The sequence below is a fragment of the Streptomyces sp. NPDC030222 genome (assembly GCF_055573115.1).
The window spans coordinates 353594-410752 of record NZ_JBVICA010000003.1 but is presented as its reverse complement, the minus strand read 5'-3'; the positions used below and the strand labels follow the sequence as shown (position 1 = coordinate 410752).

General features: G+C 70.1%; 46 protein-coding genes and 4 pseudogenes (2 of these 50 only partly in view). 26 read left to right on the top strand and 24 right to left on the bottom strand.

Annotation, left to right across the window (positions count from 1 at the left end; translation table 11 throughout):
- On the bottom strand, window positions 1-201 hold the beginning of the coding sequence (locus ACZ4Z5_RS06645; protein WP_468257557.1) for a hypothetical protein. It extends 267 nt beyond the left edge of the window; the window shows 201 of its 468 coding nt (coding positions 1-201); its start codon is at window positions 199-201; its stop codon lies beyond the left edge, outside the window.
- A gap of 56 nt (window positions 202-257) precedes the next feature.
- Between ACZ4Z5_RS06645 and ACZ4Z5_RS06640 the strand changes: the two genes are divergently transcribed.
- On the top strand, window positions 258-1187 hold the full coding sequence (locus tag ACZ4Z5_RS06640; RefSeq protein WP_468257554.1) for a helix-turn-helix transcriptional regulator: 930 nt from the start codon (window positions 258-260) through the stop codon (window positions 1185-1187).
- Between the two features lie 404 nt (window positions 1188-1591).
- Here the strand turns inward: ACZ4Z5_RS06640 and ACZ4Z5_RS06635 are convergent, their stop codons facing one another.
- Both ACZ4Z5_RS06635 and ACZ4Z5_RS06630 read right to left on the bottom strand, forming a co-directional pair.
- On the bottom strand, window positions 1592-2053 hold the full coding sequence (locus tag ACZ4Z5_RS06635) for a hypothetical protein (RefSeq protein ID WP_468257552.1): 462 nt from the start codon (window positions 2051-2053) through the stop codon (window positions 1592-1594).
- 18 nt (window positions 2054-2071) lie between these two features.
- Window positions 2072-6100, bottom strand: a complete 4029-nt coding sequence (locus tag ACZ4Z5_RS06630) for a polymorphic toxin-type HINT domain-containing protein (RefSeq protein ID WP_468257549.1) — start codon at window positions 6098-6100, stop codon at window positions 2072-2074.
- Window positions 6101-6331: 231 nt separating this feature from the next.
- Between ACZ4Z5_RS06630 and ACZ4Z5_RS06625 the strand changes: the two genes are divergently transcribed.
- Together ACZ4Z5_RS06625 and ACZ4Z5_RS06620 are read left to right on the top strand one after the other, a co-directional pair.
- Complete coding sequence (locus ACZ4Z5_RS06625; protein WP_468257547.1) at window positions 6332-6850, top strand: hypothetical protein; 519 nt, start codon at window positions 6332-6334, stop codon at window positions 6848-6850.
- 77 nt (window positions 6851-6927) lie between these two features.
- Window positions 6928-8499 (top strand): FG-GAP-like repeat-containing protein, encoded by a 1572-nt coding sequence (locus tag ACZ4Z5_RS06620; protein ID WP_468257544.1) that lies wholly within the window; start codon window positions 6928-6930, stop codon window positions 8497-8499.
- A 252-nt stretch (window positions 8500-8751) separates the two neighbouring features.
- On the opposite strand, the pseudogene ACZ4Z5_RS06615 reads toward ACZ4Z5_RS06620, so the two are convergent.
- Both ACZ4Z5_RS06615 and ACZ4Z5_RS06610 read right to left on the bottom strand, forming a co-directional pair.
- Window positions 8752-8891: pseudogene (locus tag ACZ4Z5_RS06615) on the bottom strand (IS481 family transposase); the annotation flags it as partial.
- Between the two features lie 215 nt (window positions 8892-9106).
- Window positions 9107-10645, bottom strand: a complete 1539-nt coding sequence (locus ACZ4Z5_RS06610; protein WP_468257541.1) for a carboxylesterase/lipase family protein — start codon at window positions 10643-10645, stop codon at window positions 9107-9109.
- A 193-nt stretch (window positions 10646-10838) separates the two neighbouring features.
- Between ACZ4Z5_RS06610 and ACZ4Z5_RS06605 the strand changes: the two are divergent.
- Window positions 10839-10967, top strand: a pseudogene (locus tag ACZ4Z5_RS06605) (IS982 family transposase); the annotation flags it as partial.
- A gap of 24 nt (window positions 10968-10991) precedes the next feature.
- On the opposite strand, the gene ACZ4Z5_RS06600 reads toward ACZ4Z5_RS06605, so the two are convergent.
- Window positions 10992-11705, bottom strand: a complete 714-nt coding sequence (locus tag ACZ4Z5_RS06600) for a VOC family protein (protein ID WP_468257538.1) — start codon at window positions 11703-11705, stop codon at window positions 10992-10994.
- A gap of 717 nt (window positions 11706-12422) precedes the next feature.
- On the opposite strand from ACZ4Z5_RS06600, the gene ACZ4Z5_RS06595 reads away from it, so the two are divergent.
- The 12 genes from ACZ4Z5_RS06595 to ACZ4Z5_RS06540 all read left to right on the top strand — a co-directional run bounded on the left by ACZ4Z5_RS06595 (window position 12423) and on the right by ACZ4Z5_RS06540 (window position 25806).
- Complete coding sequence (locus ACZ4Z5_RS06595; RefSeq protein WP_468257535.1) at window positions 12423-16490, top strand: amino acid adenylation domain-containing protein; 4068 nt, start codon at window positions 12423-12425, stop codon at window positions 16488-16490.
- Between the two features lie 40 nt (window positions 16491-16530).
- Window positions 16531-17511 (top strand): pseudouridine-5'-phosphate glycosidase, encoded by a 981-nt coding sequence (locus ACZ4Z5_RS06590; protein ID WP_468257532.1) that lies wholly within the window; start codon window positions 16531-16533, stop codon window positions 17509-17511.
- The gene (locus tag ACZ4Z5_RS06585; RefSeq protein ID WP_468257529.1) at window positions 17508-18179 is read left to right on the top strand and encodes an HAD family hydrolase; all 672 of its coding nucleotides are present in this window, start codon (window positions 17508-17510) and stop codon (window positions 18177-18179) included. Before ACZ4Z5_RS06590 ends, ACZ4Z5_RS06585 begins: the two co-directional genes overlap by 4 nt.
- 12 nt (window positions 18180-18191) lie before the next feature.
- Complete coding sequence (locus ACZ4Z5_RS06580; RefSeq protein ID WP_468257527.1) at window positions 18192-18665, top strand: DMT family transporter; 474 nt, start codon at window positions 18192-18194, stop codon at window positions 18663-18665.
- Window positions 18662-19108 (top strand): DMT family transporter, encoded by a 447-nt coding sequence (locus tag ACZ4Z5_RS06575; RefSeq protein WP_468257524.1) that lies wholly within the window; start codon window positions 18662-18664, stop codon window positions 19106-19108. Before ACZ4Z5_RS06580 ends, ACZ4Z5_RS06575 begins: the two co-directional genes overlap by 4 nt.
- Complete coding sequence (locus ACZ4Z5_RS06570; protein WP_468257521.1) at window positions 19105-20298, top strand: questin oxidase family protein; 1194 nt, start codon at window positions 19105-19107, stop codon at window positions 20296-20298. The genes ACZ4Z5_RS06575 and ACZ4Z5_RS06570 overlap by 4 nt, the downstream gene beginning before the upstream one ends.
- Before the next feature lie 27 nt (window positions 20299-20325).
- On the top strand, window positions 20326-21006 hold the full coding sequence (upp, locus tag ACZ4Z5_RS06565; RefSeq protein ID WP_468257518.1) for a uracil phosphoribosyltransferase: 681 nt from the start codon (window positions 20326-20328) through the stop codon (window positions 21004-21006).
- Window positions 21003-21410, top strand: a complete 408-nt coding sequence (locus ACZ4Z5_RS06560; protein ID WP_468257515.1) for an NUDIX hydrolase — start codon at window positions 21003-21005, stop codon at window positions 21408-21410. Before upp ends, ACZ4Z5_RS06560 begins: the two co-directional genes overlap by 4 nt.
- A gap of 730 nt (window positions 21411-22140) precedes the next feature.
- Complete coding sequence (locus ACZ4Z5_RS06555) at window positions 22141-23244, top strand: substrate-binding domain-containing protein (RefSeq protein WP_468257512.1); 1104 nt, start codon at window positions 22141-22143, stop codon at window positions 23242-23244.
- Between the two features lie 70 nt (window positions 23245-23314).
- Window positions 23315-24109 carry an ATP-binding cassette domain-containing protein gene (locus tag ACZ4Z5_RS06550; protein ID WP_468257509.1) on the top strand — a complete coding sequence of 265 codons (795 nt, stop codon included), beginning with the start codon at window positions 23315-23317 and terminating at the stop codon, window positions 24107-24109.
- Window positions 24106-25395, top strand: a complete 1290-nt coding sequence (locus ACZ4Z5_RS06545; protein WP_468257506.1) for a sugar ABC transporter permease — start codon at window positions 24106-24108, stop codon at window positions 25393-25395. Before ACZ4Z5_RS06550 ends, ACZ4Z5_RS06545 begins: the two co-directional genes overlap by 4 nt.
- A gap of 153 nt (window positions 25396-25548) precedes the next feature.
- Window positions 25549-25806: a hypothetical protein gene (locus tag ACZ4Z5_RS06540; protein ID WP_468257503.1), complete on the top strand. Its 258-nt coding sequence runs from the start codon at window positions 25549-25551 to the stop codon at window positions 25804-25806.
- 106 nt (window positions 25807-25912) lie between these two features.
- Here ACZ4Z5_RS06540 and ACZ4Z5_RS06535 read toward each other — a convergent pair whose 3' ends face one another.
- The 4 genes and pseudogenes from ACZ4Z5_RS06535 to ACZ4Z5_RS06520 form a co-directional block, all read right to left on the bottom strand.
- A complete protein-coding gene (locus ACZ4Z5_RS06535; protein WP_468257500.1) occupies window positions 25913-26515 on the bottom strand; it encodes a DUF7691 family protein in 603 nt (200 codons plus the stop codon).
- A 93-nt stretch (window positions 26516-26608) separates the two neighbouring features.
- Window positions 26609-27185, bottom strand: a pseudogene (locus tag ACZ4Z5_RS06530) (amino acid transporter); the annotation flags it as partial.
- A gap of 80 nt (window positions 27186-27265) precedes the next feature.
- On the bottom strand, window positions 27266-29179 hold the full coding sequence (locus tag ACZ4Z5_RS06525) for an NACHT domain-containing protein (RefSeq protein ID WP_468257705.1): 1914 nt from the start codon (window positions 29177-29179) through the stop codon (window positions 27266-27268).
- Between the two features lie 360 nt (window positions 29180-29539).
- Window positions 29540-29719, bottom strand: a pseudogene (locus ACZ4Z5_RS06520) (helix-turn-helix transcriptional regulator); the annotation flags it as partial.
- A gap of 256 nt (window positions 29720-29975) precedes the next feature.
- Here ACZ4Z5_RS06520 and ACZ4Z5_RS06515 point away from each other — a divergent pair.
- From ACZ4Z5_RS06515 to ACZ4Z5_RS06505, 3 genes are all read left to right on the top strand, one after another.
- Window positions 29976-30203 carry a hypothetical protein gene (locus tag ACZ4Z5_RS06515; RefSeq protein WP_468257498.1) on the top strand — a complete coding sequence of 76 codons (228 nt, stop codon included), beginning with the start codon at window positions 29976-29978 and terminating at the stop codon, window positions 30201-30203.
- Between the two features lie 85 nt (window positions 30204-30288).
- Window positions 30289-31161, top strand: coding sequence for a hypothetical protein (locus tag ACZ4Z5_RS06510; RefSeq protein WP_468257496.1), 873 nt, complete (start codon window positions 30289-30291; stop codon window positions 31159-31161).
- A gap of 84 nt (window positions 31162-31245) precedes the next feature.
- Window positions 31246-32355, top strand: a complete 1110-nt coding sequence (locus ACZ4Z5_RS06505; protein WP_468257494.1) for an alpha/beta hydrolase — start codon at window positions 31246-31248, stop codon at window positions 32353-32355.
- Between the two features lie 385 nt (window positions 32356-32740).
- Here ACZ4Z5_RS06505 and ACZ4Z5_RS06500 read toward each other — a convergent pair whose 3' ends face one another.
- From ACZ4Z5_RS06500 to ACZ4Z5_RS06485, 4 genes are all read right to left on the bottom strand, one after another.
- Complete coding sequence (locus ACZ4Z5_RS06500; RefSeq protein ID WP_468257492.1) at window positions 32741-33616, bottom strand: potassium channel family protein; 876 nt, start codon at window positions 33614-33616, stop codon at window positions 32741-32743.
- Window positions 33617-33704: 88 nt separating this feature from the next.
- Window positions 33705-33968 carry a hypothetical protein gene (locus tag ACZ4Z5_RS06495; protein WP_468257490.1) on the bottom strand — a complete coding sequence of 88 codons (264 nt, stop codon included), beginning with the start codon at window positions 33966-33968 and terminating at the stop codon, window positions 33705-33707.
- 18 nt (window positions 33969-33986) lie between these two features.
- Window positions 33987-35294, bottom strand: a complete 1308-nt coding sequence (gene nhaA, locus ACZ4Z5_RS06490) for a Na+/H+ antiporter NhaA (protein WP_468257488.1) — start codon at window positions 35292-35294, stop codon at window positions 33987-33989.
- A 265-nt stretch (window positions 35295-35559) separates the two neighbouring features.
- Window positions 35560-37101 carry an alanine/glycine:cation symporter family protein gene (locus ACZ4Z5_RS06485; protein ID WP_468257486.1) on the bottom strand — a complete coding sequence of 514 codons (1542 nt, stop codon included), beginning with the start codon at window positions 37099-37101 and terminating at the stop codon, window positions 35560-35562.
- A gap of 511 nt (window positions 37102-37612) precedes the next feature.
- On the opposite strand from ACZ4Z5_RS06485, the gene ACZ4Z5_RS06480 reads away from it, so the two are divergent.
- Together ACZ4Z5_RS06480 and ACZ4Z5_RS06475 are read left to right on the top strand one after the other, a co-directional pair.
- Window positions 37613-38986, top strand: coding sequence for a TrkH family potassium uptake protein (locus ACZ4Z5_RS06480; RefSeq protein ID WP_468257484.1), 1374 nt, complete (start codon window positions 37613-37615; stop codon window positions 38984-38986).
- The gene (locus tag ACZ4Z5_RS06475) at window positions 38979-39701 is read left to right on the top strand and encodes a potassium channel family protein (protein ID WP_468257481.1); all 723 of its coding nucleotides are present in this window, start codon (window positions 38979-38981) and stop codon (window positions 39699-39701) included. Before ACZ4Z5_RS06480 ends, ACZ4Z5_RS06475 begins: the two co-directional genes overlap by 8 nt.
- Here the strand turns inward: ACZ4Z5_RS06475 and ACZ4Z5_RS06470 are convergent.
- Window positions 39694-39984 carry a hypothetical protein gene (locus ACZ4Z5_RS06470; RefSeq protein ID WP_468257478.1) on the bottom strand — a complete coding sequence of 97 codons (291 nt, stop codon included), beginning with the start codon at window positions 39982-39984 and terminating at the stop codon, window positions 39694-39696. The genes ACZ4Z5_RS06475 and ACZ4Z5_RS06470 overlap by 8 nt on opposite strands.
- 42 nt (window positions 39985-40026) lie before the next feature.
- Window positions 40027-40218, bottom strand: coding sequence for a hypothetical protein (locus ACZ4Z5_RS06465; RefSeq protein ID WP_468257476.1), 192 nt, complete (start codon window positions 40216-40218; stop codon window positions 40027-40029).
- Window positions 40219-40503: 285 nt separating this feature from the next.
- Here ACZ4Z5_RS06465 and ACZ4Z5_RS06460 point away from each other — a divergent pair, with 285 nt between their 5' ends.
- Complete coding sequence (locus tag ACZ4Z5_RS06460; protein ID WP_468257473.1) at window positions 40504-41721, top strand: cation:proton antiporter; 1218 nt, start codon at window positions 40504-40506, stop codon at window positions 41719-41721.
- 28 nt (window positions 41722-41749) lie between these two features.
- Window positions 41750-42412 carry a hypothetical protein gene (locus ACZ4Z5_RS06455; RefSeq protein WP_468257470.1) on the top strand — a complete coding sequence of 221 codons (663 nt, stop codon included), beginning with the start codon at window positions 41750-41752 and terminating at the stop codon, window positions 42410-42412.
- Window positions 42413-42669: 257 nt separating this feature from the next.
- On the opposite strand, the gene ACZ4Z5_RS06450 is transcribed toward ACZ4Z5_RS06455, so the two are convergent.
- Window positions 42670-44619: an NAD-binding protein gene (locus ACZ4Z5_RS06450; RefSeq protein ID WP_468257702.1), complete on the bottom strand. Its 1950-nt coding sequence runs from the start codon at window positions 44617-44619 to the stop codon at window positions 42670-42672.
- A gap of 433 nt (window positions 44620-45052) precedes the next feature.
- On the opposite strand from ACZ4Z5_RS06450, the gene ACZ4Z5_RS06445 reads away from it, so the two are divergent.
- Window positions 45053-46114, top strand: a complete 1062-nt coding sequence (locus tag ACZ4Z5_RS06445; RefSeq protein WP_468257468.1) for a PucR family transcriptional regulator — start codon at window positions 45053-45055, stop codon at window positions 46112-46114.
- Between the two features lie 183 nt (window positions 46115-46297).
- Here the strand turns inward: ACZ4Z5_RS06445 and ACZ4Z5_RS06440 are convergent, their stop codons facing one another.
- From ACZ4Z5_RS06440 to ACZ4Z5_RS06410, 7 genes are all read right to left on the bottom strand, one after another.
- Entirely contained in the window at window positions 46298-48841 is a 2544-nt protein-coding gene (locus ACZ4Z5_RS06440; RefSeq protein ID WP_468257466.1) for a DUF4118 domain-containing protein, read from the bottom strand.
- Window positions 48838-49536 (bottom strand): response regulator, encoded by a 699-nt coding sequence (locus tag ACZ4Z5_RS06435; RefSeq protein WP_468257463.1) that lies wholly within the window; start codon window positions 49534-49536, stop codon window positions 48838-48840. The genes ACZ4Z5_RS06440 and ACZ4Z5_RS06435 overlap by 4 nt, the downstream gene beginning before the upstream one ends.
- A 108-nt stretch (window positions 49537-49644) precedes the next feature.
- A complete protein-coding gene (kdpC, locus tag ACZ4Z5_RS06430) occupies window positions 49645-50280 on the bottom strand; it encodes a potassium-transporting ATPase subunit KdpC (protein ID WP_468257461.1) in 636 nt (211 codons plus the stop codon).
- A 6-nt stretch (window positions 50281-50286) separates the two neighbouring features.
- Window positions 50287-52431 (bottom strand): potassium-transporting ATPase subunit KdpB, encoded by a 2145-nt coding sequence (gene kdpB, locus ACZ4Z5_RS06425; protein WP_468257458.1) that lies wholly within the window; start codon window positions 52429-52431, stop codon window positions 50287-50289.
- Entirely contained in the window at window positions 52428-54092 is a 1665-nt protein-coding gene (gene kdpA / locus ACZ4Z5_RS06420) for a potassium-transporting ATPase subunit KdpA (RefSeq protein WP_468257455.1), read from the bottom strand. The genes kdpB and kdpA overlap by 4 nt, the downstream gene beginning before the upstream one ends.
- 8 nt (window positions 54093-54100) lie before the next feature.
- Window positions 54101-54190, bottom strand: a complete 90-nt coding sequence (gene kdpF / locus ACZ4Z5_RS06415; RefSeq protein WP_468257453.1) for a K(+)-transporting ATPase subunit F — start codon at window positions 54188-54190, stop codon at window positions 54101-54103.
- 354 nt (window positions 54191-54544) lie between these two features.
- Window positions 54545-55507 carry a pirin family protein gene (locus ACZ4Z5_RS06410; protein WP_468257450.1) on the bottom strand — a complete coding sequence of 321 codons (963 nt, stop codon included), beginning with the start codon at window positions 55505-55507 and terminating at the stop codon, window positions 54545-54547.
- A gap of 95 nt (window positions 55508-55602) precedes the next feature.
- On the opposite strand from ACZ4Z5_RS06410, the gene ACZ4Z5_RS06405 reads away from it, so the two are divergent.
- Window positions 55603-55941, top strand: a complete 339-nt coding sequence (locus ACZ4Z5_RS06405; RefSeq protein ID WP_468257447.1) for a tetratricopeptide repeat protein — start codon at window positions 55603-55605, stop codon at window positions 55939-55941.
- Window positions 55942-56467: 526 nt separating this feature from the next.
- Window positions 56468-57159 carry the 5' portion of a methyltransferase gene (locus ACZ4Z5_RS06400; RefSeq protein ID WP_468257444.1) on the top strand. 487 nt of this gene lie beyond the right edge of the window, so the window shows 692 of its 1179 coding nt (coding positions 1-692); it begins with the start codon at window positions 56468-56470; its stop codon lies off the right edge, out of view.

The window sequence follows — 57159 nt, the reverse complement described above, 5'->3', positions numbered from 1 at the left end:
GCCGAACAGGCGCAGGGTCACGCCCTGGCGGCCGAGGGTGGGGAAGGTGATCTCGTCGATGTTGCCGGCCCCGCCGAACAGCGGCCGGACCACCGCGTGACCGGGGAACTCCGCCCAGGCGCCGGGGCCCGAGCCGAACGGCGAGAGGGGACCGCGGTTGGCCACGTCCCGGGAGCCGTGCAGGAAGTCGAAGTCGTCCATGCGCCACAGGTTAGGGACACTCCACTGACATCCACTGTCAGTGGATACTGGGCGGCATGCGCGCGAGCCGACTGGTCACCCTGCTCCTGCTGGTCCAGAACCGGGGCCGGATGACGGCCCAGCAGCTGGCCGAGGAACTGGAGGTCTCCGTCCGGACGGTCTACCGGGACGTCGAGGCGCTCGCCGGCGCCGGAATCCCGCTGTACGGCGCCGCCGGACACGCAGGCGGCTACCGGCTGGTCGACGGCTACCGGACCCGTCTGACCGGACTGACCGCGGACGAGGCCCAGGCCGCGTTCCTTGCCGCACTCCCCGGCACCGCCGCCGAGCTCGGCCTCGGCGAGGCGCTCACCGCCGCCCAGCTGAAGTTGCGGGCCGCCCTCCCGGCGGAGCTGCGCGAGCACGCGGGGAGGATCCAGGAACGCTTCCTCCTCGATGCCCCCGGCTGGTACGCCGACGCCGACCGTACGCCTCATCTGGCCGCAGTCGCCGCCGCGGTGTGGGGGTCCCGGGCGGTGGTCCTGCGGTACCGGCGCTGGCGGGCACCAGAAGAGATCGAGCGGCGGGTGGAGCCGTACGGGCTGGTACTCAAGGCCGGCCGCTGGTACCTGGTCGCCGACGGGCCGTCCGGAATCCGCACGTACCGGGTCGACCAGGTCATCGAACTCCGTTCCCTGGAAGAAGAGTTCGCCATTCCGGACGGGTTCGACCTGGCCGCGCACTGGAACGGCTGTCTGGCCGGTTTCCGAGCCCGGCTGCACACCGGGGAGGCTCTGGTACGGCTCACCCCGGAGGGCGCCCGCCGCCTCGGCGTGACACCCGCAGGCGACGGATGGACGGAGACCCGGGTGCCCATCGAATCGATCGACCACGCCCACGGAGAGTTCCTGGGGCTGGGCAGCGACATCGAGGTCTTGGCACCGGCCGAACTCCGCGACCGCATCGCCGAAACGGTACGGACCCTGGCCAGCCGCTACGAGCGGTGACCAGGTCGTGCCGTTGCCCGGCCGCGGATTGCGGGAGTACACCCGCGACCGGTTCACCCGGTTGAAGAGTGATCAGGCCAGGCCGTCGGGAAGCACCAGCCGTCGGCCGCGTCAGTGACCGGGAGTGGTGAAGGGCCGGGGGAGGCTCTTCGGTAACGCGGCAAGAGGCAGGGTTCGGCCCTTCGACCTGACGGAAGGTCCGGACTCCGCGCCACAGCGCACCGCCACCGCGGGGACGACGATGCCGTCGCGGGTGCGTCGGCAGCGGGCTGCACACGCTGTGAGACACGCCGGAGGTACCAAGGGGAGGCCCGGCGGCGGAAACGCTGCGGGCGCTGCTCGCCGCTCCGGCCGTGGCCGGCGCGGCGAGCAGCGCCCGATGGGAGTCTCCTCCCCGCGGCGTCCTACGGACGCTCGCGGATGAGCGCGCCGAACGGGTTGTCCAGCGCGCACAGCTCGTTCACGGCACCGTGCAGGAACCGCAGGGCGTCGGGGAGGTCTGCGTCGTCCAGGCGGCGTTCCCACAGGACGCCCGGGCCGGCCGGCAGGTCTGCCACGGGCTCGTCGAGGTCGAGGTCGACGCCGACGCGGACGGCGCAAAGTGCGTCGGAGACGGACAGGCGCGCCACCATGTCGATCTGGTGGTACTCCGAGAAGTCCGCCGAGATCGACACCGCGAAGCGGTGCAGCAAGGTGACCACGACCCGGTCGTCGTCCGGGCGGTCGACCAGGAATTCGTGCCCGAGCGTCACGTCGTCGCCGAGGTGCGCGTGGAGCAGCAGATCACTGGACCGGTCGCCGAGACGTGCGTGGCAGTGGTGGAGTTCCCGGAGGAATCCGAGGACCTCGTGCTGTGCCTGTGACATCCTGTCCGTTCCCATCGGCTAAGTCGCCATCATGGTGTGTACGACCCACGTTCCCTTGTGGCCGTCCTCGCCCTTGTCGACCCTCCTGATGAGGAGTTCAAGGGTGTAGGCGTCCTTGACGTCGCCGTTGCTGTCGGCGACACGGCCGATCGGGCTGCCGAACTTCTTCTTGAGGATCCTTTCCGCGCCGCGGCTGTTCTTGGCCGCCCACTCGTTGAGCTTCACGTCCTTCAGGACCGCGTCGATGCTCTGCTGTGCCGTGTCGGCGTTCAGGCTCGACGCCTTGCCGCCCCGCAGGCCGGGTGCCCGTGCGATGAGGTCGTCGTCGGTGAGGCCGACGTGGTCCTTGGCGTGGCCTCCCGCGATCCGGTAGTCCTTGTCGAGGTTTCCGCAGTTGTGTACCAGCAGCGGCGTGTCGCCGGCCAGCGCGTAGTACGTGTGGATGCCCTTGACCGAGAGGTTGAAGACCTTCTGGACCTCGGTGCGGCCGCGGGCGGCGATGACCTCGACCGTGGTGCCGTCGGTGGTGCGCAGACGGGTGCCCGGCTTGAGGTCTCCGGCCTCGACCCACGCCTTGCGGTCCGCCGCCCAGAAGGGGTGGCCGTCGGTTGCCGTGATGGTTCCCGTGGCGTCGCCCTTGTCGCCGTCCGTGTCGACGGTCAGCCTGACGAGGTGCTTCGGGCCGTAGCCCACGATGACGTCCTCGACCGGGCGTGCCGAGGTCCGGCCGGTGCCCGGATCGGTGGCGAGGACCACGTCACCGACGCGGATGTCCTCGATCTGCTCGGTGGTTCCGTCGGCCTTGGCGACCGGGGTGTCCGGGGTGAAGCTGTTCGGGACCTTGCACGGCGGGGGGCTCGTCTTGCCGAAGAGGTTCCGGAAGAAGTCGATGCCCTTGTCGCCCCACTTGCCGAACTTGATGGCGGAGGCGCCGTAGCCGGCGACGGGAATGGCCGAGGCGCAGGACAGGCCCGCGTTGAGCGCGTCCTTCTCGGCGCCGTACCAGGCACAGTTGATGCCGTCGGCCGCCTCGCCGAAGCCGGGCACGAGTCCGCCGACGTCGAGGAGGAAGTGGCCCGTCTCGGAGAGGATGTCCACCAGGTCGGTGTCGCCCTCCTCGGCTGCCGCGGCCTCGATGATGGCCGCGTTGGCCTTCATCTCCTCGATCCTGGCCTTCTCCTTGCGGGCCTCCTCGTCACGCCGCTTGGCCTCCTCCTCGGCCTTCTTCTTGACGACGAACGCGTGGTACGCGTCCTTGGCCGCCTTGTCGGCCGCGTCAGCGTCCTTGCCGGCGGCGGTGGCGGAGGCGCGGGCCGCGTTGGCGTAGGCCCATGCGTCGTCGGCGGAGCCACGGGCGGCGTCGGCGGAGTCGGCGGCACGGGCCGCCGAGACCTCCGCCTCCCGAGCGGCCCGGTGGGCGTCCTTCTCCGCGGCACGGGCGGCCTTGGCCGACGCGGCGGCGTCATTGGCGGACGCCTGGGCGTCCTTGGCCGACTGCCGGGCCTCGTCGGCGTACACCTTGGCCTGGTCGGCGGACTCGCGGGCCTTCTTCGCCCAGCCCTCGGCCTCCTTGGCCGCCTTGCGGGCGACGGCCGCGACCCGGGCCGCCTCGGCGGCGTTCTGCTGTGCGGTGGCCGCGGATCCGGCGGCGGCGGCGATGAGCTGCTTCACCCCGGCCTGGTGGGTGGCGGCGAGCAGGTCCTTGCGCTTGGCCTGGTACTGGCCGACCTCGATGAACCGGTGCAGCAGCCGCGGCGGTCCCTCCAGGGCGATCCTCGCGGCGGCCTTGACCTCCGGTCCGCCGCCGTCCATCAGCTGCACGGCCTGGACCCGCTCGTCGGCGGTGCGGGCCGCGTACTGACCGGTGGTGATGAACTCACGGAGCTTGTCGGTCGAGCCGTCGTCGAGGGCGGCCTGGGCCGCCTCCTTCACTCCTCGCCGGCTGCCGTTGCTGATCTGCACCACGCGCACCCGGTAGTCGTTGGCGGCGGCGGCGTGCTGACCGGCCGTGAGGAAGGCGTGGATCTGCTGTGCGTCGCCTTCCAGGGCCTTTTCTGCGGCCGCGCGGACCGCCGGGGACTCGGCCTCGGCGGCGAGCCGCTCGGCCCGGGCCCGCTCGTCCTGCTCGGCGGCCTCCTGCCGGCCGGTACGGACGTACGCGGCGATGTCCTCGGCCGTGCCGGCGAGGGCGACCTGGGCGGCGGTCTGGCTCCAGGGCCCGCCGGTCTTCATGGCTGCGATCGCCACACGGCGGCCCTTTGTGGCCACCTCGGCGAGGTCGGCGCCGGGCTTGGCCGCCTCGGCGGCGAGACGCTCGGCCTCTGCGTCGAGCTTCGCGGCCTCGGCTGCCGCATCGGCGGCGGTCCTACGGCGCTGGTCGTCGGCGGCCTTGAGGTCCTTGGCCCGTTCGACGGCGGCCGCGGTGCGGCTGTTCAGCTCCTCCTGCTCGGTCTTCCGGGCCAGGTCGTAGATCCTGCGGGCCTTGACGACGGCATTGGTGGCGGCGTCGGCGGCCTTCTTGGCCTCTGCGGCGTGCGCGGTGGACTCCTTGGCCGCCTTGGCGGCCTCGCCCGCATGCTTGGCCGCTTCGTCCGCGGCCTTGGCGGCGTTCTCGGCGTGCTCCGCGGCGTCGTTGGCGGCGTCGCGCGCCTCGTACGCGGCGGCGGAGGACTCGCGGGCCAGACCCTCGGCCGCGTTGGCGGCCCGTGTGGCCTCGCGGGCGTGGCGGCGGGCGGCGGCGGCCGCGGCGCTCGCCTCGGCGGAGTGGGCGCCCGCGGCGTCGGCGAAGCCGCTGGCCTCGCTCGCGGCGGAGGCGGCCGCATCGGCGTTGGCTCCCGCGCTGGCGGCAGCCTTGGCGGCGTCACCGGCCGCGAGGGCGGCGAGCCCGGCCTGCTGGGCGGCCTCGGCTGCGAGCCGTGCGCCCTTGGCGGCGGTGCGCGCCTCCTCGGCGGCCTTGCGGGCGTCGGCTGCCTGGCCGGCATCCGAGGCGGCGGCCGCCGCCGCACCACGGGCACGGGAGGCCGCCTGCGCGGCGGCTGCCGCGGCGGACGCGGCCTGCGAGGCAGCGGTGGCGGCGACCCGGGCGGAGGTGTTCGCCGCCCGGGCGGCGGAGATGGCCTGCTGGGCGGCGGCCGAGGCACCGCGCGCGGCTTCGGCGGCGCGGCCGGCGGCGTTGGAGGCACGGTTGGCGTCCTTGCGGGCCGCCTCGGTCTCCTTCGCCGCCTTCTGGGCGGCTTCCTTGGCGAGCTTCGAGGCGGCCACGGCGCGCGCGGACGCCTCCTTGGCGGCCTCGGTCTCGCGCTTGGCCTGCTCGCCCGCTGCCTTGGCCCGGGCGGCGAGCTCGGCGACGGACGCCCGCTCCTGGTCGCGGGCCCGGGCGACGTGCTGGCCGACCGCCAGGAATTCCCGGACGTCCTGGACGGTGCCGTTCATGGCGACCTTGGCGGCCTCCTTGGTGGCCGGACCACCCATGCTCATGATCTGCATGAGCTGGACCCGGTCGTCGGCCTCGCGCGCCGGGTACTGGCCATGGTCCAGGAACTGGCGGACGTCGTCGATGGAGCCGTTGAGAGCGGACTTGCCGGCTTCCTTGACGCCCTTGCCGCCCTCGTTGACGATCTGCGTGACCTGGACACGCTGGTCGTGCTCCAGCGGTGCCTGCCAGCCGCTCTTCAGGAAGGTGCGCAGGTCCTTCGGGTTGCCGGCCAGGGCCTTGACGGCTGCCTCGCGCACCCCGCGGCCGCCCACCGAGATCATCTGCACGGTGATGATGCGATCATCATGGAGTTCCGCGATCTCGCGCTCGGCGTCCAGGAACCTGCGGACGTCCTCGTCGGAGCCCGTCAGTGCGGCCTCCGCCGCGGCCTTGACCCCGACACCCCCGTTCCGCCAGATCTCCACGACACGACCGCGGTCGGTCGCCGGAATCGGGCTCGTGGTGACGTCCTCGTCGGGCAGGTCCTCCGCAACTGCCGGGCCGGCGCCCAGAAGTCCCGCGGCGAGTGTCAGTGAAAGCGCGCCGAGGCACAACCTGCGTGTGCCGCGCACCCACCTTCCCCCTGATCTGTTCACGTGAATGTGTTTCCTCTCACAGGGCACTCCACAGAGGTCAGTTGTGGAATGCCGCCACTTCGGCACAGTGAGCATAACTGCAGTGGTGGGCATATCTGCTGACGGCATGTCAGCACACCAGGAACTGATAGGTTTCGGACAGTCCGGGGGAACGGACCATCTCGTACGGCACTTCTCTTGCCGTGCATCATCTGGAAGGAAGTTCTGGTGAAACTTCGCGCGCGCGGAATGCTGCTCGCCGGTGTCGTCGGTGTCGTCACGGCAGTCGGGGGAGTCTCCGCCCTCACTGTCGCGTCCGCCGCCCCGCGGACGGCGCAAGCCGCTGCTCAGGAGGGTGGTGCGGGCGGCGCCGTACCGCCGCCCGCGATCGAGGACTTCGCGTACCCGGAGGCGGACCGGATCCTCAAGGAGAAGGGCATCACCCTGAAGAAGGGTGACGGCCGCATCCTGCTCGCCGATTGCTCCGGCGGACAGCAGATCCAGGTCTGGACGCGCCAGACCGCCGAGGGTAAGTACTGCTTCCGGGTCATTGGCCGGTCGGGCCACCTCACCCTTGAAGTCCCCGACGTATTCGCCGTCCAGACCGAGGACCGCGCCGTTCGGGCCAGCGTGACGTCCGGCGGAAAGTCGACCACCGTCGACATTCCGAAGAACGACCTGAAGCCCATCGGCGAGGGCACCACGGGAAAGCCGACCGTCCTGGTCGAGCTCAAGGTGACCGGCTGACCGGCAATACCATTGCCGGCCTTCTTCCGCAGACCACGGAATGAAGGCTTCCGAACTTAGGTGAATTGAGGACCAACGTGTTTGGCACACGTCCGCGCACCGCGTGGATTCACACGCTTCTGGCGGGCGGGGTGGCCGCCGGACTGCTCACTGCGAGCCCGGCCCACGCCGTCGTCGGCGAGCCCGTCAAGGACGGGGCGTACCCGTTCACACTCAAGCTGCACATCGGTGACGGCAAGCGCGCCTGCTCCGCGGCGCTGGTCGACCCGCAGTGGATCGTCACCGCGGCGAGCTGCTTCGCCGCCGACCCCGCGAAGAGCTTCAAGGTTCCGGCCGGTGCGCCCGCGCTTCCTGCCCTGGTCACCACCGGCGCCGAGCGGCCGACCGCGGCGGACGCCGCGGTCGCGCCCCGGGTGAGTGAGCTCGTACCGCACCCGGACCGGGATCTGGTGATGGCCAGGGTCACCTCGGTGACCGCCGCCGTCAGTCCACTCGGCTCCCCCTTCCCGGGCGTCGCACCGATCGAGCTCGGCACGTCCGCGCCCGCCCCGGGCGAGGAGCTGCACCTGGCCGGTTACGGCCGCACGAAGAGCGACTGGGTGCCGACCCGTGCGCACACCGGTGTGTTCGGCGTCGACACCGCGGGCGAAGGCACGCTCGCCGTCTCCGGCAAGGGCCAGGCCGCCGTCTGCAAGGGCGACACCGGCGGCCCGGCGTTCCGCGCGAACGACGGCAGGGCCGAGCTCGTCGGCATCGCCACCGCCTCTTGGCAGGGTGGCTGCCTGGGCACGGACGAGACCCGTACCGGCGCGGTCGTCACCCGTGTCGACGACATCGGCAGTTGGGTCCGGCAGGTCCGGTTGAGCTCGATGGCCGAGCACGTCACCGACCGCATCACGACGGCCGACTTCAACGGCGACGGTCGGACGGACGTCGCCGCCGTCCTCGCCGACAAGTCGCTGCACGCCTTCTACGGCCGGCCCGACGGCGGGCTGGAGTACGGCCGCGACCTGTGGCGGGACAAGACGTGGGGCTCGATGAAGAAGATCGTCGGCGGTGATTTCAACGGCGACGGTTTCGCCGACATCGCCGGGTTCACGGCGGACGGCGGCCTGCTCCTCTACCCGGGCACCGGCCACGCCACCAAGCTCGGCGACAGCCGGAAGATGTGGAAGGACAACAAGTGGACCGCGTCCCTGCCCATCGCGCGGTTCAAGGCCGACGCCTCCGGCCGTGACGCCCTGATCGCCCAGTGGTCGGACGGTTCGCTGCACGCCTACCCGAGCAAGGCCGACGGGACGCTGACCGGCACGCACCACACGGTGTGGCCGGACAAGACCTGGACGAAGAAGCACATCGCCACCGCCGACTTCAACGGCGACGGCCGTGACGACATCGCCGCGGTCGCGGCCGACGGCAGCCTGCACTTCTACGCGGGCAACGCCAAGGGTTCGTTCGACGCCGGGCGGTCCATGTGGCGGGACAAGTCGTGGTCGGGCATGGCGACCGTGCTCGCGGGCGATGTCGACGGTGACGGGAAGGCGGACCTGCTCGGCCGCTGGAAGTCGGGTTCGCTCGCCTGGTACGCCGGCGACGGCAAGGGGGCCCTGGCCCCGTCCGGCCGCGGGATGTGGCCGTCGTTCTCCTGACCGGTCCCGACCGCCAGGAAGACGCGCCCTGCCTCTGGACCCCCGCGGTCCGGGGGCGGGGCCGACCGGGAGATATCCGCCGCCCGGGCCAGGGCCGTTGACCGCGGCCCGCGATCGCACGCTCCGTAGTTCTCGGCGCATGGCGGCCCGGGGACGGACGACCGATGGTTCGGGACCACCTGCCGGCGGCATGTGGGCTTCCCACGGGCCCTCGCCGAACACCGTGTCCGGCGGGGCCAGGTGTATTGCCCGGGTGAGGTCGGGGACGCGGCTCGCGGATGGTCGGCCTGCGAGCGCGGTGTGTCCGCGGTGGTGATCGTAGCCATGCAGCCACCCGGAAATGCCGCGCGCCGGTCGCTCCCTGAGCGGCAGGGCCTGGCGTGGGCCCGTTCTCCGAGCCCCTGCGCGGCCAGGCCGCCACCCTGCAACGGCTCCGCACGGACCGCCGGCTCGAAGAAGCCCTCGTCCACGGCCCCGACACCCTTCACCTCGCCGAGGTCTTCGGCCTGGAGAAGAAGACCGCGATCCGGTGCGCGAACTCCGTTCGCGGCCTCCTCCGCCTCGCACGAACAGAACCCGTGGCCCCGGCCGGCCGGGTTGGCCGACGCTACCGGCTGATCAGCGGCAGCACGGGGAAGGTGTGGCTCTGCCAGATCAGGCGGGAGCGCTCTTCCGGGTAGGCGGTGACAGCCGATCGAGTGTCGAAGAGCTGGACGAGGCGTTGGCCGGTGTCGTACGCGGGCCAGCCGGGGTCGCCATGGGCGGCGAACGATGCCCATGCGGCGCGCATACGGGCGGACAGGGCCTCTGCCTCCGGGGAGGGCGTCTCACCGACCAGCATGGCGGGCTGGCCGCGGTTCAGGTTGCCGAAGACGAGTGGTACGTCGAGGCCATGGCAGGCGCCGAGGGCGCCGCCCATGCCCGGGGCAGGCCAGGCCAGCTCGTAGACATGCGCACGGCCGCCGGCAGCAGTCTGGGCCTCGGCGAGGTGGAGTGACGGCATACGGAACAGCCAGTCGGAATGGACCAGTTCGTACAGCTCGTCCGGGCTCGCAGCCGGGAAGGCGTCGCGGTAGCGGCGTGGCCCGTCCGGACCAGGTGCGAAAACATGGAGGGCGTTCGCCGCCTGCTCCTCGCTCACCTCACCGAGCAGACCGTTGATGGCGGTGAACAGGCGCTGCTCGTCACGGGTGTGGCCGACGAGGAGTTCGATGTCGCGGCCGGCGCCGTCGGTCAGGGCCTGCCACGGTGTGACGGCCAGGACGTCGCCGTCGACGACGGGCGAGAAGGGGATCGCTCTGCGCGCGGGCCGGCCCCAGCGTTGCGCCCACTGGTCCATCTTGGCGCCGACCGTGTCACCGGCGGCGGACAACTGGTGTGGGGCGACACTGGACAGGTCGGCCACCGTGGGCCGCAGCCCCAGCTCGGCGGCGCAGGCGGCGGTGATGTCCGCGGCAAGCTCGGGCGAGAAGAACGTGCCAGGCACACTCTGCGCAACGGCCCGGCGGAAGAGCCCGGCCGTACGGCTCATCGCCAGCAGCGCGGCGACCGATCCCCCACCCGCCGACTGACCGAAAACCGTGACCCGGTCCGGGTCGCCGCCGAAAGCCCGGATGTTGTCGCGCACCCACTCGAGAGCGGCGACCTGGTCGAGCAGACCGCGGTTGGGAGGAGCCCCCTCGATCTGCGCGAAGCCCTCGATACCCACGCGGTAGTTGAACGTCACCACGACGACGCCACCGTCCCGCGCGAGCCGGCCACCGTCGTACTCGGGGAGGCCGGACGTGCCGATCACGTAGGCGCCGCCCTGGATCCACACCATCACCGGCAGCCCCGCGCCCGGGCCGGGTTCGGGCGACCAGACGTTGACCGTCAGCCAGTCGTCACCCGCCGCGTCCTGCGACAGCACGTCCATGCCGAAATGCCCACCCTGCGGGGGCGGCGGGCCATACGAGAGGGCCTCCCGCACCCCGCTCCAGCCCCGCACCGGTCGCGGCGCGGCGAAGCGCAACGCGCCGACCGGGGGCTCGGCGAACGGGATGCCACGGAAGACCGACACACCCGCCTCCCGGCTGCCGCGCAGTCTTCCGGCGGCCGCGCGGACTTCGGGCTGGGACCCGGATGGCTTGGACTCGCCGACGGTCATCACAACTTCCTCTCGGACAGGAGGAGAGGGCTCGCGGCCCCAGACCCTGCGGATCATCCACCGAGGTTGGATGCCGCGCCAGCGATTTACGGATGATTCGGACTGCTGGAGCCGGGCATCGGTAGCTGGTCTGCACCCCGACCGGCATGCTCATCACATGAGCACTCGCGGACCCGAAGACCGGCGAGCGGGAATAGGACGCACCTTCGAGGGTGTCGCCGTCCGCATCGCCCAGCTCGTCCCGGCGATCGCCGCCGCGATCTGGCACAAGCACAGGACCGGCGCCCCCGTCCTGCGGTCGCCGACCGCATTCGATCACTGACCGCCGCGGAACCGCGTCTCGTGTTCAACCAGCGACATGGTCTCGTCGGGCACGGGCGTTCAGGGGCGGGCCGGCCACGCCGACACACGCCTCGTTCCCCTCGGGGTCGGCCAGCACCCGGTTCGACGGCGCATCGGCGTCGTTCACCAGGCGGCCACCGGCCGCGAGCGCTGCGGCTATCCGGGCCTCGGCCTGGTCGTACGGCACCCACACGTCGACGTGCACCCGGTTGCGCTGCGGGCGCGGCGCGTTCATCTGCTGAAAGTAGAACGGTGCCCCGCGGCGGCGCGGGTCGATCAGGTCCTCGCCGCTGTTCGCTCGTTCCTCGTAGCCGAGCAGAGCACGCCAGAACGCCACCACGTCGGGACCGGCGAGGGCATCGACGGTGACCTGGACGGTCTGCACGGCGGACGGGTCGGCCGGTATGTCCAGCGTGCGAGCCACCGCCGAGATCTGCCGGGCCAGCTCGACGTGCCGTTCGGTCAGCCCGTAGTAGTCGTCCGTGACCGTGATCAGCCGTACGATCACGCCTTCCTGCCTCACGTCGACGTCCGGGTGGTCATCCCCGACTCCCGGCATCTCGCTGATCGCCTGCACGAACCGGGCGCCGACCGCGAACGACCCGGTGCGGAAATACGTACACGCCCCCTCGCCCACGACGCGCCAGTCCTCCACGCCGACGGTTTCGTGGAACTGCTGGGGCCTGATGCGCTCGATCCTGCCTTCTACGTAGGTCATGCGCTCAACGTAGCGCGCAGGTCCGACAACCCAATCCCTTCCGACCATCCGGTACTTCGGGACCACTCGTCCAGGACGGGCAGGAGGACCAGCTGCCGGCAGGCGGACGGTGATCATCGTGCGGTACACCCGTGCGCCCACGATCAGCCGCCGACGGTGCAGAGGACCTGCGGGACCAACTCGCTGCCGCAGTTCCCGGCCGCCCACGGACGTCCTTACCGGGTTCGGCTGGACGGGGGGCTCCGGCCGAAATTCGACCGTGGAATGACAGCCATCGGCCCCGCGCACCCGATCGCATGAGCCCGTCGGCGGACCAGGCAGTCGCGGAACGTGTGGCTCCGAAGCACGGAGGCGTAGCCGCCAACGCTGCGTCGCGCGCCCGGGGCCACGGGCGTTCCGCCCGGTCCGGCACTCGGAGGCAGGGGCGCCGCCGTATGGCCGGCGTCCGAGGCGGGGTCCCGTATAAACAGCGTGCGAACTTTCAGGCCATCTTCCCGATCGGCGTTGACCCACCCATGGCCAACGCTTAGCGTCTGAATATCTTGGTTCTGATCTTGCACGCCGCGCAGGAGCCCGAGGGGAACACCGGCACTGCGTACGTTCGTTGCAGAACCACCAGAGGAACACCATTCACCGGGGGAAAACATGGCTGCCTCAGCCGCTCAGAACTTCGACGCGCCGGAACACGATTTACCCGGCCACGCATCCCTTCCCGACATGCTCCGGGAACGCGCCGGTGAACAGCCGGACAACACTGCGGTAGTGTGTGGCGATCAGCGCCTCACCTACCGGGAGCTCCTGCAGCGCAGCTCCGATCTCGCCGGTTACCTGCGGAATCTCGGCGTGGAACGGGATGACCGTGTCGGCCTCTTCCTGGATCCCTCACTCGACCTGATGGTCGGTGCATGGGGCATCCTGTTCTCCGGATCCGCTTATCTCCCGCTGTCACCGGAGTATCCGGAAGAGCGGCTGCGTTACATGCTCGAGGACGCCCGCGTCAATGTCGTCATCTCCCAGGAGCACCTCAGGGAGAAACTGGCCGAACTCGCCCCGAGGGAAACGAGAATCGTCACCCTGAACGAGGTCCGGGCCTTCATGGAATCCACTCCCGAGGGCTTACGGAATCCCGTACCCGGCCCCGGCCCGGACGATCTGGCCTATATCATCTACACCTCCGGCAGCACCGGAAAGCCGAAAGGCGTGATGATCGAGCATCGCAGTGTCGTCAACCAGATGCGCTGGCTGAGGGAGGTGTACGGCCTCGACCGGGAGAAGGTCGTCCTGCAGAAGACTCCGATGAGTTTCGACGCCGCCCAGTGGGAGATCCTCGCGCCCTGCTGCGGCAGCGAGGTCGTGATCGGCAAACCCGGTGTGTACCGGGATCCGGAAGGGCTGATCGAGGCCATCACCGAGCACGGGGTCACCACGCTGCAGTGCGTGCCGACCGTGCTGCAGGCGCTGGTGGACACGGAGGAACTGGACCGGTGCACCTCGCTCAGGCAGGTCTTCAGCGGGGGCGAGGCACTGTCGAGGGATCTGGCGGTCCGGGTGCTGGACACGCTCCCGGACTGCGACCTGATCAATCTGTACGGGCCGACCGAATGCACCATCAACGCCTCCGCTTTCACGGTGGACCGCGCCGGCGTCGGTGAGGGTCCCAACGCGGTGTCGATCGGCTCGCCCGTCCACAACACCCGGTACTACATACTCGACGAGAAGCTGTCGCCGGTGGCCGTCGGGGAGATCGGCGAGCTGTACATCGGCGGAGTGCAGCTGGCGCGGGGATACCTTCACCGCCCGGAGTTGACCGCGGAGCGGTTCATCGACCACCCGTCCGGGGCTGAGACCGGTGACAGCAGGCTGTACCGGACCGGGGACCTGGCCTACTGGAACGCCGACGGAACCGTGCAGTTCGCCGGCCGTGTCGACAATCAGGTGAAACTGCGGGGCTTCCGGGTCGAGCTGGACGAGATCAGGCTGGCGATCGAGACCCATGACTGGGTCAAGAACGCCGCGGTGATCGTCAAGGAGGACCGGCGCACCGGTTTCCAGAACCTCATCGCCTGCGTCGAGCTGAGTCCGAAGGAAGCGGCCCTGATGGACCAGGGCAACCACGGCGCCCACCACCAGTCGAAGGAGAACAAGCTCCAGGTCAGGGCCCAGCTGTCGAACGCGGGCTGCCGCACCGAGGCGGAGATCGCCGGCCGGACGGTGGTGGACCTCCCCGGCAAGGAGCTGACCCCGCAGCAGCGGCGACGTGTGTTCGCGCGCAAGACGTACCGCTTCTTCGAGGGCGGTGACGTCACCAGGGCCGACGTGCTCCGGCTCCTCGACCGCACGCGGACCCCCGACGCGCGGCCCCGCAACGTGTCAGAGCTCCCCCTTGCCGAACTCGGGGAGATCCTCCGGTACTTCGGACAGTGTCTCAGCGAGGAGCGGCTGCTGCCGAAGTACGGGTACGCTTCGCCGGGCTCGCTCTACGCGACGCAGACGTACCTGGAGTTGAGCGGGGTGGGTGGGCTGCGGCCTGGGCACTACTACTACCACCCCCTGCACCACCAGTTGGTGCTGATCCGGAAGACGCCGGATGCCGAGGCGGCGGAGGAGGCCCGGCTCACGTTCCATTTCGTGGGCAGGAAGCGGGCGATCGAGCCGGTCTACAGGAACAACATCCAGGAGGTCCTGCGTATCGAGGCCGGTCATATGGTGGGCCTTTTCGACGAGGTTCTCCCCTCGTACGGGCTGAGCATCAGGGAGCTGGAGCCCCGTCCTGCGGCGAAGGACGTCCTCGACTGCGCAGACGAGGACTACTACCTCGGCACGTTCGGGCTGGCCCCGTTCACGCAGCAGCAGGACGACGCACTGGACATCTATGTGCAGGCGCACCCGGGACGGATCGTCGACCTGCCCGCGGGCCAGTACCGGTACCGGGACGGCGAACTGGAGCGCATCTCCGACGAACTGGTCCGCAAGAAGGACGTCATCGCCATCAACCAGCGGGTCTACGAGCAGTCGAGCTTCGGGATCACGGTGCTGAGCCGGCGCGAGCGCGGCTGGCTGGGCTACGTCGATCTGGGCCGCAAGCTGCAGCGCCTGCAGATGAACGGCCTGGGCCTGGGCTTCATGTCCTCCGGCTACAGCTCCGAAACCGGTCATGACCTGCCCTCGGCGAAGCGGATCGCGGCCGTCCTGGAAGCCCGCGGCGACCGTACGGGGCCCTCCTACTTCTTCGTGGGCGGCCGGGTGAGCGCCGAGCAGCTGCACAGCGAGGGCATGAGGGAGGACACGATCCATATGCAGGGCCCGGCGGAGATGATCAAAGAGGACCTGGTCACCTTCCTGCCGGACTACATGGTGCCGAACCGGGTCGTCATCCTGGACCGGTTGCCTCTCACCGCCAACGGGAAGATCGACGTCAAGGCACTGGAGGCGTCGGACAGGACCGACATGGACGCCGCCGACCGCCCCTTCGTCCCGCCCCGCACGAGGACGGAGAAGCGGATCGGGGACATCTGGAAGACGCTGATGAAGCGTGAAGCCGTCTCGGTGCAGGACGACTTCTTCGCATCCGGCGGGAACTCGCTCATCGCGGTCGCCCTCATCAACAGGGTCAACAAGGCGTTCGGGAGCAGGCTCCCGCTCCAGGCTCTCTTCGATTCACCCACGGTCGAGAAGCTCGCGCGCCGGATCGACGGCGACGACGCGGGCACCACATCGCGGCTGATACCGCTGCGGGACTCGGGGACCGGACACCCCGTCTACTGCTGGCCCGGCCTGGGGGGCTACCCCATGAACCTGCGCCTGCTCGCCGGCAGGACGGGCGGGGAACGCCCCTTCTACGGCGTACAGGCGCACGGTATCAACCCGGGAGAGACGCCGTACCCCACCATCCGGGAGATGGCCGCCGAGGACATCAAGGCCATCCGACGTGTCCAGCCCACGGGCCCGTACACGCTCTGGGGCTACTCCTTCGGCGCCCGGGTGGCCTTCGAAGCGGCGCATCAGCTGGAGCAGGCCGGGGAGCGGGTGGAGAACCTGTTCCTGATCGCACCGGGGTCGCCGCGGGTCCGCGCCGACGACGCGGCGGTTCACGGCGACGAGCCGACGTACCGCAACAAGGCGTTCGTGACGATCCTCTTCTCGGTGTTCGGGGGCACGGTCAGCGGTCCGCTGCTGGAGGACTGCCTGCGGCAGGCCGAGGACGACGAGACCTTCGCGACGTTCATCAGCACGGCGTTCAGCGGCCTCGACCGCGAACTGGTGCTGAGGATCGTGCGCATCGTCCGGCAGACGTACGAGTTCACCTACACCTTCCGTGAACTGGCCGAGCACCGGATCGAGGCCCCGGTCACGATCTTCAAGGCACATGGCGACGACTACTCGTTCCTGGAGAACCGCAGCGGCTACTCCGCGCAGTCGCCGACGGTCGTCACCCTCCAGGCGGACCACTACAGCATGCTGCGCGATCCCGACATCGACGAGCTCGCCCAGACGATCCATCGCCGGCTGCGAGGTCGGCAGCCGCAGGCACAGGGCCAGGAAAGAAAGAAAGAGTTCACCTTGCCGCACGTCAATATCAAGCACTTCCCCGTCGCACTCAGCGAGGAACAGGAGTCCGAGCTGGTCGCCGCGGTGGCCAAGGCGGTGCAGTCGGCGTTCCAGTGCGACGAGAGCGTCATATCGATCGCGCTCGAACCCGTCGATCAGGACGCCTGGAACGAGCAGGTCTCCGTCCCCGAGCTGGTGGACCGAAAGGAACTGCTGCGCAAGACGCCCAACTACTGACCCCACCGCATCGACGTACGACAACGAGGATCGGAGACGCATGACGACGCGCCGTCACCCCGGCGACATTCCCCTGGTGTTCAGCGAGGAGGTCTCGGAGGCACTCCACTCCGGGGCACCGGTCGTGGCACTGGAGTCCAATGTCATCACCCACGGCCTTCCCTACCCTGACAACGCTGCCACCGCCCGGAAGGTGGAGGCGGCTGTCCGCGCAGGCGGCGCGGTCCCGGCCACGATCGGCATCGAGGACGGCCGCATCCTCGTCGGGATGACGGACGCGGACGTCGAGCGCTTCGCGTCGACACCCGGCATCCCCAAGGTCAGCAGCAGGGACATGCCCGTCGTGCTGGCCCGGGGCGGCATGGGCGCCACGACCGTGGCCTCCTCGGTGGTCGCGGCGGAGCTGGCGGGCATCCCGTTCTTCGCCTCCGCCGGTATCGGCGGAGTGCACCGTGGTGCGGAGACCACCATGGACGTCTCCTCGGACCTCATCCAGTTCACCCGGTCCAGGGTGGCAGTGGTCTGCGCCGGCGCGAAGAGCATCCTCGACCTCGGCCTGACCATGGAGTTCCTGGAGACGCACTGTGTGCCCGTGGTCTCCTACCGGTTCGACGACTTCCCGGCCTTCTACTGCCGCACCAGTGGCATCCGCAGCCCGCACCGGCTGGACGACGAGACGTTGATCGCCCGGGCCATCGAATCCCACTGGGCGCTCGGCAACCACGGCTCCTTCCTGGTCGCCACGCCGATCAAGGAAGAGGACGCGATCGACAGCCGGGAGGTCGACGCGGCGATCGCCGACGCGACGGTCGCCGCCGAACGCGACGGTGTCCGGGGCAACGGCCTCACCAAGTACCTGATGCGCGCCGTCGACAGGGTGACCGAGGGCCGCTCCGCCAAGGCGAACATGTCCGTCCTCATCAGCACGGCCGAACTGGCGGGACGGCTCGCCGTGGCCCACGCCCGGCTCCGCTCCGAGGGCCTGCCGACCGGTACGCCGGCGCCGGAAGGAGTGCGATGACCGCCGTAGCCGTCTTCGACCTCGACGGAACGCTCATCGACACGCCGCGTGGGATCGTGGACACCTTCACGGCGGCCTTCGCCGCCATGGGCCTCGACACCCCGGACCCGACGGAGGTCCGTGCGACCATCGGGCTCCCCCTGGAGCAGGCGTTCGGCAAGCTCATGGGGGTCGCACCCGACGACGAGAGGGTGGCCCAAGGGATCCGGCAGTACCAGAGTCAGTTCCGCGACATCGTGCTGCCGAGGGCGGTGGAGCTGCTCTTCCCCGGCGTCGCGGACGGCCTCTCGGCCCTGCGTGACCGGGGGCTGGCCCTCGCCGTGGCGACGAGCAAGTTCTACGCCAGCGCGGACGCGTTGCTCACGGCGGCGGCGCTGCGGGACATGTTCGACGTCGTGGTGGGCGCCGACCAGGTCACCCATCCCAAGCCCCACCCTGAGTCGGGGCAGAAGGTCCTGCGCGAGCTGGGGATCCCGGCCGAGCGTGCCGTGATGGTCGGCGACACCACCCACGACCTGCTGATGGCGAGGGCCTGCGGCATGCGGTCGATCGGCGTGACGTACGGGGTGCACAGTGTGCGCGAACTGCGGACGGCCGACCCCACATGGCTGGCGGACACCTTCGGTGACGTCATGGCGTGCCTCGCAGACGCACCGGCACAGGGCTGACGGGTGGTCACCGTGTTCGGACGTTCGACCGACTGGCTGCTGGGCATCGCGGGAGGCGCGCTCCTCGCGCTGATGATCCACTACAACAGCCTTCTGGCGGAGCACACGACCCCCGCCTTCGCGTCGTGGGTGGCCCACGGGCTCGGCGCGGTGGTGGCCCTGCTGCTCGTGGTACTGATGACCTCTCGGTTCGTCCGCCGGGGGCGAACCGGCGAGGAGCAGGAGCGGGCGAAGGTGCCCCTCTGGTTCTATCTGGGCGGGATCCCCGGCGCGTTCACGGTCATACTGGCCGCGATCACCGTGAACGGAAGCCTGTCGCTGTCCGGCACGATCGCCCTCATGCTCATGGGCCAGATCGTCTTCGGATCCGTCTCGGACCACTTCGGGCTGTTCGGCACCCCGAAACGGCGCCTCGTGGCCATGGATGCCGTCGTGGCGCTCTGTGTCCTCACCGGGAGTGCTCTGATCATCTTCGGCGGGGCGTGATCGTGGTCCTCTACGTGTTCCTCGCCTTTCTCAACGGCGCGGTCATCGGAACCAGCCGTGCGATCAACGGGAGGCTCAGTACGACGATCGGTCCATTCCGGGCATCCCTGTGGAACCACGTCGTCGGGTTCGCCTTCCTCACCGTGATGCTCGCCGTCCTGGGCCAGTGGGAGTTCCGCGCCTCCCCGCCGGCCGCTTATCTGGGCGGTTTCTTCGGTGCGTTGTTCGTGGCCGTCAACAGCTACGTGTTCCCCCGGCTCGGCGCGATGAACGCCGCTCTGCTGGTGATCAGCGGTCAGATGATCTCCGCTGTCCTCATCGACTGGCAGAGCAAGGGCATGACCCCCACCGGACTGCGGTGCCTCGGGGTGGTCGTCGTCCTGCTCGGCGTCTACCTGTCCAGGTTGTCACAGCTACAGCGCGAGAAGGAAAGAGTGCAGTGAAGAATTCACCGGTGATCAAGCAGCTGCTGGACGACCGGAGTCACCACATCGAGTTCAACGGTCACCTCAGCAATCACTCCAAGCACGCAGTGGTCGCACTGGCTCTCCTCGGGGCGTCCGAGGAACGCATCAAGGAGTACTACGACAACTATGCGAAGCTGACGACGTACGGCTACGGCCTGGAACCGCCCAGGCCGTCCCAGTACGTCATCACGGAGGAGAACTGGAAGGAGTACTTCGGCCGGCGCACCAGCTTCTCGTCCTACTGCGAGTTCTTCGACCGCAAGGAGCGGGAATTCGGGATGGAGGAGGTGCTGCGGCGCTACGTGCCGGCACTCCTGCCCGGCTGGGTGGGCGCCTTCACGCACGCCACCATTCACCTGGGATGGGCGCTGGAGATAGGCAGCCGGTGGATGGCCATCGAGGGCCTCGCGTACATGGCGTTCTCGTACGTGTCCTGCCATCCGCACCGGGCGTCCTCCTCGGAAGCCGGTGCGTCGGCCGTGGACTCCCTGCTGCGTGTCGCCGGCGCCTGGGACGGCGACCGCGAGCAGCTCACCCAGTGGGCGCAGGACATCGGTACCGTCCCCGCATCGGGTGCGCTTCCGGACGGCATTCACCCCGAACTGGCCCGGTCCGGTCTGCAGTACCGCAACGCCAGGATGCTGGCGGAGGGCCATCCGCTGATCTACGACACGCCCTCCTGGATCGACGACCAGGACGTTCCCACGAGCTGGGAGCAGCTGTACTACGCGGTGACGCTGCTGTACCTCTCCCGCCCGGGAGACTTCGTGCTGCTGCATCTGATCACCTCCCTGCACGCCATGGAACAGATCGCCGCACGGCTTCCCGAGGACCTGCACCGGTACGTCATCACCTGTTACTGGACGGGGATGCTCGGCGTGGTCTTCGCCCTCGCCGACTTCCCGAAGCCGGCGAAGCTGGCGGCCCTTCATTCCGCGTTCGAGGACGCGGTCGACGCGGGCGGCAGCGAGACATGGCGTCCGGACTGGGAGCTGACCGTTGCCCGCTCCTTCGAGGAGGAGGAAGAGCACAATCCCAAGCTCGTCCACGTCATGCGAAGGATGTGGGAGCGGACGGGAGGCCGGTCCGTCTACCGGGCCGCCGCCGCCCAGTTCACGGCCACGCCTGCACTGCCCCCGTCCTTCGAAGAACCGCCCACCGAGTGACCGAGAGCATTGGGAGACCGGAAATCCATGCCGAGCACGACATCACCGTCCATTGAGGAGTACCTCGGCAGCACCGTCCATCTGCTGCCCCAGACCGACTACCTGCGGTCTTTGCACACCGTCATCCGGGACCGGAACGCGCGGCGCGACGACTTCGTCCTCACGTCGGAACGGATCATCCGGATGCTGATCGAAGCCGGCCTCGATCTTCTGCCGTGGGAGAAGTGCGAGGTCACCACGCCGGTCGGGGCGACCTACGAGGGCCTGCGTCTTCCCTCGCGCGTCTGCGGGGTGTCCGTGGTGCGCGCCGGGGAGAGCATGGAGGGTCCGCTGCGTGCCCTCTGCCCGTCCATACGCATCGGCAAGATACTCATGCAGCGTGACAGGAAGACGAAGCTCCCGCGCCTTTACTACACATCGCTTCCGAGCGACATCGCCGGGAGCCATGTGCTGCTCCTCGAGCCCATGCTGGCCACCGGCGGAACCGCGCTCGCCACGATCCAGCTCCTGCTGGACAAGGGCGTCGCGGAGGAGAACATCGTCTTCATCAACCTGATCACCGTGCCGGAGGGCATCAGCGCGGTCGCCCGGCGGTATCCGAAGGTGCGGATCGTCACCTCCTCCATCGAGGAGAGGCTCAACGAGAACGCCTACATGATTCCCGGCATCGGCGACTTCGGCGACCGCTTCTTCGGCACGGACCTATGACCGGGGTGATCGACAAGGTGGCGTGGATCCGGCTGGAGGACAGCCGGATCCTCGTCGTCCGGTCCCGTGGCAAGGACACGTACTACCTGCCCGGGGGCAAGCCGGAGCCCGGTGAGAGCCTGCACGAGACGCTGATCCGGGAGGTCCGGGAGGAGCTGGGCGTGGAGCTGCTTCCCGGAAGCATCGCCCCGGCGGTCACCGTCGAGGCCCCGGCCCACGGCGCGCCGCCGGGAACCCTCGTCCGTCTCGCCTGCCACACCGCCGACTACCGGGGCGTGCCGGCACCGCACAGCGAGATCGCCGAGATCGCCTGGCTCACCCATGGCGACCGCCACCGGGTGAGCCAGGCCGCCCGCATCGTCCTGGACCGGCTCGCCGCGGCCGGTCGACTGCGCGACAGCTGACGGCCCGAGGGCACCAACGAGGCCGATCCTGCATCGCCTTCGGTGACGCGGTCACCGGCCGCACCTTCCTTGCGGTGATCGGCACCATGGCGCTCGCGGCCGGCTTCGGTCTCCTGGTGGTGAGGATGGGCATGCACGAGAGCGCACGCCCGCTTCAGCTCTCCGTCGGCGTGAGCTTCCTCGGCGAGTCCCTCGTGGCCGGCCGTCGCGGCATGGTTTCGGGGATCCACTTCGCCGCGGCTCGTGAACGCCGACCCATCGCCATACGGTGGCGCTCCGGCCGGCGTAGGGCCTTGAGGCTCACCTGCTGGGCACACGGGCGCACGCCGATGCCGGTCCGTCATGTGCGGGCACGATGGACCCCGCCTCTCGGTAGCCGGCGGTCCAAGGGCCGCGAAGGCGTCGCTCAGCGGCCGGCACGTCACACAGGTCGTGCACGGCGGCTGCGCGGCTGCGCCGGGTGGGGAACGATCGGTACAGGTCCGGTGCGCGTCGGTGGACGAGCAAGCTGGTGGATGTCGCGGGGCCCCGCACCCTGCCGCCGGAGCCCGACCGGCCGAAGGGGCGGCAGGCGGGACGGGATCGCTGCGCCCGGCGTTCCCGCAGGTCGGGATGACCGACGAGCCGTTGAGGTCAGTACCGTCCGGAATTTCCCATACATTGGGTTTTAGGTCGTTTCGACGTTCGGTTTCCGGCGGCGTACCGCCGTCGGGTGTGTCAGGAAGATCGGATGAAGGGCAATCCGGGGCGCGCTGTCGTCACCGTTGCAGCCGTGTCCGTATTCGCCGGACTCGCCGGCTGCGGGGCGGTCGGCGAGACGGGCGAGGACGCGCAGGGGAAGCAGTCCGGCGGGTTCACGATCGGGCTGCTGCTCCCCGACACGCACACCGCACGCTGGGCCACCGCGGACAAGCCCCTGATCGTGAAGAAGGTCAAGGAGCTGTGCCCGGACTGCACGGTGACCCACGCGTACGCCTCCGCGGACGTGGCCACCCAGCAGCAGCAGGTCGAATCCATGATCGCGAACGGTGCCAAGGTCCTGATCCTCGATCCCGTCGACGACAAGGCGCTCCGTTCCTCGATCACCAGGGCCCGCGACGCGCACGTTCCGGTGGTCTCCTACGACCGCCTCGCCGAGGGCCCCATCTCCGCCTACTCCAGCTACGACTCGGAGGAGATCGGACGGATCCAGGCGAAGGAGCTGCTCAAGGCGATGGGCCCCAAGGCGGACGGCGGGCAGATCGTGATGATGAACGGTGACCCCACCGACCCGAACACCCGCGACCTGGTGAAGGGCGCACTGTCCGAGCTCGAGGGCAAGGTGAGGATCGGAAGGTCGTACTACACCGCCGGGTGGATCCCGGAGAACGCGTACCGGAACATGTCCGCCGCCATCGCCGAGCTGGGCGCGGACAACATCGACGGCGTCCTGTCGGCCAACGACGGACTCGCGGGCGGCGTGGTCACCGCCCTCAAGGCCGCCGGCATCAAGCCGCCGCCCCCCGTCACCGGTCAGGACGCCGATCTTGCCGCGATCCACCGGATCGTCAAGGGCGAGCAGTACGTCAGCGTCTACAAGTCCTTCGAAGCGGAGGCCGCCGCCGCCGCCGAGATGGCCGTCGCCCTGGGCCGCGGCGAGGATCTGGACGGTATCGCCACGGACCGTGTCAGCAACAACACCAGCAGGAAGATCCCGGCCGTCCTCGGCCCTCTCGTCCCCGTGACGGTCGGCACGATCAAGGACACGGTCGTGAAGGACGGCCTCTACACGATCGACCAGATCTGCACCCCTTCGGTCGCGGCCGCCTGCCGGAAGGCCGGACTCACCGGATAGGCCGACGGATGCCGCACGGCGCACGGCATCCCCCGTCGGCTCCCCGCCGGCGGACGGGGACGGAGAGGAGGTGGTTCACGTGCCGGCCCCACCCCTGCTGGCCCTGCGCGGAATCAGCAAGCGATTCGGTGCCGTCCGGGCACTCACCGACGTCGAGCTGGAGATCCACGCGGGGGAGGTCGTGGCCCTGGTGGGCGACAACGGCGCGGGCAAGTCCACCCTCGTCAAGGTGATCACCGGTGTCGCCCCGGCCGACGGGGGTGCCATCAAGTGGGACGGCCGCATCGTCCGGATCGCACGGCCCCGCGACGCCCAGGGCCTCGGCATCGCCAGCGTCTTCCAGGACCTCGCGCTGTGCGAGACCCTCGATGTCGTCGGCAACCTCTTCCTCGGCCACGAGATCGGCCGGACCGGAATCCTGGACGAGGTCTCCATGGAGCGCCGGGCCCTGGAACTGGACCTGCTGGACGCCCTGTCCATCCGCATCCCCAGCGTCCGCGTCCCCGTCGCCTCCCTCTCCGCGGGCCAGCGCCAGACGATCGCCATCGCGCGGGCCCTCCTCAACGAGCCCAGGCTGCTCGTCCTCGACGAACCGACCGCCGCGCTGGGCGTCAGGCAGACCACGCACCTCCTCGACTTGATCGACCGGCTACGGGAACGCGGCGTCGGCGTCCTCCTGGTCAGCCACAACCTCGGTGACGTCAAGGCCGTCGCGGACCAGGTCGCGGTGCTGCACCTCGGCCGCAACAACGGCTTCTTCAGTGTGCCGACCACGTCCCAGGAGCAGATCGTCTCCTCCATCACCGGTGCCACCGACAACGCCGTCACCCATCGTGCGAACCGGGCGTGGAAGGGAGCGACGTGAAGAGGACGCGAACGCCCGAGAGCCCTGGTGCCACCGGGGCGGGCGGCGACTCGGCCCGCCCGGCGCCGACCGCCTTCGACCGGCACCGCAGGGAAGTCGTGGAGGGCTTCCGGAACTACGCCGGCGACTACGCCGACAAGCTGCGCAGCGGTGAGCTCGGAGCCCTTCCGGGAATCGTCGCGGTCGTCCTCATCTGGACGATCTTCCAGAGCCTCCACCCGCAGTTCCTCTCCCCCCGCAACCTGTCCAACCTCAGCGTGGACATCGTCGGCACAGGCATGATCGCCCTCGGGATCGCCTTCGTGCTGCTGCTCGGCCAGATGGACCTGTCGGTCGCCTCGGTCAGCGGGCTCACCGCTGCGGTGTTCGCCGTGCTGAACGTGAAGAACGGCCTGCCGGAGTGGCTGGCGGTCGTCGCCGCGATGCTCGTCGGCGCGGCGATCGGAGCCGTCCAGGGGTTCTTCTCGGCCAGGATCGGCATGCCGGCGTTCGTCGTCACCCTCGCGGGACTGCTGGCCTGGAACGGCCTGATGCTGTACTTCCTCGGCGCGAGCGGCACCATCAACCTCCATGAGGGAGGGCTGGTCCACGCGCTGACCAGCTACTACATCCGCGACCCGGCGGTCGCCTACTGGCTGGCGGCATTCGGCGTGGCCGTGTTCTTCGTCGCGTCCTACCGGGACACCCGCCGCCGCAGGGCCGCCGGTGTGCGGTCCCGGCCGCTCAGCATCATCGCCGTGCGCACCGGTGCGGTCGCGGCGGTCGCCTTCTCCGCCGCATATGTGCTGAACCGGTTCGAGGGCCTGCCGCTGGCACTGCTGATCTTCCTGTGCTTCGTGGTCGTCCTCGACTTCCTCCTCCGCCGTACGTTCTACGGCCGGCGGATCTTCTCCATCGGCGGCGGCTCCGAGGCCGCCCGGCGTGCCGGCATCAACGTGGTGTGGCTGCGGGTCTCGGCGTTCATGATGTCCGGGACCCTCGCGGCGATCGGCGGGCTCTTCCTGGCCTCGCGCGTCGCGGCCGTGGGCCAGACCTCGGGCTCCGTCATCCTGTTGATCAACGCGGTCGCGGCGGCGGTCATCGGCGGTATCAGCCTGTTCGGCGGCCGCGGCACCACGTGGTCCGTGCTCCTCGGCATGCTGGTCATCCAGTCGATCGCGTCGGGCATGGTCCTCCTGGGCATTCCGACACCGCTGCAGTCCGTGATCACCGGTGGGGTGCTGCTCGCCGCCGTGGCTCTCGACTCGCTGTCGCGCCTCTCGCAGAAGGCGCACGGCCGGGCGTGACCCCGGCTGCCGCGCGGGCGACTCCGGCACGCCGGCGCACACGGCCGACGCACGGCCGAACTGGGAGACACGTGCGGACGAGGGACGTGCGGGACGAGAGGAGGCGTGGGACGAGAGGAGGCGTGGTCCGCCGCCGCGGCCTACCGTCGGGTCATGAGCGAGATCATCGTCGTGCAGGAGTTCGACAGGCCGAGGGCGACGGCCGAGAGCCGGCACCTCCGCCGGGTCCACGCCGCGCCAGCCGCCCCGGGCAACCCTGCCGTCCCGGGGCCACGGACCATCTGCGGCAAGGACACCTTCGCCATGGAGGCGACGACGTGGAGGCCTTCCGACCATCCCAGCGGATCGTGGTACGACCCGGAGCACGCTGACCACGTCTGCCCGGACTGCGATCTCGCCATGGAAATCTGACCGGGCCGCACCACGATCGTCACCCGACAGGCCGATCCGTGCGCACGTCGGGGGCTCAGCCGCCCGAGCGCCATGGGTGGAGCCGCCCGAGCGACGGCTCCCCGGGTCAGTGGCCGAAGGCGACGACTCCGTAGCCCTCCCGCGCCCCCGCCTGGCGCATCCAGTCGACGCAGGATTCGACGGCCTCCAGCACGTCGGGGTCGAGCGCGTCGCGCTGCTCCTGCGTACTGGCCTCCCACTGCGCGAGACCCTCGGCGCACTGCTCCGGGCTCCACTCGCCGTACCCGGGGAACTCCTCCGGGCGCGGCAGCGGATCCGGCACCGATCCGTACATGAAGTCGGTGACCGCGACGGCCGTGATGCCGAGCTCGCGCAGCCCCTCGTCGACCCGCTCCAGCCAGCCGTGCCGGAACGGCGAGAAGTGGTTGTTGAACAGCCACCGGCCGTGGAACTCGCAGATCATCTTGTATGCATAGCCGTACTGGAAGCCGTGCGCGGCGTCGAACGGCCCCCCGTCTATCACCGCGCGCAGCGCCTCGTAGCGGGTGGGCGCGCCGTCCTCGATCCGGTCGGCGAACCAGTCGTCGTCATGGGCGAGCTGCTGCTTGAAGCGGCCGCCGATCATCCGGCGCAGCTTCTCGTCGCCGGACGAGACGGCACCGTGGACCTTGCTGATGTCGACGAGGAAGGGGCTCAGTGCGTAACTCATGATCGACAGCTTAGAAGAGGCCACTGACATCGCCGGTGGTACGGGTGTCGAGCCCGCGTCATGAAGCGAACCGTCCTCGGCGCGGTCCCGGCGTCACCCGACGTGGACATGGGGACGGCGGTCGCGGTCCGGTCCGGCCTCGCGGATGACCTCGCGGGTTACGGGTGCCACCTCTCCCTGGCCGAAGAGGCAGAACCTCAGGAAGTTGGCGAAGGGGGCTGCCCTCGGTCCACTCGAAATAGATGTGGGGCCGCTGCCCGCTGACGTCGCGGATGTGGAGCAGCAGCGCGGCCGGCGCGTTGGGAATGCTGGAGCTCTCCAGGGTCAGCACGCGGTAGCGGTCGTGCATCACCTCTCCCCTGACCGGCAGCCCGTGCTCGAACTCGGACGGGTCCTTGACCGTGACCTCGACGAACATGACGTCGTCGCCGGGCGGGATGTCGATGTCCGCGCGTATCTGCTCGGTCTTCTCGCGGTACTCGGTCCGGTCCCGCCGGTCGGGCTCGTTCGTGATGAACCGGATCGTGCGGTGAGCGGCGTCGTTCACGAACCGCCGCGCCAAGTCGTCCGGTTCCACGTCGGTGACCCGGAGTCCGAAGACGCGGGCGAGGCGCGACAGCAGCGAGAGCACCATGGTCCCGGCGATGAAACAGGCACCGATCCTCAGGCCAGTTCCCTGCCGTCTCCCGGCCGGTCCGGCCGGGAGACGGCCACGCCGACCGGGCGAGGAACGCCGTCAGCCGCCAGCCCTCAGGAGGAGCCGGTCCGTGACGTGGGGGACCCCGCCGGTGTGTAGTTCGCCTGCTGCCGACGGAACGACCGACCGAGGTGGTGCTGCAGCCGTGCGTGGCGGAACTGGTACACCGCACCGGCCCGGCGCAGCACGCCTCGGCGGTACGCATCGTCCAGGAAGGCGCCCGTGTTCCAGGGCAGCCTGCCGGTGAGCGGCAGTACGACGCGGGAAAGGATCACCCATTGTCCCCAGGCGGTGAAACAGAGCCCGTAGGAGAAGGCACCACCGAGCCCTCCCACGGCCCCGATGACGAACCCGTCCAGCAGGGGCCAGTTCATCGGCCCGAGGTGTCCGCTGAGCAGGTCGACGACCAGGCGTCCCCCGAGGCCGATCGCCAGGGTGAGCGTGGGCACCATGACGAGCATCCGTCGGCACACCGTCGCACGGTTCGAGGACAGCAGGCCGACCGGGGTGGCCGCGGAGTGGACGTCCAGCGGCGCTTCGAATGCGGCCATGAACCCGAAGACCAGTCCGGCGGACGGGCCGAAGGTCAGCCCGTAGGCCAGCATGTTGACGAGCGTGCTCTCGATCACCTCGGGTGTGGCGAGCGGGCGGCCGTAGTACAGCGCGCGCTCGACGGCGAAGGCGCACGCACACCCGCATCCGATGACGAACCCGCCGGGAAGGGCCGTCGCGAAACGGCGGGTGAACGTGCGGACCGGCCTGCGCCCGCTGCGGCCCGGTCCGCTGTGCAGCTTCAGGCGCACATGGGTCGGTGCGAAGACGCCGTCGCCGAACGTGAGCATCAGCCCGTAGACGAATCCGAACCCGAGGCTGCCGGCCAGCCCCATCATGGCTCCCTGCACCACGACCTCGTCGAGTGTGATCGAGTTGGTGAGCAGTGCGACGATCCAGGTGGCCACGGCGATGCAGAGCCCGGATGCCAGCACGACGGCCATGATGCGCGTCGAGCGTCGCAGCGAGTCGCCGATCTGCCACCAGGCCAGGTCCTGCCGGTCCCGGTCGAGCCTCACCATGTGGTGGGCGAGGTAGCCGAGCCAGCGCTGGGCGCGCTCCGGGTCCCAGTTCCGGTGCCGTCGCGGGGAACCGCCGGCGCTCCGCTCGGGGGCGCGAGGCCGGTAGATCGTGGGCACGAAGCCCGCCAGCAGGTGCTCCTCCAAGGAGTGCTCGGTGGGGAATCGCGTGCCGTCCAGCAGCTCGCGCGGATCCCGGTCCGGCGCTTCGCTGTACATCGTGCGCGCCAGGACGACCATCAAGGGGGTGCTCAGAACCCTGGTGAGGTTCGCACTCGCCCGGGACTTCCGGGACGGGAGCTCCTGCAGGAGGGAGTCCCACACCGCCGGGGTCCCGTCGTGGCCGTCGCCGTGTGCGGCGGGCCGGGCGGTCCGGGGCAGATAGGCGATGACGTCGTCGAGTGTGAGGTCGGTGAGTTCGATGCCGGCGGCCCAGACCAGTGGTGCGCCTTCCGCCTTCACCGCTTCGGCGTACTCGTCACGCCGACTGGTCAGAACGAGCGGCAACGAGGTCGCGTTGAGCGCTTCGAGCGCCTCCCGGCGCAGGTTCTCGGCGATCTCGTCGAACCCGTCGAGGACGGGGAGTACGAGGTCGGCGTCGACCAGCGCGGCGGCCAGGGTCGACCCTCCGGGGGTCCTGCGGGCCAGATGGGGATGGTCACGCAGCAGTCGGTCGATCAGCCAGTCCCGTAGCGCGATGGTTCTCGGGTCCCACGATCCGACACTGAAGATCACGGGCACCTTGGCGGAAAGGCCGGGAGCCTCGAGGAAATCCAGGACGAGTCTGATCGTCAGGATCGATTTGCCCGAGCCTGCCCTTCCCAGAATCACCAGCCGCCCGGACGGGATCGCGCGGTAGAGCTCGGCCACACTCCGTAAGTCGCCGCTCAGGTCCATCCGTCGCGAGCTGGCTCCTGGCGGAAGGCGCTGAATGTTCTCCGAATGGTCGGTCAGGTGAGCGGGTGCCTGCTGCCACCGCACCGGTAGTGGAAAAGGGTCGTGGACCCGGCGCTGTTCCTCCTCTCGCCGCCAACGGCGCTTGATCTCGCTCGCCAACTCGCCAGCGGCGGTGGCGAGCACACCGCTCACCGGGGACGGAAGGGAAGCGGAACTCGGGGGCGGTGTGGAAGGTCTGCTGTCGGATTTCCGTGGTTCCACATCGGGGTGCGGCGTTTCCGTGTTTTCCCGTGGGGGTTCCGGAACGGACGTGGCGGGCGTTTTGGCGAGCATGGCCGCCAGCCGCCGGCGGTCCCCGGATCCTGGTTCCAGGGCGTCGGCGAGCAGGTTCACCGTGCCCAGCCGGTGGTCGGTGGTCCTTCCCGTTTCCAGCCGACGGATGGTACGCACACTCACCCCGGACCGTTCCGCCAGCTGTTCCTGCGTCAGCCCCGCTTGGGTCCGCAGTCGGCGCAACAGTGCGCCGAGCCGATCCGTCACTTTCGGTGCCCCTCCACTCGCGAGCGCGGACGGCGGCGAGTCTAACGTGACGACCGGTCATAGATGGCCGGTGCCTTGACCTGTTCCCTGAGCTGCGCGAACCCGAGCATCGGTGGTGCCTCGTCGGCGTGCCGACCGAGGTGGGCATGCTCCGCGCCGGCTTCGCAGGGGCACGCCCGATCCGGACGCTCCCCATGACCACCACGATCCGGACGCTCCCCATGAACCACTCGCACACGAGATACGAGGAATTGCCATGGCATATCGCTATTGGTGCGGCGAATGCGGTTTCCGGACGCCGTGGCTCAGTGAGTCCCAGGTCGAGGCGCAGCAGATCGAGCACTACGACAGGAGGCACCCCGGAATCGGCCCCGGCGGGCACGTGGAAGTGAATCGCAAGAATCCGAACGGAGGCCTCGGTTGTCTTCAGGTGGCGGGAATCCTGATCCTGCTGCTGGTCCTCGCGGCCACATTCCGTCGCTAGAGACGGACGTCGGGGCATCGCCCCTCTCGCTCGGCCCGGCTCACGGCCCGAAGCATTTCGATCCATCCAACGGAAAGGAACACGCATGCGCAGACAACGAATTACCGGCCTGTTCGCCGCAGTCCTGGGGTTTCTGCTGACCCTGACCTGCGTGACGAGCGCTGCCGCCGCCGGGACCGAGGCGCGGTCGGGATCCGGGAAGCGCGTCTTCAACGCCATGCAGATCGTCTTCAGCCCGGACACGCCCAACGCCTTCTGCACGATCGGGGCGGTCGGCTCCGACAAGTACGGGCGGAGGATCGCCGTCTCGGCGGGGCACTGCCTGCGCGACAAGAGGTACGCGGACCGTGACATCCCGGAGAACATCCAGCCCGTCTACGACCGGAGCGACACCGGGTTCGGCCCCATCGGGTACGTGCGGTACTTCAAGGATCCCGAGGGTTCGACGGTGGGGCACGCCACCAAGGACTACATGATCATCGAGCTGGTGCCGACGGTCACCCTCTCGTCACAGGGTCCGTACCTGAAGCAGACGGGCGAGCTGGAGGTGGCCGGCGGGCAGCCCAGCCCCCATGCCCCCAACCCGCCGCTGAACAACGAACGTCTTCTCGGCGCCGCCCTGTTCGAGAGCAACGAACTGGTGGTGTCCGGCCAGCTCGGGGTCTTCTACGGGCGCGTCACCAACAACTCCCTGGGCATCTACCAGTCCTGGGCCGCGCACAAGGGCGGCGACTCGGGTGGTCCGGCGATCTGGCACGTGCCCGGCAGCGCCTACCCCTCGGACCGGAACAACTTCCAGGCATCCGGCCCCTGGGCGGGCATCACCAAGGCCATCGTCGCGGGCGTGCCCCCGTTCGTCTACACGAGCTCCGCGAACATCCTCGCCGACCTGCGCGCCCGGGACGCCGCGGATCCCAGTGTCTACGGCGCGGGATTCCGCGTCACCGACAACCCGTAGGCACCGACGATGCGCCGGCAGGCGACACGAGCAGGCAAGGCCGACAACCCAAGTGATCATCCCTCGCTCCAAGGAGAACCTCCCATGCGACAACTGCTGTCCCGCGCTCGGGCCCGCGCCACGAAGCGCGCCGGAGCAGCCGCCGCGGTGGCCGTGGCGGTACTGACCCTGTCCCCCGCTCAGCTCGCACATGCCGAAAGGCCCGACATCCCGCGTCTCACCGACGGCCACGGCCTGACCCAGGTCGCCGATGCCACCGAGGTGCACACCAGCACCGACTTCACCATCACCGTGACCACCGCGCAGCTGTCCGGCCGGCACAAGATCCGCATCCTGCTGCCCGCCGACTACCAGAAGAATCCCGGCAAACGGTGGCCCGTGGCGTACTTCCTGCACGGCGGGGGCGGCACTCCGGACGATGCCGCCGCGGCCCCCGCACTGCACTCGGACTCGATGATCACCGTGGTGCCGGACGGCGGCCTGAAGGGCTGGTACGCCGACTGGGTCATGCAGAAGACCGCCATGGGCGCGGCCAACTGGGAGACCTTCCACCTCCAGCAGGTCGTCCCGTTCATCGACGCCAACCTGCGGACCATCGCCGACAAGGAGCACAGGGCCGTCGTCGGCCTCTCGATGGGCGGCTCCGGAGCCCTGCACTATGCCGAGGCGCGCCCCGACCTGTTCGGCCACGCCGCCTCGCTGTCGGGCGGCATCGACTTCGGCATGGCGGAGATCCGCGCGGCCGTTCTCGCCACGGAACTGAACCTCACCGGCGCGTGGTGCGCGGTGAGCACGTCCACCCCGGCCGGCACCGGCCGGTGCACCGGCTACGGCCCCGTCGTCGACAGCGACGCGATCTTCGGCTCGCCTTACCCGATCCTCAACGCGGATCGCGTCTGGAAGGCGGTCGACCCGGCCGCGCCCGCCAACCTGGCCGCGCTCCGGGGAACCGACGTCACGCTCTACACCGGCGGCCGGGGCCCCATCGATCACTTCACCCGGATCGCCGCCAAGACGGTCAAGGCACGCCTGGACGGTCTCGGACTGCCGAGCCGCCTCGTCGACTACGGCGACGGCTCCAGCCTGGCCCCCACCTGCGACGGCGGCCACAACTACGGCTGTTGGGCCCCCGCACTGGCCGACTACGTCCCCCGGCTCGAAACCGCATTCGCCTCAGCCGGCCGAAACGCCTAGCCGCACCGGCCTGGGCCACACCACCTCGTACCCCTACCCCGCACATCCCGAGGAGCGACCACTCCGCCGCGCCCGCACGCCCCTTCGCCCGACAGGCGAAGGGGCGTTGCCCGCCCTCACCGGTCAGCCGGGCCCGCTCGGCCTCCGCTTCGGCGGCGGCGATCGCGGCCCTCCGCTCGGCCTCGGCCTGTTTGACCCGGGCGATGCGCTGGGCCTCGGCCTGCTGTTCGACCTCGTAGCGGCGGGCTTCGGCGGGCTTGCGGACCTGGGTGTCGAGCCGGCGGTCGGAACGGGCATGAACGGGCTGCAAGTTCCCATACGGTGCCGGCTCGCGGTCGCCCTCCATGTCGTCGCGGGTCAGGGCGGTGTCGGGGCCGGCCCGGCGTCACGCCCCGGAGTGGCGGCCGTGGTCGTGTGCGAACGCGTTGAGGACCTGTCGCGGTGTCCCCCGGGTATGCAGGAACCGCTGGTCGAGGATGAGCGCGAGGTCTTCCAGTGCGGCGCGGAGCACCGCTGCCGAGAGCCGGACATCCGGGCGGCGGGCGCCGGCGGCCTGGTCGGCCAGGTTGTCGGCGTATGTGATGTGGCGGGCCAGGGAGGTGCGGTCATCGCCGTCGTAGAAGTAGTACGACTCGGGGTACTGCATGAAATCGACCGAGCTCACCGAGATGCCCGCCGCCAGGCTGTCGATGATGGCCGCCCCCGCGTCCGCGTCGATCTGCTCGGTCGTGGGGTGTGTGCGCGAAAGGTGAGACAAGCGCAGCGCCAGCGCACGGCGGCGGGCGAGGGCCGGATAGATGCCGAGGGTCCACGAGACCGTAGCGGTCAGAAGGACGAACCCGACGAGGGCCTCCATCGGGGCGAGGATCCGCAGCCACCCCTTCCCCGGGGCGATGTCGCCGAGGCCAAGCGTGGAGACGTGCACCACGGAGACGTACAGCGCGTCGAGGAATCGCGCGTGCTCAGCGGGTCTCAGTCCGGCGGTGTACGTGAACCCGTCCGGCATGTGCGGCCAGTAGACCAACGCCCAGCCCACCACCACGGTCAGCGTCCACGAGGCGACCACGGCCACCATCCCGAGGGGGCCGGCCAGCCCCGAAGCGCGGCGGCTCGCGGCCAGGGCCCCGGACAGCCGCCACAGCCCTGTCATGACCAGCCAGCTCAGACCGCCATGGCGAGTGGGGTGCCACAAGGTGTGGAACACATCCCGCAGGACGAACAGCACCAGGGCCGTACCGGCAAGGTTGAGCAGCCAGGCCATCCAGGTATCCCCTCTCACTGAGGTCGGCGCCACAGCTTCCCGCACGACCGAGCCGACCCGTCGACGCCCAGCCGGTGACGTTCGCGGATCAGTCCGGTGGTGGGCGTCCGCCGATGGTGAATGCGACCATGGCCCCCGCCATCACCGCCCAGGGCAGGGCCGGCACCCCGGCCGATCGCCGGCCGGCCAGGGCGAGGACCAAGGCCACCGCCGCCCCGGCCGCCAACGCACGCGGATCCCGCAGGAACCGCCACTGCCGACGCCCGGCCCCGGGATCTCGCAGCTCGGCGACCGCCGTCCTGATCACGAGGGCGGCGATGACGATCACCAGCCCCAGGAGCGTTGCGCCCACCTGCCCTACCCCTTCGCGTCAGCTGCCGCCACCGGCACCGGGGGTGCGCTGGTAGATGTCGGGGATGCCGTCGGCGTCGGCGTCGGCGGTCTCCTCCTCGTACAGACGCCGGTAGATCCTGTTCCGGCGCCGGAGCAGGACGGCGGCGAGCACGGCCGCGGTGAGGGAGCCGACCAGAACGGCGGCCTTGACGTGCTCACCGACTTCCGCGCCCGGGAAGGCGAGTTCGCCGATGAGGAGAGCGACGGTGAAGCCGATTCCGGCGAGGGCGGCGAGGCCGAAGACATCGGCCCAGGCGAGGTCGGGGTTGAGGCGGGCGCGGGTGTAGCGGACCGCGAGGTAGGTGCCGAGGAAGACGCCGAGGATCTTTCCGGCGACCAGGCCGACGACGACTCCGAGGGGTTCGGGGCTGGTGAAGACCTCCGCCAGAGCGTCGCCGGACACCGAAACCCCTGCCGCGAACAGGGCGAAGAGGGGGACGGCCACGCCGGCGGAGAAGGGGTGGAGGAGGTGGGAGACCCGGGCGCCGGGGGAGGCCTCTTCGCCCTTGTCGAGGGTGGTGCGCAGGATCAGGCCCATGGCGACGCCTGCGACGGTGGCGTGGACGCCGCTGTTGTACATCAGCACCCAGATGGCGATGGCGAGCGGTACGTACCACCACCAGCCGCGGACGCGGAAGCGCTGGAGGGCGTAGAAGACGGCCAGACCGGCGAAGGCGCCACCCAGGGCCCAGAAGTTCAGGTCGCTGGTGAAGAAGATCGCGATGATGAGGATGGCGCCGAGGTCGTCGACGACGGCGAGGGTGAGCAGGAAGGCGCGCAGCGCGGCCGGGAGGTGGGTGCTGATCACCGCGAGGACGGCGAGGGCGAAGGCGATGTCGGTGGCCATGGGTACGGCCCAGCCGTCCAGGCTGCCGCCGCCGAGTCCGGCGGTCAGCGCGTACAGGGCGGCGGGGACGGCCATACCGCAGAGCGCGGCCACGACCGGGAGCGCCGCCGTGGCCGGTGTGCGCAGCTCGCCGACGACGAGTTCGCGCTTGAGTTCGATGCCCGCGACGAGGAAGAAGACGGCGAGGAGGCCGTCGGCGGTCCAGTGACCGACGGACAGATCGAGGCCGAGGGCGGGAATACCGAAGTGGAAGTCGCGTATCTGCTCGTAGACGTCGCTGAGAGGGCTGTTCGCCCAGACGAGGGCGGCGACGGCGGCGGCCAGCAGCACCAGGCCGCCGATGGTCTCCGTGCGCAGGGCTTCGGCGATGGCGCGGCGCTCGCGCCAGGGCAGGAGACCGAGGAAGGTGGAGCGCTGTGAGGGCGGGGCAGCGGTCATGGCGGGGGAAAACCTCCGGGGGGTCGGCAGCATTGCGGGCACACGGCCCCAAGGACGCCGACCAGACTTCCCGGCACACCCCGCGTCCGCTCGTCGGTGTGATGAGCGCATTGACGCGTTCTTTACACCCTATCGGGAGGGGTGGGATGTCGCCAGGAGGCTTTGACATGCGGTGATGGTGTTCGGGGCAGGGGAGAGGGCCCGTACCCGCCCAAGGCGCGAGGGTGGGTACGGGCCCTCAAGGAGCCGGGCCGCCGGGGGGCGGTCAGACGGTGGTCTTCACCGGCTCCTGGTCTGCGTCCCCGTCGGCTTCGGTCTCCAGGCCGGCGTCGCGGCGGCGGACGAAGTCGAGGAAGTGGTTCAGCTCCCGCTTGACGACGGGGGCGAGCAGGTAGAGGCCGATGATGTTGATGACGGCGAGCATGAAGAGCACCGCGTCGGCCATGTCGATGAGGGTCTGCAGGGTGAGCAGCGAGCCGGCCACGGCGACGAGGGTGTACATGACCTTGAAGGTGATCTCGCTGGCCTTGCTGCGGCCGAACAGGTGGGTCCAGGCCTTCATGCAGTAGTAGCCCCAGGTCAGCACGGTGGAGATGGCGAACAGCATCACCGCGATGGTCAGGATGTAGGGGAACCAGGGCAGGACGGTGGCGAAGGCGTCGGAGGTGATGGTCACGCCGCCGATGGACTCGCCCTTGCGGGCCTCGGCCCAGCTGGCCGGGTTGGCGATCACGATCGTCAGCGCCGTCATGGTGCAGATGACCACGGTGTCGATGAACGGCTCCAGCAGGGCGACCAGACCCTCCGAGGCGGGGTGCTTGGTCTTGACGGCCGAGTGCGCGATCGGGGCCGAGCCGAGACCGGCCTCGTTGGAGAACGCGGCCCGCTTGAAACCGATGATCAGCGCACCCAGGACACCGCCGGCGACACCCTGCGGGTTGAAGGCGCCCTCGATGATCGTGGAGATCGCGGCCGGGACGGCGGTGACGTTCACCAGGATCACGACGAGGCAGGCGGCGATGTAGATGCCGGCCATGGCGGGGACGAGCTTGCTCGTGACGGAGGCGATGGAGCGGATGCCGCCCAGGAGCACGATGCCGACCAGGGCGGCGATCAGGATGCCGAAGAACAGCGCGCCGGCCGAGGAGCCGAGCATGCCCTCCTCGCCGCCGGTGACGGAGACCAGCTGGGCGTAGGACTGGTTGACCTGGAAGAGGTTGCCGCCGAAGAGGCCGAAGAAGAGGACCATGGCGGAGGCGAGGACGGCGAGGACCTTGCCGAGGGTCTTGCCGCGGGCGCCGAAGCGGTCGGCCAGGCCCTTGGGCAGGTAGTGCATGGGCCCGCCGGAGACGGTGCCGTCGGCGTGGACCTCGCGGTACTTCACACCGAGGGTGACCTCGACGAACTTCGTCGCCATACCGAGCAGGCCGCAGAGGATCATCCAGAACGTCGCACCGGGGCCGCCGATGGACACGGCCACGGCCACACCGGCGATGTTGCCGAGACCGACCGTGCCGGAGACGGCCGCGGTCAGGGCCTGGAAGTGGTTGACCTCGCCGGCCGACCCCTTCTCGTCGTACTTGCCCCGCACCACGTTCACCGCGAGCCGGAACTTGCGTATCTGGACCAGCCCGAACCAGCCGGTGAAGACCAGGCCGGCGACGACCAGCCAGGCCACGATCAGCGGCAGCTGGGTGCCGCCGACAGGGACGGAGTAGAAGACGACTTCACCGAGCCACTTGGCTATGGGCTCGAAGAATCCGCTGACCGCGTCGTCGACGGACGTGGTGATGGAGTCGAGTGACATCTGGGAGAACCTCGATGGCGCAGGACCGGCGCAGTGCGGTGCGACGGTGGCAAATGCGGGCTTTGAGCGAACGCTGTTGTCCGATCGGCGACCCAAGGCGCCACCGGTCCGGACTCGGACCGTGAGGGCGCCTGGTCGTACTGTGGTGCGGCCGGTGCGTGCCGGCACTCCGGTGGTCCGGCCAGGGGTGGTGCCGGAGCGGAGTTGCGCATTCTTAGCACGGCCTTTACATGTTTTTTAGTGATCCAGATCACACACGTGCCCTGTTTGCCGCATATCCGCAGGTTCGGTAATCCGATCGTTATTTGGATCTGAGGTTCCCCTGAGCGAACACAGCCTCGGCAGGATCAGGCCCCCCGACGGCCGAGAGGGGGATGCGACCGGGATCGGGACGCACCGCCGATGCGGGGATTCCGGATCTCCGGGAGAGGATTGACAGCCGCCGGTCCTTGACGCGATCTTGATGGCCCGGCCCAATGGCGGTGTCGACATACGGAAGAGAGGCCGGCACGTGGCTGGACGAATCGCGCGGGTGTGGCAAGCGGTGTTCACCGCCCACCCGGCCCGCACGGTGGTGTCGGCGTTCGCACTGGTCATCGGCCTCGGCACGGCCGCTCTGATGCTGCCCGCGGCATCGGCCGACGGCTCGGTCACCAGCCCGCTCACCGCGCTGTTCACGGCGACCTCGGCCGTGTGCGTCACCGGGCTGGTGGTCGTGGACACCGCCGAGCACTGGTCCACCTTCGGTGAACTGCTGATCCTCGCGCTGATCCAGGTCGGCGGCTTCGGCATCATGACCATGGCCTCCCTGCTGGCGATTCTGGTCTCCGGCAGGCTCAGACTCCGGATGCAGCTGACCGCGGCCGCCGAGACCAAGAGCCTGGGCCTGGGCGACGTACGGCGCGTCCTGCTCGGCGTCGCAGGATGTACGCTCATCGTCGAGCTGGCGGTCGGCGCGTTCCTGTCGCTGCGGCTGCGATTCGGCTACGACCTCGGCTTCGGCGAGGCCGTCTACTCGGGCGTATTCCACTCCATCTCGGCGTTCAACAACGCCGGATTCGGCCTGCACGGCGACAGCATCACCCGCTACGCCCAGGACCCCTGGGTCACGATGCCCATCGCCGTGGCCGTGATCCTCGGCGGCCTCGGCTTCCCCGTACTGCTGGAAGTCCTGCGCCACCGGAACCGGCACCGGACGACCGGTCTGCGCAACTGGTCGCTGCACACCCGGCTGACCCTGGTCACCTCCGCAGCCCTGCTGGTGGTCGGAACCGTGCTGACCTGCCTGCTGGAGTGGACCAACCCCGGCACGCTCGGCCCGTTCGACTGGGGCCAGAAGGTCCTCAACGGGTTCTTCTACTCGGCGATGAGCCGCACGGCCGGTTTCAACGCCATCGACATGGGCGCTCTGAACGCCTCCACGGTCCTGTTCACCTGCACGCTGATGTTCATCGGCGGCGGCAGCGCCGGCACCGCCGGCGGGATCAAGGTCACCACCTTCTCCGTTCTGGCCGCCGCCATGCTGGCCGAGGTACGCGGCGAGCCCAACTCCACCGTCATGGGCCGCCGCCTCGCCCCGCACGCCCTGCGGCAGGCCCTGACCGTGGCACTGCTGGGCGTCGGGCTGGTCATCGCCGCCACACTGGCGCTGCTGACCGTGACCAAGGCCCCCGCCGAGGCGGTGCTGTTCGAGGCCGTCTCCGCCTTCGGTACGGTCGGCCTGTCCACGGGCATCACCGCCGACATCCCGGTCTCCGGGCAGCTGATCCTGATCCTGCTCATGTTCATCGGCCGCCTCGGCCCGATCACCCTGGTCTCCTCGCTCGCCCTGCGCGAGCGCGTCCTCCGCTACCAGCTACCCGAGGAGCGACCCGTCATTGGGTAACTACCTGCACAACCTGCGCCGACGCCGCCGCAAGCGCCTGCGGGACATCGCCGGCCACACCACCGCCGACCAGCGTGTCGCCGTCATCGGCCTGGGCCGGTTCGGCAGCTCACTGGCGAACGAACTGACCCGCCGCGGCTGGGACGTCCTGGGCATCGACACCGACCCCACACTCGTCCAGAAGCACAGCGACATCCTGACCCACTCGGCCGTCGCCGACTGCACCGACCCCGTGGTCATGCGCCAGCTAGGCGTCGGGGACTTCCCCAGCGTCGTCGTGGGCATCGGTACGGACATCGAGGCCAGCATCCTGATCGCCTCCAACCTGCTGGAGGAGGGCGTGCCCAACATCTGGGCCAAGGCCATCAGCCGCCAGCACGGCCAGATCCTCGAACGGCTCGGCGTCCACCACGTCGTCCTGCCGGAGCACGAGATGGGCGAACGCGTGGCCCACCTCGTCACCGGACGGATGCTCGACTTCATCGAGTTCGACGACGACTACGCGCTGGTCAAGACCGTCACCCCGACGGCGATCACCGGGGTCCCGCTCGGCGAGAGCGCCGTGCGCACCCGCTACGGCATCACGGTCGTCGGCATCAAACGGCCGGGGCAGGGCTTCACCCACGCCACCGCCGAGACCGTGGTCGAAAAGGGCGACGTCATCATCATCACCGGCAAGACCCAGGCCGTGGAAGCCTTCGCCGAGCTCAGCTGACGGCAGGCCGCTGCGCCGCGAAGGCAAGCAGGAGAGTCCCCGCGACCGCGAACGCCCCGCCCACCGCCGTGCACAGCAGAATCGAGTCGGGTGAGGCGTCGGCCAGCCGGGGCACGGCGTTGAAGGGCGCGGTCGCGTAGATCAGCAGAACAGCCGCGCCCCGCAGCCGTACCGGTGCAAGCCGGGCACGCAAACGGCGGGGAACCCGGTCGGCGGCCATGGCCAGACCTGCGGGCAGCAGGGTCAGGGAGAACAGGATCAGGGCAGTCCACTGCCACTTCATGAGTGCGGTCCCTCTACAGGTAGGTGGTACGTGGAAGGTCGCTCAGTCGCGGCGCGGATCCGAGGCGATCATGACAAGGCCTGTCGTCAGGAGTGACAGCCCGATGATCAGAAGCGGGAATCCGGGTCCGGGCAGGACGTAGAAGGCGGCCCCGGCCAGGCTGACCGGCACCCCGGCGGCAGTCAGAAGTCTCCCGATCCGTCCGTCGGACGGCAGGCTGCAGCGTCGGCGCATCGTGGGATTCCTCCGATCGTCGGACCGCGCTGGGCACAAAGGCCCCCAGTGGACGCCGACCGGACTTCCCGGCACACCCCGCGTCAGTCACGGACGCGTCCCCGCACGTTACAGGCGACGGCAGATCCTCGGCCAGGGGATGCCGTCGGCAACGGGAGGCACGGAATTCTGCCGCTAAGACCTCGTCAACACACCGTAAGGAGCGTGTAAAGTCCGCTGTGGCGTGCCGGGAAGTCTGGTCGGCGATCAGGGGACAACTCTCTTCGCAGATCGGGGCTTCCTGCCATGGTGCTCGTCGCTGTCTTCGGTGTCGCACTGCTCGTCGCTGTGCTGCTGTCCGGGCTCGCCGCCCGGACCGTGCTTTCCACCTCACTGCTGTTCCTGCTCGGCGGGGCGCTCGTCAGCGACGGCTTCCTCGGACTGATCCACATCACCGCCGACAGCGAGATCGTCGCCGTGACCGCCGATCTGGCACTGTTCGCGGTGCTGTTCACCGACGGCATGCACGTCTCGTTCCCCAAGCTCCGGGAGAACTGGAAGAACCCGGCCCGCGCGCTGGGGATGGGGATGCCGCTCGCCATGGTCGGCATGGCGCTGGTCACCCACTACCTGGTCGGCCTGGACTGGACGACGTCCTTCCTCGTCGGTGCCGTACTGGCGCCGACCGACCCCGTGTTCGCCTCCGCGATCGTGGGACGCAAGGAGGTGCCGGCGAAGCTGCGGCAGCTGCTGAACGTGGAGAGCGGGATCAACGACGGCCTCGCCCTGCCGGTGGTGCTGATCCTCATCGCCGCCGCCGGGCCCACGTCCTCCCACGCGGAGGCCTCGCTGGGCATGATCAGCCTGGAGCTGGCCCTGGGCCTGGTCTTCGGGATCGTGCTGCCGCTGGCGGTCACCGCCCTGGTCCGGTTCCGGCTGCTGGGCGCGGAGCCGAAGCTCCAGCCGCTGCTGCCGCTGGCCACCGGGATCATCCTGTACGGGCTGTGCCACCTGACCCACGCCAACCCCTACCTCGCCGCGTTCTCCGCCGGCGCGGTCTTCACCGCCGCCTCACCGGAGGCCAAGGCCGCCTTCGAGCCGCTGGGCGAGGCGCTGGCTGAGCTGGCCAAGTTCGCCGCTCTGCTGGTCTTCGGCGCGCTGCTGACCCCGCAGCTGTTCGGCGACCTGTCGCTGGGCGGGTACGTGGCGGTGGTACTGGCGATCGTCCTCATCCGCCCCGCATCGCTGCTGCTGTCGCTGGTCGGCACCGGATTCGAGCGGCGGCAGAAGCTGGTGGCCGCCTGGTTCGGCCCCAAGGGCTTCGCCTCCGTGGTCTACGGACTGCTGGTCCTCCAGGCCGGCATCCCCCAGGGCGAGCAGGCGTACACGCTGATCGCCGTGTGCATCGCCTTCTCGATCATCGCCCACAGCAGCACCGACGTCCCCATCGCCCGTCTCTTCCACGTCGACGAGGACACCGTGCCCGCGACGAACCGACCGACACCGGCGGGACGGGCCCTGTGAACCGACCGACACCGGCGGGACGGGCCCTGTGAGGGGAATCGGCCGTGGGCGCGAGGGGAGCACCGGTGCGCTGCGCGGAACCCGACGCCGCGAGATCCGGCTCGCCCAGCGTGACCGGGTGCAAGCCCTCGCCGGCGCCCTGGAGCCGCCGACGGATCCGCTGGTCTGGCGGTCCGGAACCACAGCCCGGATCGCAGCGGCCCTCTGGTGCGTGGCCTTCGTGGCGTTGACCGTGCCGCCTGCTGACGGGAGCCTGGCCGCCCCGGGCTTCGGCGGGCTGGTCTTCGCCGTCTGGACCTCTCTCGTCGCCGGCTGGGCCGCCTGCCGGGCGGCCCTGTGGCGGGTCACCGCCGACCGGGACGGCATCCGGGTCCGCCGCCTCTGGTCCGCCTCCTTCCTGCCCTGGTCGGCCATCAGCCACGTCGAGGCCCGCCGCGACGGCCTCCTGGAGTTCGTCGGGCCCGCCGCAGAACCGATGGGAGGGCTGTTCCGGCCGCCGTGGCTGAGCCGCCGCCTCGGCCTCCGGGACACCCTCGGCGAGGCCGCCGACACCCTGACGGCCATGGCCCTCCACCCCCGGCTGCGCCCACCGTCCCAGGCCGGCCGCGCGCTGACCGGCCCGCCATTCGCCCGCTGGGCGATCCCGCTGGGGATCCTGCTCTGCGTCGCCCGCGATCTCGTCAACCGCTGATCCGGCCCGCGGCTCAGCCATCGCCGCGGGCGTCCGTGGTGGGTATCCACATTGCGCCGGTACCGGAGGTGCGACGTGCGCACTGCGCGGAGGCATTGCCCGTGCCGGCCGGGGCCTCACGCAGCACGGTGATGGTCTGCACCGGCGCCGGCCTGGCATCGGCCGCGGTGGGGGTGCTCCTCCTGTCTCCGAGCGGATGCGACGACGGGTCCGCGGCTCCGGCCCATGGCAGGCCTCCGACTACGACCGGCAACTGATCACATCTCTCCTGGGACGGTGGGTGCCGTGCCCACGGAACCTCCCGTGAGGTCTGGGCGGCGTCCGAGGAGCTCGGCGAGACCGAGGCGGGTCGCGGCCAGCACGACGCGGTCCTCGGCCCTCAGTACGTAACCGGGGTGAAGGTCCCACACCAGGCCGGTGTGCCGGCCCTGCGCGCCGCCGTCCGGGGTCGAGGCCAGGTCGGGCCGGCGGTCTTCCGGGGCGGCGGCGTCCAGGGCTATCACCCGCCAGGCGCCGGGGCGGAAGGAGTCGGCAATCGTCCTGCCCTGCAGCTGAGGATGGCCGCCGACCTCGATGGCGGCGAACAGCAGCACTCGGCGCTCCACTGGTATCGCGCCGAGGATCTGGCGGCCCATCATCGCTCCGGCGAAAGCGGGAGCGGCGAGGTGGGTGACGCTGCGGCTGCGGGTCAGGGCTTCCGGGTGCGCGGCTCTCAGCGTCCGGTACACCGCGGTGGCGAAGTCGTCGTCGTACAGCCGCAGGACCGCCCTCAGGTCCGCCTTGAGCGAGCGGGCGTAGAGGGCGGCCTCCAGGTTCGTGGTGTCCGAGCTGGTCAGCGCCAGGAGGGCGTGGGCGCGGTGGATCCGGGCCGCCTCCAGGACGCCCTCCTCGGTGACGTCACCCAGGACGACAGGCACCCGCAGGCTGCGGGCGAGGGCCAGTCCGCGCGCCTCTGGGTCGGACTCCACGCACACGACCGGGATCTCCAGTTCCCGCAGTCTGGCCAGGACCCGGGTGCCGACCTTGCCCAGGCCGAGCAGGACGACGTGCCCCGACAGCGTGCGGGGCGGGCGGCGCTGGGCCGTGGCCGTGCGGAAGGCACCCAACCCTTCCAGGGCCGCGGCCACCAGCGCGGGCAGGATCAGCATGCCGACGAAGCCGGCGAGGATCTGGAGCAGCTGGCGTTCTGCGGGTTCCTCGACGGCCGGGTCGTTGATCGCGAAGATGTCGAGAAGGGTCATGTAGGCGGAGTGCAGGGGGTGCTCCCCGGTCGTGGCCCACCCGGCCAGCGCCAGGGCGCCGACCGCGGCCGCCAGACCGAACAGCGCCCAGCGCAGACGCCGGGAGAACAGCGAGCCCATGGGCAGTGCCGCCGTGGCGAGCCGGGGGCCGGCCTGCTGGGGGCCGGCGTAGGAGACCGCCTCCAGGGCGACCACGCCCCGGCCGGTCGCCGCCGCTACCGCCCGGTCGTCCGGCAGCAGCTGCGGACCCCGCTCCCCGCTGTGCTCGGCACCCTCGGCGCCGGCCGGGTCGGCCGTGGTCGCGGACAGCAGCGCCAGGGTGCACAACCCGGGATCGGCCACTTCCCCCCGGCCGGGCGGAGTGCGCTCCACGGCACGCAGCAGCAGCCCGTCCGCCTGGACGACCTTGCCCGTGCCCGCGACCGCGGTCGCCGCCAGCGCGGGCGCGGCCGTGTCGGCATCCGAGAGCACGGTGGTCGAGGAGTCCAGCTCCCGCAGGTCGACGCTGGGGTCGGCGACGATCGCCGCCTGGTCCAGCAGTTCCTCCAGGTGCTGGCCCAGCTTGCGGTTGTAGAGCCGGATCACCAGCCGCAGCCTCGGATTCAACCGCCGGGCCATGAGTGCCGCGCGCAGGTTGGTCTCGTCGTCCTCGTAGACCAGCGCCAGCGCCGAAGCGCCGGCCACTCCGGCGGCGGTCAGCACCTCCTCGGTGGGCTCGGCCGCCTCCACCCACCGCAGCTCCCGCGCGCCGGGCTGCCGCTCGGCGGAATGCGCGGGACGAGGCCTGCCGGACCGCGCCCGGGCCAACAGGCCCGCGCCGAGCCCGGATCCGGCCCCGAAGCGCCCGTCATCCCGCACCTGACCGGCCGGACGTGCGGGTACCACGAGGGTCACCCGCTCCCGGTAGACCTCGCGCAGCTCCACCGCCAGGCGGTGGGCCAGCCCGTCGTCCCCGCAGACGACCATCCGGCCGCCCGTGTCGGCGAGTTGGCGTACCGAACCGGTCGAAGTCACTACCCAAGGATGCACCGGACCCCCTCACGTCCCCGAGGGCCACATCCTGTGCGGGCACAGGCTCTCCCGCACGTAACCCGCTCGCATACACGGACGGAGCGGGGGACGGCAGGACCGTCGGCCCTGTCGCCCCCTCCCCTCCCGCCGCCGGAGCCCCCGTCTCCCCCGGCGATGCCCCTTCCGTCCCGGCTCCCCGGCACGGAGCGCGGTGGAACGACAGTGCGTTCACGGCCTGATGGTGCATCTCCCCGCCCGGTCACCGCATTGCCGGTTACCGGCAGTCTTTACGCTTCCCTGATGCCGGTGTCGGCGGCGTCACTGCGGCATGTCACCCTTGTCCGGCGTCAAGGATGTGTCAGGGACGCGTCGGGATCGGAGAGGAATCATGGCGGAGCACGCAGTGGCGGAGGAGTACCTGGCAGGGTATGCACGGATGCTGCTGGATGCCTGCGCCACCGGCCGCCGTCTGTCCCGGGTCGAGCTGGAGGGCCGGCGAGCCGAGGGTGAGCGGGCGGCGGAGGCCGGTCTCCGCCTCCGTGTTCTCGTACGCGCGCACCTGGCCGAGGCACGCAGAGCGCAGGAAGCGCTGGCCCCGCCGCAGGCACTCAGTCTGCTCGCCGTCGTCGAGCAGGCCGTGGACGCCTTCGCCGAAGGCTTCGACCGGGCCCAGCGGCTGGCCGTACGCCAGGAGGAGGCGGCCCGCCGGGAGTTCATCGACGACCTCCTCTACGGAGGCAGCGACCTGGGCCGGCTCGCGGAGCGCGCCGAGCGCTTCGGCATGCGCCTGTCCCGCGCCCACGCGGTGGCCGTCGCCATCGGCCCCGAACCGTACGGCGACGGCTATCCGGTCGCCCGCGGGATCGAAACGGCCGTCCACGCGCGCTTCGGCAACCGCCACACCCTGCTGACCACCAAGGACGGCCGTCTGATCTGCGTCGCGCCGGGCGATCAGCCCGACGTCCTGGCCTTCTTCGCCAAGCAGGCGTACGCCGCGACCGACGGTGGCCGGGTCGCCGTGGGCCGTGCCCATCCCGGGCCGGGGGGCGTCGTCCACTCCTACGAGGAGGCCCTCAACGCCCTTGAACTCGCCGACCGCATGAATCTGGAGGGGCCGGTACTGCACGCCGCCGACCTGCTCGTCTACCCGGTTCTCGCACGGGACCGACAGGCGATGGCCGACCTCGTGGAGACGACTCTCGGCCCGCTCCGCCAGGCGCGCGGTGGTGCACAGCCGCTGGTCGACACCCTCGGCGCCTACTTCGACAGCGGCTGCGTCGCCGTCGAGGCCGCCCGCCGCCTCTCGCTCAGTGTGCGCGCCCTGACCTACCGACTGGAGCGCATCCACAGCCTCACGCAGGCCGACCCGGGCGACCCCCGGCACCGCTACACCCTGCAGACCGCGGTCATCGGGGCCCGGCTGCTCGGCTGGCCGGACACCTCGGCGTGACCCGGGTCCACGGCCTGTGGCCTCGACGTACGAGGCGATGAGCTCGGGATGCTCCTCGACCAGCAGGTGGCAGGCGTCCTCCCGGTCCAGGTGGCCGGCAGCTGCCGCCGGCCACCGCTGTGCACCAGTCCTGAATGAGGGCTGCCCCGGTCGTGCTGCGGTGGATCGAGTTCGTCGGCGGCTTCACGAGGTGGCGGTTGCGGGCAGGGCCGAGCGGGACGAGAGCTGGCCGGGGGCAGGAGGCAGCGTGAGGACCATGGTCATGCCGCCACCGGGGGTGTCCTCGGCGGACAGGGTGCCGCCGATGGCTTCGATGAAGCCGCGGGCGACCGCGAGGCCCAGACCCACGCCGGCTCCGGCGGGGGCGTCTCCGTAGCGCTGGAAGGGCTCGAAGATGCGGGTCTTGGCCTCGTCCGGGACACCCGGTCCGCGGTCGACGACGCGCAGTTCGACGCGGTCGGCCAGCGCGCTGGCGGAGACCAGGACGCGCTGCCCGTCGGGACTGTACTTGACGGCGTTCTCCACGATGTTGGCCACGGCGCGTTCGAGCAGGCCACGGTCGACGGCGACCATCGGGAGGGTTTCGGGAATGTCGAGCTCCACGCTGTCGTCGGGGACGCCGGCCAGTGCCCGCGGGACCACTTCGTCGAGGTCGGTCTCGCGGATCAGCGGGGTGACGGTGCCGGTCTGCAGGCGGGACATGTCGAGGAGGTTGCCGACCAGGGCGTCGAGGCGGTCCGCACCTTCCTCTATGCCTTCGAGGAGTTCTGCGCGGTCCTCTTCCGACCATTCCACGTCGTCTGCCCGGAGAGAGGTGACGGATGCCTTGATGCCGGCGAGCGGGGTGCGCAGGTCGTGGCTGACGGCGGCCAGGAGCGCGGTGCGGATGCGGTTGCCCTCGGCGAGGCGCCGGGCCTCCTCCGCCTGGCCGACCAGGCGCTGGCGGTCGAGTACCACGGCGGCCTGCGCGGCGAAGGCGCCGAGGACCCGGCGGTCCTCGGCCGGCAGGACCCGGCCGGTGAGCGCGAGGGCCATGTTCTCGCCGACGGGCATGTCGACGTCGGCTTCCTCGGGGCGCGCGGCCGGGGCGGGCCCGGTGCCCGCCGCGAGGGTCCAGGGCTCGACCTCGCTGTCGCGTTCGAGCAGGGCCACCGATTCCATGGCGAAGGTCTCACGGACCCGGTCCAGCAGCGCGGGCAGGGAGTCCTCACCACGCAGGACGCTGCCGGCGAGGAAGGACAGGATCTCGGCTTCCGCCCGCAGCCGGGCGGCCTGGTGGGTGCGCCGGGCAGCGAGGTCGACCACCGAGGCCACGGAGACCGCCACCGCAAAGAAGACCACGATGGCGAGGATGTTCTTGGGGTCGGCGATGGTCCACAGGTGCAGGGGTGGTGTGAAGAAGTAGTTGAGCAGCAGGGACCCGAAGGCCGCCGAGGCCAGCGCGGGCAGCAGCCCGCCCAGCAGGGCCGCGGCCACCGTGAGGGTCAGGAACAGGAGCATGTCGTTGGTGAGCCCGAGGTCGGGAACGACAGTGCGCAGCAGTACGGTCAGCAGGGCGGGTCCCAGGATGCCGACCAGCCAGCCCCAGATGATCCGGGAGCGGCCCAGGCGGGAGCCCCGTGCGACGGGCAGGCCGCGTCCCTTGGCGGCCTGGTCGTGGGTGACGATGTGGACGTCGAGGTCGGGTCCCGATTCACGGGCGACGGTGGCGCTGACGCCGGGGCCGAAGACGTACTGCCAGGGCTTGCGCCGGCTCACGCCCAGGACGATCTGGGTGGCGTTGACTCCGCGTGCGAACTCCAGCAGGGCGTCGGGGATGTCGTCGCCGATGACGTGGTGGAAGGTGCCTCCGAGGTCCTCGACCAGCCTGCGCTGGAAGGCGAGTTCCTTGGGCGAGGCCGAGGTGAGTCCGTCGCTGCGGGCGATGTAGACGGCGAGGACCTCACCGCCGGCGCCTTTCTCGGCCAGGCGGGCCGCCCGGCGGATGAGCTGGCGGCCCTCGGGTCCGCCGGTGAGGCCGACGACGATGCGTTCGCGGGCCTGCCAGGTGGAGCGGATGTTGTGCTCGCCGCGGTACTGCTGCAGGTACTCGTCCACCCGGTCGGCCACCCACAGGAGGGCGAGCTCGCGCAGGGCGGTGAGATTGCCTGGGCGGAAGTAGTTGGACAGGGCCGCGTCGACCTTGTCGGGCTTGTAGATGTTGCCGTGGGCCATGCGGCGGCGCAGGGCCTGCGGGGACATGTCGACCAGCTCGATCTGGTCGGCTCGCCGGACCACCTCGTCCGGCACGGTCTCCTGCTGGCGGATCCCGGTTATCGTCTCGACGACGTCACCCAGTGACTCGAGGTGCTGGATGTTGACGGTGGTGATCACGTCGATGCCGGCCTGGAGGAGCTCCTCCACGTCCTGCCAGCGCTTGGCGTTGCGGGAGCCGGGCACGTTGGTGTGGGCCAGCTCGTCCACGAGCGCCACGGCAGGCCGTCGAGCCAGCACGGCGTCCACGTCCATCTCGGTGAAGACGGCGTCCCGGTACTCGAGCTCCTTGCGCGGGGTCTCCTCCAGCCCGTGCAGCATGACCTCGGTCCGCGGTCGGCCGTGGTGCTCGACGAAGGCGACGACGGCGTCGGTGCCGCGCTCGATCCTGCGGTGCCCCTCGGAGAGCATCGCGTAGGTCTTGCCCACGCCGGGGGCCGCACCGAGGTAGATCCGGAATGTGCCGCGTCTCATGTCCCTTGGCCTTCGGGTTCGAAGCGATAGCCCATGCCGGGCTCTGTGATCAGGTAGCGGGGGTGTGAGGGGTCCGCTTCCAGTTTGCGCCGGAGCTGGGCCATGTAGACGCGGAGGTAGTTCGTGTTGTCGCTGTGCGTCGGACCCCACACCTCGAGCAGGAGCCGGCGCTGGCTGATCAGCCGGCCGGGATGGGTGATGAGGATTTCCAGCAGCTGCCACTCGGTGGGAGTGAGCCGGACATCACGGCCATGACGCCGTACTCTTTTGGCCACCAGGTCCACGGTGAAGTCCGCGGTCGCGACCTGGAACGCCTCGTCCGGGTGCTGGGGAGGCTCGTTGCGGCGCAGGGCAGCACGGAGCCGGGCGAGGAGTTCGTCCATGCTGAAGGGCTTGGTGATGTAGTCGTCGGCGCCGGCGTCCAGGGCCCGGACCTTGTCCTCGGACGTGTGGCGGGCGGACAGGACGAGGATCGGCACCCGGCTCCAGTCCCGTACGCCCGTGATGACGTCGAGGCCGTCCATGTCGGGCAGGCCGAGGTCCAGCAGTATGAGGTCCGGCTTGCGGGCAGCCGCGAGCCGGAGCGCCGTACCACCGTTGGCGGCCGACTCCACCTCGAACTTGCGCGCCTGGAGGTTGATCCTCAGGGCGCGGACGAGTTGCGGGTCGTCTTCCACCACCAGGACCCTGGTCATCGCTGTGGCGCCTTTCCTTCCGCGGTGAGCGTGCGGGACATGGGGTGGAGCCGACGGGACGCGAGGGTTCCGCGTCCCGTCGGCTCCGGCGCCCGTTTCCAACGGGCGTCAGCTCTTGGCCAGGTCCTTCAGGGCCAGGTTGAGCTCGAGGACGTTGATGTGCGGTTCGCCGAGGAATCCCAGCGTGCGCCCGTCGGTGTGGTCAGCGACCAGTCGGGACACCTGCTGCTCGGTGAGTCCGTTCTCCCGGGCCACCCGCTTGATCTGGATCCGGGCGTACTCCGGCGAGACGTGCGGGTCGATCGCGGAGGCCGAGCCGGTGACCGCGTCCTTGGGAACCTCCGACTCGGGCACTCCGTTGAACTCGGCGACCTGCTTCCTGGCGTCCTTCACCGCCTGCACCAGCCGGGCGTCCGACGCGCCGAGCTGGCCGGAGCCGGTGGCGAGCGGGTCGTAGCCGCTGTTGGACGGGCGCGGCTGGAACCACTTCGGGTCCGGGCGTGCCGCCTCGTTCTCGTCGTCGGGGTTCTGCTTCGGCAGGTCCCAGCTCTGCCCGATCAGCGACGAGCCGACCTCCCTGCCGTCGGCCTTCACGATCGAGCCGTTGGCCTTGTCGTGGAAGAGGGCCTGGGCGACCCCGGTGACGGCGAGCGGGTAGAGGATGCCGGTCACGACGGTCAGCACCAGCAGCATCCGCAGCGCGGCCATCAGCAGACGGCCCGTGTTGGAGACGGAAGTGTTCATGGCAGATCAGCCGATTCCAGGAATGAGGGAGATGAGCAGGTCGATGAGCTTGATGCCGATGAACGGGACGACCAGGCCGCCGAGTCCGTAGAGGCCGAGGTTGCGGCGGAGCATCTTGTCCGCGCTGGACGGGCGGTACCGGACGCCCTTCAGGGCGAGCGGCACCAGTGCGATGATGATCAGCGCGTTGAAGATGACGGCGGAGAGGATCGCCGACTCCGGCGAAGACAGAGCCATGATGTTGAGCTTGTCCAGGCCCGGGTAGGCCACCGCGAAGATCGCCGGGATGATCGCGAAGTACTTCGCGACGTCGTTGGCGATGGAGAAGGTGGTCAGGGCTCCGCGGGTGATGAGGAGCTGCTTGCCGATCTCGACGATCTCGATGAGCTTGGTCGGGTTGGAGTCGAGGTCGACCATGTTGCCGGCCTCCTTGGCGGCCGACGTGCCGGTGTTCATCGCGACACCGACGTCGGCCTGGGCGAGTGCGGGGGCGTCGTTGGTGCCGTCGCCGGTCATCGCGACCAGCTTGCCGCCGGCCTGCTCCCGCTTGATGAGGGCCATCTTGTCCTCGGGGGTGGCCTCGGCGAGGAAGTCGTCGACACCGGCCTCCTCGGCGATCGCCTTGGCCGTCAGCGGGTTGTCACCGGTGATCATGACGGTCTTGATGCCCATGCGGCGCAGCTCTTCGAACCGCTCCCGCATGCCCTCCTTGACCACGTCCTTGAGGTGGATGACACCCAGCACGCGGGCACCCTTGTCGTCCTCCATGGCCACGAGCAGCGGGGTGCCGCCGGCCCCGGAGATGGTGTCGGCGAGGGTGCCGGCGTCGTGCGGGACCTCGCCGCCCTGCTCCCGGACCCAGGTGATGACCGAGCCTGCGGCACCCTTGCGGATCTTCCTGCCGTCGACGTCCACACCCGACATGCGGGTCTGGGCGGTGAACTCGATCCACGTGGCGTGCGCCAGCTCGCCCTGGTGACGCTCCCGCAGCCCGTACTTCTCCTTGGCCAGGACCACGATGGAGCGGCCCTCAGGGGTCTCGTCCGCCAGGGACGACAGCTGGGCGGCGTCGGCGACCTCGGCCTCGGTGGTGCCCTTGACCGGCACGAATTCGGCCGCCTGCCGGTTGCCGAGCGTGATCGTGCCGGTCTTGTCGAGCAGCAGCGTGGACACGTCACCGGCGGCCTCGACCGCCCGCCCCGACATCGCCAGCACGTTGCGCTGGACGAGCCGGTCCATCCCGGCGATGCCGATCGCGGAGAGCAGGGCGCCGATGGTGGTGGGGATCAGGCAGACCAGCAACGCGGTCAGCACGATCAGCGAGGTCTGCTCGTCGGCGCCCGCGTAGATCGCGAACGGCTTCAGGGTGACGACGGCGAGCAGGAAGACGATGGTGAGGGACGCCAGCAGGATGTTGAGCGCGATCTCGTTCGGCGTCTTCTGCCGGGCGGCTCCTTCGACCAAGTTGATCATGCGGTCGATGAAGGTCTCGCCGGGCTTGGTGGTGATCTTGATGACGATGCGGTCGGAGAGGACCTTCGTACCGCCGGTCACCGCGCTCCGGTCACCACCGGACTCGCGGATGACGGGGGCCGACTCGCCGGTGATCGCCGACTCGTCCACCGAGGCCACACCCTCGACGACGTCACCGTCGCCCGGGATGACGTCACCGGCCTCGCAGACCACCAGGTCACCGATCCTCAGCTCGGTACCCGGCACGGACTCCTCGCCCGCGCCGTCCTTGGTCAGCCGGCGGGCGACGGTGTCGGTCTTCGCCTTGCGCAGGGTGTCGGCCTGCGCCTTGCCGCGGCCCTCGGCCACCGCCTCCGCAAGGTTGGCGAAGATCGTCGTCAGCCAGAGCCAGGCGGTGATGGCCCAGCCGAACCAGTCGGTCGGGTCCTTGACCGCGAGCACCGTGGTGACCACCGAGCCGACGAGGACCACGAACATGACGGGTGACTTGACCATGACCCGCGGGTCCAGCTTGCGGACCGCGTCCGGGAAGGACTTGACCAGCTGCTTGGCATCGAACAGGCCGCCGCCCACGCGTCCGGCCTCGGGCTTGTGGCCCGTCGGGACGTCGCTGTGCGGTGCCGGGGTGACAGGGGCGGTGGACATCGCGTCCTCGTGCTTCTTTGCGTCAGTGGTCATGACCCCAGCCCCTCGGCGAGCGGACCCAGCGCCAGCGCCGGGAAGAACGTCAGGCCGGTGATGATCAGGATCGCGCCCGCGAGCAGCCCGGTGAACAGGGGCTTCTCGGTGCGCAGGGTGCCCGCGGTAGCGGGCACCGGGGTCTGCTCGGCAAGCGCCCCGGCCAGGGCCAGGACGAACACCATCGGCAGGAACCGGCCCAGCAGCATGCACAGGCCGAGCGTCGTGTTGAAGAACGGCGTGTTGGCGCCGAAGCCGGCGAACGCGGAGCCGTTGTTGTTCGACGCGGAGGTGTAGGCGTACAGGACCTCGGAGAAGCCGTGGGCCCCCACGTTGGTCATGGCTTCCTTGCCGTCCGGCAGCGCCATGGCCACGGCCGTGCCGACCAGCACCAGGGCGGGCGTGATCAGGATGTAGCACGCGGCGAGCTTGATCTCGCGGGTGCCGATCTTCTTGCCCAGGTATTCGGGAGTGCGACCCACCATCAGACCGGCCAGGAACACCGCGATCACAGCCATGATCAGCATGCCGTAGAGGCCGGAGCCGACGCCACCGGGCGCGATCTCGCCCAGCATCATGCCCAGCAGCAGCACGCCGCCCGACAGGCCGCTGAAGGAGTCGTGGAACGAGTTGACCGACCCCGTCGAGGTCATCGTGGTGGAGACCGCGAACAGCGAGGACGCGCCTTCGCCGAACCGCTGCTCCTTGCCCTCCATCGCACCACCCGCCAGCTGCGAGGCAGTGCCCGGGTGGGCGTACTCGATCCAGGTCACCAGGACCACGGCCACGAACCAGATCGTTCCCATCGCGGCGACGATGGCGTAGCCCTGCTTGACGTTGCCGACCATCTTGCCGAAGGTGCGCGGCAGCGAGAAGGGGATCACGAGCAGGAGGAAGATCTCCAGCAGGTTCGTGAAGCCGTTGGGGTTCTCGAAGGGGTGGGCGGAGTTGGCGTTGAAGTAACCGCCGCCGTTGGTGCCCACGTCCTTGATCGCTTCCTGGGAGGCCACCGCGCCGGGCGAGATGCCCTGCGTCTGGCCGGTCACCGTGGTGAGCTCGTGGATGCCGCCGAAGTTCTGGATGGCGCCGGCGGCGACCAGCACGATGGCGGCGATCACGGAGAGCGGCACCAGGATGCGGACGGTACCGCGGACCAGGTCGGCCCAGAAGTTGCCGAGCTCGCCGGTGCGGGAGCGCGCGAAGCCCCGGACGAGCGCCACCGCGACGGCGATACCGACGGCAGCGGAGACGAAGTTCTGCACCGCGAGGCCGGCGGTCTGGGTGATGTGGCTCATCGCCGCCTCACCCGAGTACGACTGCCAGTTCGTGTTCGAGACGAACGACGCGGCGGTATTGAACGCCTGGTCCGGGTTGATCGCCTTGAAGCCGAGCGAGAGCGGCAGCACGTCCTGGACGCGCTGGAGCACGTACAGCAGCAGCACGCTCACCGCGGAGAAGGCCAGCACCGCCCGCAGGTAGGCGGACCAGCGCATCTCGGCGTTCGGATTGGCACCCACACTGCGGTAGATCCACTTCTCCACCCGCAGGTGCTTCTCGGAGGAGAAGACGGCGGCCATGTAGTCGCCCAGCGGGCGGTGCACCAGAGCCAGCGCGGCGACCAGCGCCGTCACCTGGAGCACGTCAGCAAGAACGGGGCTCATATCGGGGCTCAGAACCTCTCCGGCTTGACGAGGGCGAGGATGAGATAGCCCAGCAGAGCGACGGCCACGACCAGGCCGATGATGTTCTCGACGGTCACAGCTTCGTCACCCCCTTGGCGATGAGAGCCACCAGCGCGAAGACCGCGACCGTGGTGACGACGAAGGCCACATCGGCCATCGTGAGCTCCTGGATGAAGTGGGTGTGGTGAATCGGCCAGGGTGGCCGGACAAGAGCTAATCGCGTCGGCAGTGAGCCGTTAAGACTTCTTGACGGCTCTCATACGCCCGCCGACACGGCCTTAACGGATTCCATACGAGAAGCCGTGCGCGGACCTGCTGGACACCCCCAGGAACGGACCGGCCGGCGACGCGCTCGGGCGGGCTGGGCTCCGTACAGAACACGCCGAGGCAAGCCGGCCTCCCAGCGCCTTGCCACATCAAATCGGCACGGTTCAGCGCACCCTCCCCCGCGGTTTCAGCGCCACCGGCGGGAGTTCAGGAGCGGGCAGTCGGCCGTCGTAGCCTTCCACTCGGCCGAATCGCGTGCCGTTCATCCAGTCCTCCCTGGCCTGTGCGATGTCCTCATGGGACCGCCCGATGAAGTTCCACCACATCACGAGCTCCTCCTCGAAGGGCTCGCCGCCGAGGAGCATCAGACCGGCGTCGGACTCGGCGCGCAGGGGGAGTCCGGTGCGTCCGCAGCCCAGGTAGAGCATCGAACCGGGGAGTACCGGCACTCCGTCGACATGCACCTCCCCGGACATGCTCAGTACGGCGTATTCGAAGTCGGGCTCCAGAGGGAGCGTGGTGCCGGTGCCGCGGGCGAGGGCGAGGTCCGCGCCGACAATGGGGGTGTACGCCGTGCCGGGCGAGGCGGCGCCGTCGAGTTCGCCGAGGATGACGGTCGCGCGGAGGCCGGGTGCGGTGACGACGGGCAGGTCGGGGTGGTGCTGGAAGCGGGGTTCGGTGTGGCGGTGCGTCTCGGGCAGGGCGACCCAGAGCTGCGCGCCGTGCAGGAATCGGGCGTGCGGCCTGGGGCTCTCCTCGGAGTGGCTGATGGCCCGGCCGGAGGTCATCAGGCCCAGTTCGCGTGGGCGGATCGCCTGGAGGCTGCCGAGGCTGTCACGGTGGAGCACTTCGCCCTCGTGGAGCCAGCTGACCGTCTGGAGGCCCATGTGCGGATGGGGCGGGACCTGCATGCCGGGCTCGTCGGCGATGTCGTCGGGTCCGTAGTGGTCGACGAAGCACCACGCGCCGACCATGCGGCGGCCGAGGTTGGGCAGCAGCCTGCGGACTTCGGTGGACTCGCCGAGCTTCACCTGGCGGGGACTGAGGAGCTCACGGACCGGTTCGGCGACGACGAAGCCCCTGCCGCCGCACACGGACGGCACGGCCTGACGATCGAGATTGCTCATGGCGTTCAACCTATTCCTGTGCGTGACGGGGTCGTGAGCCCCACGCCCGATCCCCAGTAGTGGAATGTTCAACCATCCCTCGTGGTTTCCCGGGCATGACGGAGATCTACTACGACCATGGAACGCCGGCCGAACGCTGGGAGCGGGCACAGCTGTTCTTCGACGCCAGGGAGTACGCGACCGCGGCAATCGTGCTGAGAGGGCTGGTCGACGAGGACCCCTCGCCGGTCGCACCGCGTCTGCTCCTCGCCCGTGCCTACTACCACTCCGCGCAGCTGAAGCGCGCGGAGACGGAACTGCGGGCCGTCCTGGAACGCGATCCCGTGGAGTCCTACGCGCGGCTGATGCTGGGCCGCACCCTGGAGCGGCAGGGCCGTGCCGCCGAGGCGGAGCCGCATCTGCGGCTGGCAGCCGCCATGAGCGGGGAGGCGTGAAGCGTGGGCGGGGAGGCACGGGGCACTGGCGGGGCGGATGCCCCGGGCGCGGACGTCTCGTAGGGCAGTGCTCCGGGCCGCGGCAGCCGATGGCGGCGGCCCGGACCACGGCCGCCGAGGGCGGCGGCACGGACCGGGACGACGACCAGGACCACGGCCGGGACCGGGACCACGCCTCGGACGCGGGACGACGCGTACCGGCCCACGACCAGGACCCGCGCCGCGCTCTCGGATGCGGACGACGCCCCGGGCCGCGGCCGGCTGGGACGGGGCCCGCGGCCGCGGCCCGGACGCGGACGACGGCGAGAGCACGGCCCGGCCCCGTCGGCTACCCCAACTCGTCGACGGCCACAGCCCGGCGACGGCCTCGGGCCGGGCCCAGGCCCCCGGTCCCGGCCGTGCACCGCAACCCGGACGAGGCCCCGTCCGGGGGCCGTGCAGCGGACCCCGGCGCAGGCGGGCCGCAGCGAGGAAGCCCCGACGCACGGGAAAGGCCGCCCGGTGACTCGGCTAGCCTGAAGGCACGATGAACCGTTTGACCACCTCAGCGGGTGAGTTCACGCTCACCCGCTTCCCCGAGGACCCCCGCGACGCGCTCCGCGCCTGGGACGCCGCCGACGAGTACCTGCTGCGGCATCTCGAAGGACACGACGGAGCACCGGCCGTGGACCTCTCCGGCACCGTGGCGGTGGTCGGCGACCGCTGGGGCGCGCTGGTCACCGCCCTCTCCGCGCACCGTCCGGTGCAGATCACCGACTCCTTCCTCGGCCGTGAGGCGACCCGGGCGAACCTGGCGCGCAGCGGTGCGGCCGAGGGCACCGTGCGGCTGCTCACGACCCGGGACGCCCCGCCCGAGCGGATCGACGTCCTGCTCGTACGCGTCCCGAAGAGCCTCGCCCTGCTGGAGGACCAGCTGCACCGGCTGGCCCCCGCCGTCCACGCCGGGACGGTCGTCGTCGGCACGGGCATGGTCACCGAGATCCACACCTCCACACTGAGGCTGTTCGAGCGGATCATCGGCCCGACCCGCACCTCGCTGGCCGTGCGCAAGGCACGTCTGGTCTTCTGCACGCCGGACCCTGCCCTCCCCCGGACGCCCAGCCCCTGGCCGCTGGTGTACGCGCTGCCCGAGGACATCGGCCCGGCGTCCGGTCGGACCGTGACCAACCACGCCGGCGTCTTCTGCGCCGACCGCCTCGACATCGGCACCCGCTTCTT

What these genes read in the sequence shown, in the direction of transcription:
- ACZ4Z5_RS06640 (WP_468257554.1), top strand. Translation starts at nt 258, where the DNA reads ATGCGCGCGAGCCGACTGGTCACCCTGCTCCTGCTGGTCCAGAACCGG.
- ACZ4Z5_RS06635 (WP_468257552.1), bottom strand. Translation starts at nt 2,053, where the DNA reads ATGTCACAGGCACAGCACGAGGTCCTCGGATTCCTCCGGGAACTCCAC.
- ACZ4Z5_RS06610 (WP_468257541.1), bottom strand. Translation starts at nt 10,645, where the DNA reads ATGACCGTCGGCGAGTCCAAGCCATCCGGGTCCCAGCCCGAAGTCCGC.
- ACZ4Z5_RS06600 (WP_468257538.1), bottom strand. Translation starts at nt 11,705, where the DNA reads ATGACCTACGTAGAAGGCAGGATCGAGCGCATCAGGCCCCAGCAGTTC.
- ACZ4Z5_RS06595 (WP_468257535.1), top strand. Translation starts at nt 12,423, where the DNA reads ATGCTCCGGGAACGCGCCGGTGAACAGCCGGACAACACTGCGGTAGTG.
- ACZ4Z5_RS06590 (WP_468257532.1), top strand. Translation starts at nt 16,531, where the DNA reads ATGACGACGCGCCGTCACCCCGGCGACATTCCCCTGGTGTTCAGCGAG.
- ACZ4Z5_RS06585 (WP_468257529.1), top strand. Translation starts at nt 17,508, where the DNA reads ATGACCGCCGTAGCCGTCTTCGACCTCGACGGAACGCTCATCGACACG.
- upp (WP_468257518.1), top strand. Translation starts at nt 20,326, where the DNA reads ATGCCGAGCACGACATCACCGTCCATTGAGGAGTACCTCGGCAGCACC.
- ACZ4Z5_RS06560 (WP_468257515.1), top strand. Translation starts at nt 21,003, where the DNA reads ATGACCGGGGTGATCGACAAGGTGGCGTGGATCCGGCTGGAGGACAGC.
- ACZ4Z5_RS06555 (WP_468257512.1), top strand. Translation starts at nt 22,141, where the DNA reads ATGAAGGGCAATCCGGGGCGCGCTGTCGTCACCGTTGCAGCCGTGTCC.
- ACZ4Z5_RS06540 (WP_468257503.1), top strand. Translation starts at nt 25,549, where the DNA reads ATGAGCGAGATCATCGTCGTGCAGGAGTTCGACAGGCCGAGGGCGACG.
- ACZ4Z5_RS06535 (WP_468257500.1), bottom strand. Translation starts at nt 26,515, where the DNA reads ATGAGTTACGCACTGAGCCCCTTCCTCGTCGACATCAGCAAGGTCCAC.
- ACZ4Z5_RS06525 (WP_468257705.1), bottom strand. Translation starts at nt 29,179, where the DNA reads ATGGACCTGAGCGGCGACTTACGGAGTGTGGCCGAGCTCTACCGCGCG.
- ACZ4Z5_RS06515 (WP_468257498.1), top strand. Translation starts at nt 29,976, where the DNA reads ATGGCATATCGCTATTGGTGCGGCGAATGCGGTTTCCGGACGCCGTGG.
- ACZ4Z5_RS06510 (WP_468257496.1), top strand. Translation starts at nt 30,289, where the DNA reads ATGCGCAGACAACGAATTACCGGCCTGTTCGCCGCAGTCCTGGGGTTT.
- ACZ4Z5_RS06505 (WP_468257494.1), top strand. Translation starts at nt 31,246, where the DNA reads ATGCGACAACTGCTGTCCCGCGCTCGGGCCCGCGCCACGAAGCGCGCC.
- ACZ4Z5_RS06500 (WP_468257492.1), bottom strand. Translation starts at nt 33,616, where the DNA reads ATGGCCTGGCTGCTCAACCTTGCCGGTACGGCCCTGGTGCTGTTCGTC.
- nhaA (WP_468257488.1), bottom strand. Translation starts at nt 35,294, where the DNA reads ATGACCGCTGCCCCGCCCTCACAGCGCTCCACCTTCCTCGGTCTCCTG.
- ACZ4Z5_RS06485 (WP_468257486.1), bottom strand. Translation starts at nt 37,101, where the DNA reads ATGTCACTCGACTCCATCACCACGTCCGTCGACGACGCGGTCAGCGGA.
- ACZ4Z5_RS06470 (WP_468257478.1), bottom strand. Translation starts at nt 39,984, where the DNA reads ATGAAGTGGCAGTGGACTGCCCTGATCCTGTTCTCCCTGACCCTGCTG.
- ACZ4Z5_RS06465 (WP_468257476.1), bottom strand. Translation starts at nt 40,218, where the DNA reads ATGCGCCGACGCTGCAGCCTGCCGTCCGACGGACGGATCGGGAGACTT.
- ACZ4Z5_RS06460 (WP_468257473.1), top strand. Translation starts at nt 40,504, where the DNA reads ATGGTGCTCGTCGCTGTCTTCGGTGTCGCACTGCTCGTCGCTGTGCTG.
- ACZ4Z5_RS06450 (WP_468257702.1), bottom strand. Translation starts at nt 44,619, where the DNA reads ATGGTCGTCTGCGGGGACGACGGGCTGGCCCACCGCCTGGCGGTGGAG.
- ACZ4Z5_RS06445 (WP_468257468.1), top strand. Translation starts at nt 45,053, where the DNA reads ATGGCGGAGCACGCAGTGGCGGAGGAGTACCTGGCAGGGTATGCACGG.
- ACZ4Z5_RS06440 (WP_468257466.1), bottom strand. Translation starts at nt 48,841, where the DNA reads ATGAGACGCGGCACATTCCGGATCTACCTCGGTGCGGCCCCCGGCGTG.
- ACZ4Z5_RS06435 (WP_468257463.1), bottom strand. Translation starts at nt 49,536, where the DNA reads ATGACCAGGGTCCTGGTGGTGGAAGACGACCCGCAACTCGTCCGCGCC.
- kdpC (WP_468257461.1), bottom strand. Translation starts at nt 50,280, where the DNA reads ATGAACACTTCCGTCTCCAACACGGGCCGTCTGCTGATGGCCGCGCTG.
- kdpB (WP_468257458.1), bottom strand. Translation starts at nt 52,431, where the DNA reads ATGACCACTGACGCAAAGAAGCACGAGGACGCGATGTCCACCGCCCCT.
- kdpA (WP_468257455.1), bottom strand. Translation starts at nt 54,092, where the DNA reads ATGAGCCCCGTTCTTGCTGACGTGCTCCAGGTGACGGCGCTGGTCGCC.
- ACZ4Z5_RS06410 (WP_468257450.1), bottom strand. Translation starts at nt 55,507, where the DNA reads ATGAGCAATCTCGATCGTCAGGCCGTGCCGTCCGTGTGCGGCGGCAGG.
- ACZ4Z5_RS06405 (WP_468257447.1), top strand. Translation starts at nt 55,603, where the DNA reads ATGACGGAGATCTACTACGACCATGGAACGCCGGCCGAACGCTGGGAG.